General features: G+C 61.4%; 51 protein-coding genes and 3 pseudogenes (2 of these 54 running past the window's edge). 31 read left to right on the plus strand and 23 right to left on the minus strand.

What is annotated here, in order from left to right; translation table 11 throughout:
* Positions 1 to 411: the 5' end (the start) of a GlxA family transcriptional regulator gene (locus ATN84_RS24555; RefSeq protein WP_068885141.1), read on the minus strand. The gene continues 621 nt to the left of window position 1, outside the view; only the first 411 of its 1,032 coding nucleotides appear in the window; its start codon is at positions 409 to 411; its stop codon lies beyond the left edge, outside the window.
* Positions 412 to 664: 253 nt separating this feature from the next.
* Here ATN84_RS24555 and ATN84_RS24560 point away from each other — a divergent pair, with 253 nt between their 5' ends.
* The 11 genes from ATN84_RS24560 to ATN84_RS24610 all read left to right on the plus strand — a co-directional run bounded on the left by ATN84_RS24560 (position 665) and on the right by ATN84_RS24610 (position 11,160).
* A complete protein-coding gene (locus tag ATN84_RS24560) occupies positions 665 to 925 on the plus strand; it encodes a DUF1127 domain-containing protein (RefSeq protein ID WP_068885142.1) in 261 nt (86 codons plus the stop codon).
* 139 nt (positions 926 to 1,064) lie between these two features.
* Positions 1,065 to 1,508: a carboxymuconolactone decarboxylase family protein gene (locus ATN84_RS24565; RefSeq protein ID WP_068885143.1), complete on the plus strand. Its 444-nt coding sequence runs from the start codon at positions 1,065 to 1,067 to the stop codon at positions 1,506 to 1,508.
* 66 nt (positions 1,509 to 1,574) lie between these two features.
* The gene (locus tag ATN84_RS24570) at positions 1,575 to 1,808 is read left to right on the plus strand and encodes a hypothetical protein (protein WP_068885144.1); all 234 of its coding nucleotides are present in this window, start codon (positions 1,575 to 1,577) and stop codon (positions 1,806 to 1,808) included.
* A gap of 253 nt (positions 1,809 to 2,061) precedes the next feature.
* Positions 2,062 to 3,186, plus strand: coding sequence for a sugar ABC transporter substrate-binding protein (locus ATN84_RS24575; RefSeq protein WP_068885145.1), 1,125 nt, complete (start codon positions 2,062 to 2,064; stop codon positions 3,184 to 3,186).
* Between the two features lie 43 nt (positions 3,187 to 3,229).
* The gene (locus ATN84_RS24580) at positions 3,230 to 4,768 is read left to right on the plus strand and encodes a sugar ABC transporter ATP-binding protein (RefSeq protein ID WP_244491206.1); all 1,539 of its coding nucleotides are present in this window, start codon (positions 3,230 to 3,232) and stop codon (positions 4,766 to 4,768) included.
* On the plus strand, positions 4,765 to 5,748 hold the full coding sequence (locus ATN84_RS24585) for an ABC transporter permease (RefSeq protein ID WP_068885146.1): 984 nt from the start codon (positions 4,765 to 4,767) through the stop codon (positions 5,746 to 5,748). Before ATN84_RS24580 ends, ATN84_RS24585 begins: the two co-directional genes overlap by 4 nt.
* Entirely contained in the window at positions 5,745 to 6,719 is a 975-nt protein-coding gene (locus ATN84_RS24590) for an ABC transporter permease (RefSeq protein ID WP_068885147.1), read from the plus strand. The genes ATN84_RS24585 and ATN84_RS24590 overlap by 4 nt, the downstream gene beginning before the upstream one ends.
* 30 nt (positions 6,720 to 6,749) lie before the next feature.
* Positions 6,750 to 7,193: a GFA family protein gene (locus tag ATN84_RS24595; protein WP_068885148.1), complete on the plus strand. Its 444-nt coding sequence runs from the start codon at positions 6,750 to 6,752 to the stop codon at positions 7,191 to 7,193.
* 352 nt (positions 7,194 to 7,545) lie between these two features.
* Positions 7,546 to 8,760 carry a glycosyltransferase family protein gene (locus ATN84_RS24600; RefSeq protein ID WP_068885220.1) on the plus strand — a complete coding sequence of 405 codons (1,215 nt, stop codon included), beginning with the start codon at positions 7,546 to 7,548 and terminating at the stop codon, positions 8,758 to 8,760.
* A 4-nt stretch (positions 8,761 to 8,764) separates the two neighbouring features.
* On the plus strand, positions 8,765 to 10,012 hold the full coding sequence (locus ATN84_RS24605; protein ID WP_068885149.1) for a glycosyltransferase family 4 protein: 1,248 nt from the start codon (positions 8,765 to 8,767) through the stop codon (positions 10,010 to 10,012).
* Entirely contained in the window at positions 9,994 to 11,160 is a 1,167-nt protein-coding gene (locus ATN84_RS24610; RefSeq protein WP_425287447.1) for a glycosyltransferase family protein, read from the plus strand. Before ATN84_RS24605 ends, ATN84_RS24610 begins: the two co-directional genes overlap by 19 nt.
* On the opposite strand, the gene ATN84_RS24615 is transcribed toward ATN84_RS24610, so the two are convergent.
* On the minus strand, positions 11,138 to 11,815 hold the full coding sequence (locus ATN84_RS24615; protein ID WP_068885150.1) for a class I SAM-dependent methyltransferase: 678 nt from the start codon (positions 11,813 to 11,815) through the stop codon (positions 11,138 to 11,140). The two genes, ATN84_RS24610 and ATN84_RS24615, sit on opposite strands and share 23 nt — an antisense overlap.
* 62 nt (positions 11,816 to 11,877) lie before the next feature.
* Between ATN84_RS24615 and ATN84_RS24620 the strand changes: the two genes are divergently transcribed.
* The 4 genes from ATN84_RS24620 to ATN84_RS24635 are packed head-to-tail and all read left to right on the plus strand — an operon-like array spanning position 11,878 to position 16,542.
* On the plus strand, positions 11,878 to 12,462 hold the full coding sequence (locus ATN84_RS24620) for a hypothetical protein (protein WP_068885151.1): 585 nt from the start codon (positions 11,878 to 11,880) through the stop codon (positions 12,460 to 12,462).
* Between the two features lie 12 nt (positions 12,463 to 12,474).
* Positions 12,475 to 15,189 carry an ABC transporter ATP-binding protein gene (locus tag ATN84_RS24625; protein WP_068885152.1) on the plus strand — a complete coding sequence of 905 codons (2,715 nt, stop codon included), beginning with the start codon at positions 12,475 to 12,477 and terminating at the stop codon, positions 15,187 to 15,189.
* A 27-nt stretch (positions 15,190 to 15,216) separates the two neighbouring features.
* Complete coding sequence (locus tag ATN84_RS24630; RefSeq protein ID WP_068885153.1) at positions 15,217 to 15,669, plus strand: cyclic nucleotide-binding domain-containing protein; 453 nt, start codon at positions 15,217 to 15,219, stop codon at positions 15,667 to 15,669.
* A gap of 33 nt (positions 15,670 to 15,702) precedes the next feature.
* Complete coding sequence (locus ATN84_RS24635; protein WP_068885154.1) at positions 15,703 to 16,542, plus strand: MBL fold metallo-hydrolase; 840 nt, start codon at positions 15,703 to 15,705, stop codon at positions 16,540 to 16,542.
* On the opposite strand, the gene ATN84_RS24640 is transcribed toward ATN84_RS24635, so the two are convergent.
* Complete coding sequence (locus ATN84_RS24640) at positions 16,539 to 17,288, minus strand: polysaccharide deacetylase family protein (protein WP_068885155.1); 750 nt, start codon at positions 17,286 to 17,288, stop codon at positions 16,539 to 16,541. The genes ATN84_RS24635 and ATN84_RS24640 overlap by 4 nt on opposite strands.
* Positions 17,285 to 18,370, minus strand: a complete 1,086-nt coding sequence (locus ATN84_RS24645) for a glycosyltransferase family 4 protein (RefSeq protein WP_068885156.1) — start codon at positions 18,368 to 18,370, stop codon at positions 17,285 to 17,287. The genes ATN84_RS24640 and ATN84_RS24645 overlap by 4 nt, the downstream gene beginning before the upstream one ends.
* A gap of 92 nt (positions 18,371 to 18,462) precedes the next feature.
* On the opposite strand from ATN84_RS24645, the gene ATN84_RS24650 reads away from it, so the two are divergent.
* The 3 genes and pseudogenes from ATN84_RS24650 to ATN84_RS28190 form a co-directional block, all read left to right on the plus strand.
* On the plus strand, positions 18,463 to 19,620 hold the full coding sequence (locus ATN84_RS24650; protein ID WP_068885157.1) for a DUF3095 domain-containing protein: 1,158 nt from the start codon (positions 18,463 to 18,465) through the stop codon (positions 19,618 to 19,620).
* Between the two features lie 268 nt (positions 19,621 to 19,888).
* A pseudogene (locus tag ATN84_RS28185) lies at positions 19,889 to 20,670 on the plus strand (transposase); the annotation flags it as partial.
* 23 nt (positions 20,671 to 20,693) lie between these two features.
* Positions 20,694 to 21,227 (plus strand): annotated as a pseudogene (locus tag ATN84_RS28190) (integrase core domain-containing protein); the annotation flags it as partial.
* 292 nt (positions 21,228 to 21,519) lie between these two features.
* Here the strand turns inward: ATN84_RS28190 and ATN84_RS26475 are convergent.
* From ATN84_RS26475 to ATN84_RS24700, 9 genes and pseudogenes are all read right to left on the minus strand, one after another.
* Entirely contained in the window at positions 21,520 to 21,918 is a 399-nt protein-coding gene (locus ATN84_RS26475; protein WP_082766484.1) for a type II toxin-antitoxin system VapC family toxin, read from the minus strand.
* Positions 21,915 to 22,181: a type II toxin-antitoxin system Phd/YefM family antitoxin gene (locus ATN84_RS24670; protein WP_068885223.1), complete on the minus strand. Its 267-nt coding sequence runs from the start codon at positions 22,179 to 22,181 to the stop codon at positions 21,915 to 21,917. The genes ATN84_RS26475 and ATN84_RS24670 overlap by 4 nt, the downstream gene beginning before the upstream one ends.
* Before the next feature lie 75 nt (positions 22,182 to 22,256).
* Positions 22,257 to 22,535, minus strand: a pseudogene (locus tag ATN84_RS26480) (DUF2493 domain-containing protein); the annotation flags it as partial.
* A gap of 90 nt (positions 22,536 to 22,625) precedes the next feature.
* Entirely contained in the window at positions 22,626 to 23,723 is a 1,098-nt protein-coding gene (locus ATN84_RS27955; protein WP_244491207.1) for a recombinase family protein, read from the minus strand.
* Positions 23,724 to 23,778: 55 nt separating this feature from the next.
* Positions 23,779 to 24,201, minus strand: coding sequence for a type II toxin-antitoxin system VapC family toxin (locus ATN84_RS24680; RefSeq protein WP_068885159.1), 423 nt, complete (start codon positions 24,199 to 24,201; stop codon positions 23,779 to 23,781).
* Positions 24,198 to 24,464, minus strand: a complete 267-nt coding sequence (locus tag ATN84_RS24685) for a type II toxin-antitoxin system Phd/YefM family antitoxin (RefSeq protein ID WP_068885160.1) — start codon at positions 24,462 to 24,464, stop codon at positions 24,198 to 24,200. The genes ATN84_RS24680 and ATN84_RS24685 overlap by 4 nt, the downstream gene beginning before the upstream one ends.
* 86 nt (positions 24,465 to 24,550) lie before the next feature.
* Complete coding sequence (locus ATN84_RS24690; protein ID WP_082766485.1) at positions 24,551 to 25,612, minus strand: tyrosine-type recombinase/integrase; 1,062 nt, start codon at positions 25,610 to 25,612, stop codon at positions 24,551 to 24,553.
* The gene (locus tag ATN84_RS24695) at positions 25,609 to 26,127 is read right to left on the minus strand and encodes a hypothetical protein (protein WP_068885162.1); all 519 of its coding nucleotides are present in this window, start codon (positions 26,125 to 26,127) and stop codon (positions 25,609 to 25,611) included. The genes ATN84_RS24690 and ATN84_RS24695 overlap by 4 nt, the downstream gene beginning before the upstream one ends.
* Positions 26,128 to 26,288: 161 nt before the next feature.
* Entirely contained in the window at positions 26,289 to 27,209 is a 921-nt protein-coding gene (locus ATN84_RS24700) for an AraC family transcriptional regulator (RefSeq protein ID WP_068885163.1), read from the minus strand.
* 200 nt (positions 27,210 to 27,409) lie between these two features.
* Here ATN84_RS24700 and melA (ATN84_RS24705) point away from each other — a divergent pair, with 200 nt between their 5' ends.
* The 7 genes from melA (ATN84_RS24705) (at position 27,410) to ATN84_RS24735 (ending at position 38,788) form a co-directional block, all read left to right on the plus strand.
* The gene (melA, locus tag ATN84_RS24705; protein ID WP_068885164.1) at positions 27,410 to 28,876 is read left to right on the plus strand and encodes an alpha-glucosidase/alpha-galactosidase; all 1,467 of its coding nucleotides are present in this window, start codon (positions 27,410 to 27,412) and stop codon (positions 28,874 to 28,876) included.
* Between the two features lie 101 nt (positions 28,877 to 28,977).
* Entirely contained in the window at positions 28,978 to 31,065 is a 2,088-nt protein-coding gene (locus tag ATN84_RS24710) for an ABC transporter substrate-binding protein (RefSeq protein WP_068885165.1), read from the plus strand.
* A gap of 101 nt (positions 31,066 to 31,166) precedes the next feature.
* Positions 31,167 to 32,174: an ABC transporter permease gene (locus ATN84_RS24715; RefSeq protein ID WP_068885166.1), complete on the plus strand. Its 1,008-nt coding sequence runs from the start codon at positions 31,167 to 31,169 to the stop codon at positions 32,172 to 32,174.
* 1 nt (position 32,175) lies between these two features.
* Positions 32,176 to 33,309, plus strand: a complete 1,134-nt coding sequence (locus tag ATN84_RS24720; protein WP_068885167.1) for an ABC transporter permease — start codon at positions 32,176 to 32,178, stop codon at positions 33,307 to 33,309.
* 13 nt (positions 33,310 to 33,322) lie between these two features.
* On the plus strand, positions 33,323 to 34,990 hold the full coding sequence (locus ATN84_RS24725) for an ABC transporter ATP-binding protein (protein WP_068885168.1): 1,668 nt from the start codon (positions 33,323 to 33,325) through the stop codon (positions 34,988 to 34,990).
* Positions 34,991 to 35,006: 16 nt separating this feature from the next.
* Positions 35,007 to 36,389 (plus strand): alpha-glucosidase/alpha-galactosidase, encoded by a 1,383-nt coding sequence (gene melA / locus ATN84_RS24730; RefSeq protein WP_068885169.1) that lies wholly within the window; start codon positions 35,007 to 35,009, stop codon positions 36,387 to 36,389.
* Between the two features lie 254 nt (positions 36,390 to 36,643).
* On the plus strand, positions 36,644 to 38,788 hold the full coding sequence (locus ATN84_RS24735; protein WP_068885170.1) for a TonB-dependent receptor: 2,145 nt from the start codon (positions 36,644 to 36,646) through the stop codon (positions 38,786 to 38,788).
* Between the two features lie 32 nt (positions 38,789 to 38,820).
* On the opposite strand, the gene ATN84_RS24740 is transcribed toward ATN84_RS24735, so the two are convergent.
* From ATN84_RS24740 to ATN84_RS27380, 8 genes are all read right to left on the minus strand, one after another.
* Positions 38,821 to 39,927 carry an ABC transporter substrate-binding protein gene (locus ATN84_RS24740; protein ID WP_068885224.1) on the minus strand — a complete coding sequence of 369 codons (1,107 nt, stop codon included), beginning with the start codon at positions 39,925 to 39,927 and terminating at the stop codon, positions 38,821 to 38,823.
* Between the two features lie 38 nt (positions 39,928 to 39,965).
* Positions 39,966 to 41,195, minus strand: a complete 1,230-nt coding sequence (locus ATN84_RS24745) for an MFS transporter (protein WP_068885171.1) — start codon at positions 41,193 to 41,195, stop codon at positions 39,966 to 39,968.
* On the minus strand, positions 41,192 to 43,078 hold the full coding sequence (locus tag ATN84_RS24750; RefSeq protein WP_068885172.1) for an IucA/IucC family protein: 1,887 nt from the start codon (positions 43,076 to 43,078) through the stop codon (positions 41,192 to 41,194). The genes ATN84_RS24745 and ATN84_RS24750 overlap by 4 nt, the downstream gene beginning before the upstream one ends.
* On the minus strand, positions 43,078 to 44,217 hold the full coding sequence (locus ATN84_RS24755) for an NAD/NADP octopine/nopaline dehydrogenase family protein (RefSeq protein WP_068885173.1): 1,140 nt from the start codon (positions 44,215 to 44,217) through the stop codon (positions 43,078 to 43,080). Before ATN84_RS24755 ends, ATN84_RS24750 begins: the two co-directional genes overlap by 1 nt.
* On the minus strand, positions 44,214 to 45,221 hold the full coding sequence (locus tag ATN84_RS24760; RefSeq protein ID WP_068885174.1) for a PLP-dependent cysteine synthase family protein: 1,008 nt from the start codon (positions 45,219 to 45,221) through the stop codon (positions 44,214 to 44,216). The genes ATN84_RS24755 and ATN84_RS24760 overlap by 4 nt, the downstream gene beginning before the upstream one ends.
* A 3-nt stretch (positions 45,222 to 45,224) precedes the next feature.
* Positions 45,225 to 46,598 carry a Y4yA family PLP-dependent enzyme gene (locus ATN84_RS24765; protein ID WP_068885175.1) on the minus strand — a complete coding sequence of 458 codons (1,374 nt, stop codon included), beginning with the start codon at positions 46,596 to 46,598 and terminating at the stop codon, positions 45,225 to 45,227.
* Positions 46,595 to 47,026: a ParB N-terminal domain-containing protein gene (locus ATN84_RS24770; RefSeq protein WP_068885176.1), complete on the minus strand. Its 432-nt coding sequence runs from the start codon at positions 47,024 to 47,026 to the stop codon at positions 46,595 to 46,597. The genes ATN84_RS24765 and ATN84_RS24770 overlap by 4 nt, the downstream gene beginning before the upstream one ends.
* Before the next feature lie 125 nt (positions 47,027 to 47,151).
* The gene (locus ATN84_RS27380; RefSeq protein WP_161939622.1) at positions 47,152 to 47,316 is read right to left on the minus strand and encodes a hypothetical protein; all 165 of its coding nucleotides are present in this window, start codon (positions 47,314 to 47,316) and stop codon (positions 47,152 to 47,154) included.
* Between the two features lie 710 nt (positions 47,317 to 48,026).
* Between ATN84_RS27380 and ATN84_RS24775 the strand changes: the two genes are divergently transcribed.
* From ATN84_RS24775 to ATN84_RS24800, 6 genes are all read left to right on the plus strand, one after another.
* Positions 48,027 to 48,866: a helix-turn-helix transcriptional regulator gene (locus ATN84_RS24775; RefSeq protein WP_068885177.1), complete on the plus strand. Its 840-nt coding sequence runs from the start codon at positions 48,027 to 48,029 to the stop codon at positions 48,864 to 48,866.
* Positions 48,867 to 49,207: 341 nt separating this feature from the next.
* Positions 49,208 to 49,672 (plus strand): hypothetical protein, encoded by a 465-nt coding sequence (locus ATN84_RS24780; RefSeq protein WP_068885178.1) that lies wholly within the window; start codon positions 49,208 to 49,210, stop codon positions 49,670 to 49,672.
* Positions 49,669 to 53,955, plus strand: a complete 4,287-nt coding sequence (locus ATN84_RS24785) for a YadA-like family protein (protein ID WP_082766486.1) — start codon at positions 49,669 to 49,671, stop codon at positions 53,953 to 53,955. Before ATN84_RS24780 ends, ATN84_RS24785 begins: the two co-directional genes overlap by 4 nt.
* 208 nt (positions 53,956 to 54,163) lie before the next feature.
* A complete protein-coding gene (locus tag ATN84_RS24790; protein WP_244491208.1) occupies positions 54,164 to 54,622 on the plus strand; it encodes an invasion associated locus B family protein in 459 nt (152 codons plus the stop codon).
* Between the two features lie 11 nt (positions 54,623 to 54,633).
* Complete coding sequence (locus ATN84_RS24795; RefSeq protein ID WP_068885181.1) at positions 54,634 to 55,347, plus strand: hypothetical protein; 714 nt, start codon at positions 54,634 to 54,636, stop codon at positions 55,345 to 55,347.
* Positions 55,348 to 55,355: 8 nt separating this feature from the next.
* Entirely contained in the window at positions 55,356 to 55,862 is a 507-nt protein-coding gene (locus ATN84_RS24800) for a DUF4189 domain-containing protein (protein WP_244491209.1), read from the plus strand.
* Between the two features lie 554 nt (positions 55,863 to 56,416).
* Here ATN84_RS24800 and ATN84_RS24805 read toward each other — a convergent pair.
* Positions 56,417 to 56,875: a c-type cytochrome gene (locus ATN84_RS24805; protein WP_082766487.1), complete on the minus strand. Its 459-nt coding sequence runs from the start codon at positions 56,873 to 56,875 to the stop codon at positions 56,417 to 56,419.
* A 161-nt stretch (positions 56,876 to 57,036) separates the two neighbouring features.
* On the minus strand, positions 57,037 to 57,671 hold the final stretch of the coding sequence (locus tag ATN84_RS24810) for an ATP-binding protein (RefSeq protein ID WP_068885182.1). The gene runs 862 nt beyond the window's last position; 635 of the gene's 1,497 nt are visible here — the last part of the coding sequence; its start codon lies beyond the right edge, outside the window — the gene reads right to left on this strand; it ends in the stop codon at positions 57,037 to 57,039.

The following is a 57,671-nucleotide window of genomic DNA, read 5'->3' on the forward strand; positions in this document are numbered from 1 at the left end:
CCCGTCGAGCAGGCCGGTTTCAGCCAGAAGCATGGAACCTGAGCAAAGCGAGGCGACGATCGCTCCGCGCTTATATGCCGAGCAGATCCAATCGATGATCGGAGCATAGGAATTCGGTAGCGGCCGCCACGGATCGAGCAACATCTCCGGAATGATGATGATATCGGGTTCGGGATGGTCGTCGAGAGAACCGTGGGGCTGGATAAGCAGCCCGTGGAGATCGTTATAGGGCTCGCCGTCCACTGACAGCAGCCGGGGCAGAAAGTATTTCCGGCCCGGCTCTTCGCCATGCAGATATTCCCAGAGAAACCCCACCGAAGCCAAGGCGTCCATGATGATAAACGCCCCGGCACCGACATGCGGCGTTGCTAGCACAGCCGTGAACAGAGGTTCATGCGCTTCGGATTTCATCGGCCGATGTCCGATTTGAACCGCTTCTCTCCGAAACAAACCTATCAGAAAAAGCGCCGTGCGAATAGATCAAGCAGTCACAGGCAGCGGAGAGGACCGCGCCTGAAAACCAGCAAAATGGAGAGTGACCGATGAACACTGCAACAGCGGTGCGCGAGCACCCTGCTTCTCTTGACGAGAGCAAGACACAGGCCGTTACCAGCAGCAATACGTCTCTCGCACAGAGCGGCGCACCAGGGCGTGGGATATGATCATGAGCACGGTCGAAACCACCCATAGTGCATATGAACCCTCCACCGGAAGCCGGATTGGCGCTTTTGCTTCCACGGTCCTGGCGATGTTCGGTGCCCGTCTTGCCGCGCTCGTCGCGGCACGGAGCGCACGGCGCACAGCCCGGCTGCTCGATAATCTCTCGGACAGCCAATTGAAGGATATCGGCCTGTCGCGATCCGATATCTGGTGGATCGTCCGTTCGGAACGGGGCCAGGCAGGCTCCAGCGTCGAGCGCTCCTAACAATTAGCCACAAACCTCCGCCCCTGCTCCGCCAGGGGATACCACTCGGCTCCAGAACCGAGTTACCGGCCTCGCTGCGTAAAGGGCGTACGGGGAACGGAGATGCTTTGCCCTTCGAAACAGAAACGGGAGAAGGAACATGAGAAAAACACTTGCCATCGCAGCATTTGCCACCGGAACAGCCATGTTCGCCGGCACCCCGGCAAGCGCGCAGGAAATGCCCACGGTCGAGCAGACCTACAGGGATATCGAGGCGACGTTCGGCACGGTGCCCACGCACTTCAAGGCCTATCCGAAATCAGCGGTCGCAGGCGCCTGGGCGATGACCAAAGGCCTGGAGATCAAGGGCGACAACGCCCTCGAACCAAGGGTCAAGGCGCTCATCAATCTGGCCGTCGCGGCGCAGATTCCATGCCGCTACTGCACTTGGTTTGAGACCAGGATGGCCAGGAACCACGGCGCGAGCGAAGAAGAGATCGCCGAGGCCGTCGCCCAGGCAGCCTATGTCCGTCACTGGAGCACGGTCCTGAACGGGCTGCAGGTCAATTTCGAAACCTTCAAGACCGAGTTCGGCGGCGAGTAAGACCGTGGCGCCCGGCTGAGCGGCTGGGCGCCCCTTTCCCGACGATACGCGGCAGAGAGAACATCCATGGACATTCTCATCAATACAGCCAATATCCTCTATGTCGTCGCCTATTTCACGATGGACATGCTGCGGCTGCGCATCCTCACGACGACAGCTGCTTGCTGCCTGGCCATCTACTTCTATAGCCAACCGGTTCCGATGCTGAACGTGGTGGCCTGGAACGTGTTCTTCATCTTTTTGAATCTCGCCCAGATCGCGCGGATCATGCTGGCGCGATACCAGAATGCCAGGATTTGAGGGCCCTTCCCACCGGACGATCCGGATGGAACACCAGGTTCCCGGACAATCGGCGGCACAACGAGGATTGCTTTACTTCCTGAAAGCGCAGCACTACCATTCTAGGACCTTGCGCGGTCAGGTGGAGGACCGGTCGCGCGGTGCAGGCACTCAACAAAAATAGAAAATCCCAAGGGGAGAGTGCCTGCAGAATACGGGTTTTCCGTCTTTCGACTTCATAGAATTCGCGGGAAGATCTCAAGGGAGGAGCATCATGACCAGATTGTCCATAATCGGCATCACGGCCGCCGCCGCCATGTCGCTGCTGTCCACCTCGGCGCTGTCGGAGCCCGAAACCGTCAGCGGTCCGCCGGACGAGCCCGAATGCTTCGTGCCGTGGAGCGCCGATACCAAATTCTTCAAGTTCCCGACCAAGGACGGGCCCTACCGCATCGCGCTCGCCAACGGCTATATCGCCAATACCTGGCGCATCCAAATGATCCAGACGGCGAAGGCCTATGCCGCGCAATCCGATGTCACCGCCAAGCTGAAGGAGTTCAAGGTCGTTTCGACCGGCGAGGATGTGCCGGCGCAGATATCCGCGATCAATAATTTCATCGATTCCGGCTATGATGCCGTCATTGTAAACGCGCAGAATCCCACCGCCTTCACACCCGTTATCAAGCGGGCAAAGCAGGCGGGTGTCGTGCTTGTCGCCTTCGACAACACGCTCGACACCGAGGACGCGATCAACGTCAACGTCGACCAGAAGGGCCTCGGCGTGCTGTGGGGCAAGTGGCTCGACACGCACCTGCCCGACGGCGGCAAGATCCTTGAAGTGCGGGGCGTTCCCGGCACATCCGTCGACACCGACCGCCACAACGGCATCCACGAGACGCTCGACGCATCAGGCAAGAAGTGGGAGGTGGTCGAAGTGCTCGGCAAATGGGACGACCCGACGGCGCAGAAGGCCACCGCCGACGCCATCGCCGTGCACAAGAAGTTCGACGGTATCACCGCCCAGGGCGGTGATACGGGCGTCGTGCAGGCGATGATCGACGCCAAGCACGCGTTTGTGCCTTTCGGCGGTGAGACCGAGAACGGCTTCCGCAAATTCTGCGCCAAATACGCTTCCGAAGGGCTCAAATGCTCCTCCGCCGGCACTGGCCCCGCCCAGGTGGCGGTCGCCATCAAGACGGCGATCGCAGCACTCGAGGGGAAGGTAGTGCCGCAGTCGGTCAAACTGCCGCTTGCGGTGGTCGAGGACCCGGATTTCAAGGAGAACCAGGACTATTATCCCGACCAGTCCGACAATTTCTTCGTCGGTAATTCCTTCCCGACCTGCGGGATCAACTTCACCGCGCAGGAGATCATGGGGCAGACAAAGGAAAACGAGTGATACCTGCATAAGCGCCGTCAGAGCCGCAACTGGGGAGGAGCGCATGGCCGCAGATATGGGGGACGCCAGGCCGCCACTGCTGAGAATGGAAGGGATATCGAAGCGTTTTGGCGGCGTGCGTGCGTTGGAGGAAGCGGAACTGACTGTCAGGGCGGGCCGCATCCATGCCGTCCTGGGAGAAAACGGCGCCGGCAAATCGACCCTCATCAAGATCCTGGCAGGTGTTATTTCGCCGGACGAAGGCCGGATGCTGCTCGACGGCGGGGAGGTCTCCTTCGCCTCGCCGGCCGAGGCGAACCGCGCGGGCATCGTCTGCATCTTTCAGGAATTGTCGCTGATCCCCGATCTGAGCGTCGCCGACAATATCGCATTGTTCGATCCGCCGAGGCGCTTCGGCCTCATCGACCGGCGCGCGCAGCGTCGGATCGCGGAGGAGGCCTTGGCGCGCGCCGGCGCGCCAGACATCCACCCCATGGCACTCGTCAAGGACCTGCCGCTCTCGCGTCGCCAGATGGTCGAGATCGCCAAGTCGCTCGCCCGCCAACCGCGCATCTTGATCCTTGACGAAGCCACCTCAGCGCTGACCGCGGCCGACGTCGCCAAGGTCTTTTCGGTGCTGAAACGGCTCCGCTCGGAGGGTCTGGCGCTCCTCTACATCTCGCACCGGATGCACGAGATCGCCGAGCTTGCCGACGAATGCACGGTCTTTCGCAACGGGCGCAATGTCGCCAGCTATCCGGCCGGCACGAAGACCGACAATGAGGTTGTCGAATTGATGATCGGGCGCGAATACAAACATGTTTTCCCGCCGAAGCCGGTATCGCCGCCGGCCGCGCGGCCGGTTCTGGAATGCCGGAACCTCAGCTGGAGCGAACGGCTGCGCGACATCTCCTTCTCCGTCCGCCAGGGCGAGGTGGTCGGGCTCGGCGGCCTCGATGGACAGGGACAGCGCGAACTCCTATTGGCGCTGTTCGGGGTCCTGAGGGGATGCGGCGGGAAGGTGCTGGTCAACGGCAAACCGGTGGCGCTCTCGAGCCCCGGCCAGGCGAAGGCGGACGGCATTGGAATGGCGCTGATTCCGGAGGACCGCAAGACCGAAGGCCTGATGCTGCCGATGAGCGTGCGCGAGAATCTCTCCTTCGCATCCCTCGACCGCGTCTCCCGCCACGGGCTGATCGACCGCGCGGCGGAAGACCGGCAGATCGAGGAGATGGTCCGGCTCCTGGCGATCCGCGCCGGCAGCCTCGACATGCCGGTCGGCGGGCTCTCCGGCGGCAATCAGCAGAAGGTGGTCATCGCCAAATGGCTGATGCGCGCGCCCCGCATCATCCTGCTCAACGATCCCACGCGCGGGATCGATGTCGGCACCAAGCAGGAGATCTATCAGCTGTTGCGCCGGCTGGCGGATGCCGGCGCCGCCATCCTGTTCTATTCCACCGATTATGACGAGCTGATCGGCTGTTGCGATCGGGTTCTGGTGCTCTATGACGGCATGATCAAGCGCGAACTGGTGGGTAAGGAGATCACGGAGCACGCGCTGATCGCGACGGCGCTCAACATTTCCGGGGAGCAGGCGGCATGACTGGCGACTGGCGATACCGCCTTGCCCGGAACCGCGGCACGCTCCTGGCATTCGGCATTTTCCTGGCGATGTTCACGATCTATGTCCTGAACCATCCCGCGGGTTTCACCGCGAATGTGGTGCAAACCGCAACGAACAAGGGCGTGCTCCTCGCCTTCGTGGCGATGGCGCAGGCGCTGGTGGTGATCACCGCCGGTATCGATCTCTCAGTCGGCATGATCTTCATCCTGACGAATTGCCTGGCTTCCTGGATCGTCGTCGGCACGCCGCTGCAGACAGCGCTTGGCGTTGCGGGCGTGCTCGCGGCGGGATTGGCGTGCGGCGCGCTCAATGGCGCGATCGTCATCTATGGCCGACTGCAGCCGATCGTGGCGACGATCGCCACCGGCGCGATCTATTTCGGCATCGCCTTGTGGCTGAGGCCTTATCCCGGCGGATCGGTCAATGAAGGCCTGGCCGATGCACTGACCGGAAAACTGTTCGGCATTGTCCCGGCCAGTCTTGCCGTGCTGGCAGGTGCCGTACTCATCGTCTGGGCCCCGTTCAGCCGATCGGTGCTGGGGCGCGCTGCCTATGCGGCCGGATCGGCCGAACCCGCCGGCTATATGTCCGGCATTCCGATCCGTCCCGCCAAGTTCATGGCTTATGCGCTCGGAGGATTGCTGGCGTCGATCGGCGGACTTTTCCTCACCTTCTTCACCTATACGGGCGAGGCGGCCTTTGCCAGCGGCAACGCCTATACCCTGTTTTCCATAGCGGCTGTGGTGCTCGGCGGCGTCTCGCTCTATGGCGGAACAGGGAGCGGCGTCGGCGCGATCTTCGGCGCGCTCGCCTTCCGAACAATCGGCGATCTCCTGTTCGTCTTCGATCTCGACCCGCTATGGCAGCCGCTATTCCAGGGCGTGGTGCTACTGGTGGCCGTCAGCCTGGGGGCATTCGGGCTTTTACGCGTGCGCAGCCGTTTGGAGTGGTTCAGATGAGCGAAACCGCGAATCTCGTGGGAACACGCTGGCTGCGACGCGTCGATCCAGCGGTTGCGACCGCCTTTGCCTGCATCATCCTGCTGCTTGCGTTCGGCAGCCTCTATTCCACCAACTTCCTATCACCCGAATATCTGCTCCAGCAGCTGAAGGTCGCCTCCTTCCTCGGCGTCATCGCCACCGGCATGATGCTGGTCATCCTGCTCGGCCAGATCGATCTCTCCGTGCCCTGGGCAGTGGCGGTCGGCGGCATGATGGCCTGTGCGGCGGCCGCCTATGGCACCGTCGGCGTCTATCTCGCCATTCCCTTCGGCGTAGCATGTGGCGCAGCAATTGGCCTCGTCAACGGCATCGGCGTCGCCTATCTCCGCATCCCTTCCATGATCATCACCCTTGCCACCAACGCCGTCGCGCAAGGGCTGATGGTCGTCTATACAGGTGGCTTCTCTCCGAGGGATTCCGCAACCGCCGCAATGCGCTTCCTGGCAACGGGTTCTCTCCTCCCCGGCATTCCCAACGCCGTGGTGATCTGGGCGCTGATCGGCTTCGCCGCAGTCTTTCTGCTGACTCGCACCACCTTCGGCCGCTCCGTATATGCGATCGGCAACCGCGAGCGCGCCGCCTATCTCTCGGGCATCGATACGCGACGCATTGTCATGGTTGCTTTTATTCTGTCGGGCGCGCTCAGCGCCTTTGGCGGCGTGCTGCTTGCCGGCTATGCCTCGAAGGCGGCCCAGGCGATGGGCGACGCCTATCTCCTGCCGGCAATCGCCGCGGTTGTCCTCGGCGGCACCTCGATCCTCGGCGGGCGCGGCTCCTATCTCGGTACGATCGCCGGCGTTATCCTGATCACCGTGCTGCAATCGATCCTCTCGGTGATGCAGATGCCCGAAGCCGGCCGGCAGGTCATATACGGCATATTGATCGTCGCCATGCTGCTGCTCTATGGCCGCACACCGGCGCTGCGGTGACTCTTTGCAAGGGAACCAGGAGAAAATATCATGTCAGAGGCGACACCGGACGATACCCGCAGGCTTGCCGGGCGATGCATGTGCGGCGCTGTCCAATACAGCGTCGCCGATGCTTTCATCTATGCCGCCAATTGCCACTGCCCGGATTGCCGGCGGGCGACCGGTTCGGCCTTCAAGCCTTTTGCCGGCATCGAGCGCGAGAAGCTGGCGGTTACCAAAGGCGCAGATCAGCTCCTGATTTTCGGTGGAGAAAAGAACCATGACGCGCGCTACCAATCATGCGGCTCCTTCCTCTATTCGGTGGTTCGCGACGGCGCTTTTGTCCATGTCACCCTGGGTTCTCTTGCCGATGAGCCGACCATCGGGCCGAGCGAGCATATCTTTGTCGGCTCCAAGGCATCGTGGTTCACCATCGATGATGATCTTCCCCAGTATGATCGTCATGTCGCGGATGGCCCGCCGATCAACCGCTGAACGGAAATTCCGGTTGATCCGAGGTATGTTGGTCGCCTATGTTGTTGTTGATGCGCGGGCATCCTTAAGCGGGGTCAGCGGACAGTTTTCTAGAAGGATGATCTTTGGTTTGTCGGCGACATTCCGAGCGGGCCAATAGGTGAAACGTGCCGGCAGGAAGCACCGCGTCTCGCCAACCGCTATCGATCAATAACGCAAAGCGAATCCGCTGCGGCGACGGATTTTCCTCGCCGGCGGATATATCGGAATTATGGAGGCGAGGCCCCGTCGGCCCTGCCCCCGATTGGTTTTTTCGAAGCCGACGCAGCCGCTCGCGCGCTCCGGAGGCGGGAACCGCCAGAGAGGTCCGGCAATGACCCAGCGCTTCGACGACGCCCGCGTCCTCATGTACAGCCACGACACATTCGGGCTCGGCCATCTGCGCCGTTGCCGCACCATCGCCCATTCGCTGGTCGAGGATTTCCGCGGGCTCCAGGTGCTCATCATCTCGGGTGCCACCATCGCCGGCGCCTTCGACTACCGTGCTCGCGTCGATTTCGTCAAAACGCCGAGCGTCATCAAGCTGAGGAATGGCGAATATACCTCGATGGAGCGCCATATCGACCTCAACGAAACCTTGAGGATGCGACAGGCCATCATCCGCCGCACGGCCGAGACTTTCCAGCCCGACATTTTCATCGTCGACAAGGAGCCGCTCGGCTTGCGCGGCGAGATCGAGGACACACTCTCCTATCTCAAGGCGCGCGGCACCACCCTGGTCCTCGGCCTGCGCGAGGTGATGGATGCTCCTGACCTTCTGGAGGCGGAGTGGCGCAAGAACGATGTCATGCGCAAGATCGGCCTGTTCTATGACATGATCTGGACCTATGGACCGCCCGATTTCTATGACCCGCTGGTCGGTCTGGACGTGCCGCCGACCATCCAGGCGAAGATGAAATTCGTGGGCTTCCTGCAGCGGCGCCTGTCACATGCGGAACTGCCCGGCCACAAGCCGGAAGGCGACTACATTCTCGTCACGACCGGCGGCGGCGGCGATGGCGCCGATCTCATCCATGATGTCATCCATGCCTATCAGCAGGATCCGACGCTCCAGCACAAGGCGCTGATCGTGCTCGGCCCCTATATGCCCGCCCACAAGCGGCAGAAGCTGATCCGCAAAAGCGCCGGCATACCCTTCATCAAGATGATCGAGTTCGACAACCGGATGGAAGAACTGATCGCAGGAGCCAGGGCGGTGGTGGCGATGGGCGGTTACAACACCTATTGCGAGATCCTGTCCTTCGACAAGCCGGCGCTGATCGTGCCGCGCGTCAGGCCGCGCGAGGAACAGTTGATCCGCGCCCGCCGCGCCGCCGAGCTCGGCCTGGTGCAGATGCTGTTGCCGGAAGAGGCCGAGGACGCATTGCGCTTCGCCGCCGAGCTCAAAGCGCTGCCGGATCGGCCCCGCCCCTCGCAAGGCGCTCCCGATCTTCGCCTCGAAGGCCTCGTCCATATCTCCGAGATTGTCGGCGAATGGCTCGAACAACGATCGACCCGTCATCTCGCCCTCGTCGAGGGCAGGAGCTGAACCCATGCCCCCCCGCCGCAAGATCGTGGTGGTCCTGAAGGGATATCCGCGCCTGTCCGAAACCTTCATCGCGCAGGAACTGCTTGGCCTGGAACGTGCCGGGATCGAGCTCATCATCGTCGCGCTCAGGCGGCCGACCGACGGCAAGCGCCACCCGGTGCACGATGAGATAAAGGCATCCGTTCACTATCTGCCGGAATATCTGCATGAGGAGCCGCTGCGGGTTCTCAAATCGCTTCTGGTTTGCCTGCCTCAGGCCAGTTTCAGGCGCGCGTTCGGCACCTTTTTCGCCGATCTGCGCCGTGATTTCACGCGCAACCGTATCCGCCGCTTCGGACAGGCGCTGGTGCTCGCGGCCGAATGGCCGGATGACGCCGGCTGGCTGCACGCGCATTTCGCCCATACACCGGCCTCCGTCACCCGCTACACCAGTCTTTTGCGCGGCCTGCCCTGGACGTGTTCGGCCCATGCCAAGGACATCTGGACTTCAGCTGACTGGGATCTGGCCGACAAACTCTCCTCCGCGCGCTGGACGGTGACCTGCACCGAGACCGGCTTTCAGCATCTGAAAAAGCTGGCGAACGGCAGCTCGCGCGTGCATCTAAGCTATCACGGGCTGGACCTTGCGCGTTTCGGTGATTTCCAGGGAATACGCCCGCCGCGCGACGGCTCCTCGCCCGACGATCCCGTCATCATCCTCAGTGTCGGCCGAGCAGTGGAAAAGAAGGGCTTCGATACGCTCCTGCAGGCGCTCGCTCTCCTGCCGCGCGACCTCGCCTGGCGTTTCGAGCATGTCGGCGGCGGCGACCAGCTCAACCGGCTCAAGGGCTTTGCCCAAAAGCTCGGCATCGCATCGCGTGTTTCATGGAACGGAGCGCTCGCGCAGGAGGATGTCCTCCAGCTTTATCGCAGCGCGGACATCTTCACGCTCGCCTGCCGGATTGCTTCGGACGGCGACCGGGACGGCCTGCCCAATGTGCTGGTGGAAGCGGCAAGCCAGCGGCTGCCCTGTGTATCGACGAATGTCTCGGGTATTCCCGAACTCTTGACGGACGGCGAGACAGGCGTGCTCGTCCCGCCGGACGATCCGAAAGCGCTTGCGCGGGCGCTAGAGTACGTGATCCGTGATCCGACCCTGCGCGTCCGCCTTGGCGATGCCGCGGAGCGACGCGTCCGCGTCCATTTCGATCACCAGTCGAGCATCGGCCAGCTGAAGAACCTGTTCGAGCAGGAATGGCAGGCAGCGACATGATGCGCCCGCGCGTCTTCTTTTACGTCCAGCACCTGCTCGGCATCGGACACCTTGCCCGCGCCAGCCGTATCGCCGCCGCGCTCACCGCCGCCGGTTTCGATGTCACCGTGGTCACAGGGGGCGTGCCGGTCGCCGGTTTCCCGGGGCCGGGCATCCGCACTGTGAACCTGCCTCCCGTCGTTACATCCGACGAGAGTTTTTCCGGCCTGGCGGATATCGAGGGAAAGCCTGTCGACGACGCCTTCAGGGAAAAGCGCTGCCGCATGCTGGTCGAGGCGTTCCAAAGCTGCAGGCCCGACATCGTCATTCTGGAAGCCTTTCCCTTCGGCCGCCGCCAGATGCGTTTCGAACTGCTGCCCCTGCTCGACGCCATCGGCAACATGGCGCCGAAACCCTTCGTCGTCGCGTCGATCCGCGACATCCTCCAGGAGCGGGTGAAGCCTGGACGGAGCGAGGAGACGGCCGATCTCGTCAATCGGCATTTCGATCTGGTGATGGTGCATGGCGATCCTGCCTTCGCGACACTCGGCGAAACATTTCCACTTGCCCACCAAATCGAGGCGAAGATCGCCTATACCGGCCTGGTGGCCGCGCCGCCGCCGGCGCCGGCTTCCGAATCCTTTGATGTACTGATTTCCGTCGGCGGCGGGGCTGCCGGGCGAAATCTTGTCGGATCGGCGGTCGCGGCGGCGCGAAACACCCGGACAGACCTGAAATGGGGGCTGATAACTGGTCCCAATTTCCCGAAAGACGCGTTTGAAACAGTCCTCCACGAAGCGCCGCCGCATCTCTCGGTCTTCAGGTTCCGCGAGGATTTCGCGAACCTCCTGACCGGCGCCCGGCTTTCCGTCTCGCAGGCTGGTTACAACACGGTTGGTGACATCCTGCGCGCCGGATGCCGCTCCCTACTCATCCCGTTCGCCTCCGGCGGCGAAACCGAGCAAACGCGTCGTGCCCTGGGCCTTCAAAGGCTCGGCCTGGCAAGCGTGCTGAAGGAAGAGGAGCTCAACGAAGCAACCCTTGCGGCGGCGATCGAACAAACCCTCGCGAGCGAACCGAAGGCCCTTCGCCTCGATCTCGATGGCGCGCCAGGCACGGCACGGGCCTTGCGCGAGCTCTTGGGCGTCAGACGCTCCCTATCAGCATGAAACGGGTGTAGTTCTTCGTCGGCAGCGCGCCGGAAAACCGCACCTCCCGCAGCGCCGCCATCGCTTCGAAGGCCTCGAGCGAAGCCACGCAATTGATGTGTGTCGGCTCGCTGAAATAATCATTGGACTGCAGGAGGACCAGCGTTCCCTCGGGCAGCATATCGAGCCAGCCCCGCACATCCACGATGTGCTCGCAGCTCGAATTGATCACCATATCAGGCCGTTCTGCCGCATAATCGAGCGTATACATGTCGCTCGTCCGTGCCCTAAAACGCTCTCCGGCCGTGCGGTTCAGGGTCTCGGCGATCTCCGCCACATGCGGGTCGATATCGATGCTCTCGATCATGCCAATGTCGAAGCGACCATCCTCGAAGAGCATAGCCGGCAGCACGCCGTACCAGCCGCCCAGTACCCATATGCGCCCGAATCGGCCGCCGCAGCTCTCGAAGAGCCTGTCCCGCGCCCACATCTTGCAGGCGACCTGCTTATGGTTGAAGGCATTGGCGATCTCGGCCTCGGGATGACGAGCGACGACGCGGGCGAGCCCCTCGACCAGCGGGCTCGCCGTATAGGCGGCAATTCCTCTCGCCAGATCATAGGCGTGCTCGTGCCAGTCCACGCTGGCGTCATCATCGGTCCGGGTAGCGTCCATCATGGGCTTGTTGTATGTTGGGATTTTGAACGACACAACAAAATCTGAAAAGTAAATCTCATCGCATGGATTTGAATACGAACGAAGCTTCTACGCCGCTGGCCGATGGAAAGGACCTGCCGCATCTCTCGGGTCCGGCGGCATTCATCCGGCAGGTTCTCGCCGCCCATTTCGTGCGCGACTGCCCGCATATCGTGGAGATCGGCGGGCATATCAGGCCGGTTACCGAATACCTGACCCACAGACCGCTTTCCGTTCTCTCCGTCGACCCGAAGACCCCCGCCTATGAGGCGGATGAGCTCAACGGCCATCCCTGCCGGGTTCGTCACGTCCCCCGGAAGTTCCAGGAAGTCGAATACGACTATGCTCCGGGCAGCTACGGGCTGGTCCTGCTCGGCTATTCGCTAAAACCCTTCGGCAGCCGCGAGCCGCTCGGGCAGTTGCTGTTCTCATTGATCGACAATGCCCGAGTGGTGGTGATCGAATATCCGCCGGAGCTCGACCGTGCGTCCTCGCAGGTCCCCGCCATCGTCAGCCGGCCCAACCTGAAGGTCCATTGCAGCGTCGAACTTGTGCTCGACGACGAAGCCATCGCGGGATCGCCCTTTGCGAAGAGGCGGTTCTACGTGCTGCATCCTTCCACTCGCTAGTGGCGGCTGCTGATGGAACCAAGTCTCGCCCGCTATATCTGGTCGCATACCAAGAGGCAGCAGCTCTGGATCGTCGTGATCGTCGTCCTGTCGATGATCCCCTATTTCCTGTCGTTCGATTTGCCCAAGCTGATCGTCAACGGGCCGATCCAGGGCGGAGGCTTCGAGGCTCCCGGCGCAACACAGCCCTTCATGGAGTTCAGCCCCGATCTGCCGTTCATCGGCGAGATCCATATCTTCTCCGGCTTCGAGCTCACTCGCGAGGGCATGCTGGTCGCCCTCAGCCTGGTCTTCCTGCTGCTCGTCATCATCAACGGCTTGTTCAAATTCTATATCAACACCTACAAGGGCCGTCTTGGCGAGAGGATGCTGCGGCGCATCCGCTTCGAGCTTGTCGATCGCGTCCTCAGGTTTCCTCCACAATATTTCAAGCGGGTGAAATCCGCCGAGGTGGCGAGCCTGGTGAAGGACGAGGTGGAGCCGCTCGGCGGCTTCATCGGCGATGCATTCGTGCAGCCGGCCTTGCTCGGCGGCCAGGCGCTGACCGCCATGCTGTTCATCATGGTGCAAAATTTCTGGCTCGGCATGATGGCCTTCGCCATCGTGAGCGTGCAGATCGTGCTTATCCCGCAGATGCGCAAAAGGCTGCTTCGGCTGGGCCGTGAACGGCAGATCACCGCGCGGGCGCTCTCCGGCCGGGTCGGCGAGATCGTCGACGGCATCGGCACCGTGCATGTCCATGACACCTCCAATTACGAGCGTGCAGACATCGCCGCCAGGCTCGGACGGATCTTCAAGATCCGTTACGATCTCTATCAGTGGAAGTTCCTGGTCAAATTCCTCAACAATCTGCTGGCCCAGGTAACGCCTTTCCTGTTCTATCTCATCGGCGGCTATCTGGTTCTTCGGGGGCGTCTCGATGTCGGTCAGTTGGTGGCCGTCATCACCGCCTATAAGGACCTGCCCGGGCCGCTCAAGGAACTGATCGACTGGGACCAGGCGCGTCAGGACGTGCAGGTGAAATATGCGCAGGTCGTCGAACAGTTCAGTGCCGAGAATCTGATCGAGCCGGAAATTCAGACCGTCAGATACGAGCCTGTCGGTGCGCTGAGCGGCCCGCTTGCCGCCGTCAATCTCTCCCTGGCCGATGACGGCGGGGCGACACTGGTCGAGCGGGTCTCCTTCGAGATCCATCCGGGCGAGACGGTCGCCATTGTCAGCACGACGGCCGGCGGCGCCGAGGCCGTTGCGGAGGCAATAGCGCGCCTGAACAGACCGGAAGGCGGCAAGGTGACGGCAGGCGGCGTCGACCTGCTTGAACTACCGGAAGCGGTGACCGGACGACGCATGGCCTATGCCTCGTCGGACGTCTTTCTCTTTCACGGCAGCCTTCGCGACAATCTTCTCTATGGATTAAAACATGCACCGCTGAGACCCGCGACCTATGAGGGGGGCGAGGCCGAGTTGCGCCGCTGGAACATCGAAGAAGCACGCAAGGCCGGCAATCCGGATTTCGACCTCGGCAGCGACTGGATCGACTACGGTGCGATAGGCGCCAGCGGCCCGCAGGATCTCTTCGCCGTGGTCCGCAATGTGCTGAATGCAGTCGTGCTGTCGCAGGACATATTGGATCTCGGCCTGCGCTCCCCCATCGAACCCAAGCGCCACAAGGCGCTCATCGACCGGGTGCTGGAGCTGCGGAACGCCCTGCGCGCACGACTGGAGGAGGAGGGCCTGAGCGAATTGGTGGTGCCGTTCGAACCCGGCGCCTACAATAAGGAAGCGACCATCGGCGAAAACCTGCTTTTCGGCGTTGCCGCCGGCCCGGCGCTTGCCGATAAGGCATTGGCCGCCAATCCTTATTTCCTGTCGATCCTGCGGCGGACCGGCCTCGGACGAACCCTCTATGAAATGGGGCTGGAGATTGCTGAACAAGCGCTCGAACTCTTCGCCGATCTGCCGCCGAACCATCCCTTCTTCCAGCAGCTCGCCTTCATGACGCCCGAGGAGATCCCCGCCTACGAAACCCTGCTGCAGAAGCTCACGAATAAGCCTTTCGAAGCCGTTTCACCGGCCGACCGCGCCATGATCGTGGCGCTGAGCTTCGCCTATATCGAGCCGCGCCACCGCTTCGGCCTGTTGAGCGAGGACCTGATGGAGCGGATCGTCGAGGCCCGCAATCTGTTCCACCAGGGACTGCCGCGAGAACTGAGAGGCCAGATCGAGCGCTACGATCCGATGACCTACATCACCGCGGCCAGCGTCATGGACAATATCCTGTTCGGGCGCATAGGCCACAATCATCCGGATGGACCGGAGCGCATTCGCGCGATCGTCACAGAAATCCTGGAAACGCTCGACCTTCATGACGAGGTTCTGGATGTCGGGCTGGATTTCAACGTCGGCGCCGGCGGCCGGCGTCTCACCGGCGGGCAGCGGCAGAAGGTCGATGTCGCCAGGGCCTTGCTCAAGCGCGCCGATTTCATCGTTCTAAACCGTCCGCTCGCGGCTCTCGACCAGCGCGCACAGGGTCAGATCCTGCGCAATGTGCTGGAAGAAGCCAGACGTGGCGGCCACTCACCTGCCGTCATATGGGTATTGTCAAATCCGGCTATGGCGGCGATGTTCGACCGCGTCATCGTGTTCAGCGCCGGCCGGCTCGTGGAAGACGGAACGCACGAGACGCTCTTGGCGGGAAATGGTATCTTCAAGGAGCTGCTATCGTAGCAGACGAATTCCGGGAAAGGTTGCGACGTGCTTCTCAAAGATGAAGTCGGAATGCTGCAGCGAATACCCCTGTTCTCCGGCGTCGAGCCGGCGAAGCTCAAACTTCTCGCCTTCACTTCAGACCGCGTCAGCTATGGTCCGGGACAGATCCTCTTCAAACAGGGCGATGAGGGCGACGCCGCCTATGTCATCCTGTCGGGCACAGCGGATATTCTGGTCGACTCGGAAAGCGGCCAGATCAAGGTCGCCGAGGCCGAGCCCAACTCCATCGTCGGCGAAATCGCCATTTTGTGTGATGTCTCGCGGACAGCAACGGTGCGGGCGAGCGGACCTCTCGAGGTCCTGCGCATCCGCAAGGATCATTTCCTGCGGCTCCTCAGGGAATTCCCTGAGATAACGATCGAGATATTGCGTGCCTTGGCCGACCGGCTGAGCCACACGACGGCGGAACTGATCGATGCCAGGAGCGGCAGAGATTAGGGCGATCACGATCCATCATAGCAAAGGGGCAGGATGAACGACGATACGTTGCTGGTGAAGTTCTGGGGGGTGCGCGGCAGCGTTCCGGTATCAGGGCCCGAATTCCTGCATTATGGCGGCAATACCGCAAGCATCGAATTGCAGTGCGGTGGACATAGGCTTTTCCTCGATGCGGGCTCCGGGCTACGCCCGGCCGGTGAGATTTTGCGGGCTGGTGGCGTCACCGATATCGACCTGTTCTTCACCCACTGTCATTACGACCATATCATCGGCTTTCCCTTTTTCATGCCGATCCACGACAAGGACGCCCGGATCAACGTATGGTCGGGGCACCTTGCCGGACGGATGACGACGCAGGAGATGCTGACCGAATTCATGCTTCCGCCCTGGTTTCCGGCAAAGCTCGATGTCTGCAAAGCCAATATCACCTGCAACGACTTCATCTCGGGCGACGTGCTTCAGCCGCGCGAGGGCATCACGATACGCACCGGCAGCCTCAATCATCCCGGCGGCTGCATCGGCTATCGGATCGAGTGGGGCGGACGGGCCATCGCCCTGATCAGCGATACCGAGCACGAACCGGGCAAGCTGGATCCGGCGGTTCTCAAACTGATCGAAGACGCCGACCTCGTCATCTATGACTGCACGTATCTCGAAGCCGAAATGGAGCGGAAACGCGGTTATGGGCATTCCACCTGGCAACAGGGGGTGAAGCTTTGCGAGGCGGCCGGCGCCCGCGGCCTGGCCATGTTCCATCATGATCCCAGGCGCACCGATGAGGAGCTCAAAGCCATCGAGCAGCAGGCAAAAGAGGCTTTTGCGGGCGCCTTCGCCGCGCGCGACGGGCAGGAACTGAAATTTTCCCGCCGCTAAGGCCTGGGCAGTCCAGCCAGTATTTCACGCGGAGAGCGCCAGCGAACCCCGTTGCGGGACGTCACCTCGAACAGGCGCTCCATGAAAGAACACACCGCCTCATCATGCACCAGATGATGGGTCAGCAGGCCAACGGGATCCCCCCCGGCGAAAGCCCGTTTCAATTGAGCGACGATCTCCCCGACCAACACCGCATGATCGCGGCAGCCGCGCGTGCCGTGCCAGTCCATCACGTCGATATTGCTATTGACCAGGCGGATCGGCGCGGGTTTCGGCGGTCCGAACACGGAAAGCGCCTCAAAGCCCAGCCGGCCGAGCTCCGGGACCAGACCGATATCGATCCTGTTCCATGGCGGCACCAGCATGGGAATGACACGCGCTCCATGGAGCTTCGTGATCACGCCCAGCCCCCGCGCCAGCTCTTCCAGGACGACATCACGCGGGCGATGCGGCCCCAGCTCCTGCTTCTTCTCGCTTCCAGACGCGTGGTTTTCATGCGCCCAGCCGTGAACGGCAACCAGGGCATGTTGCGCTCGGGCGAGCCTCGCTGCCAGTGCTTCCCCGGTGAAGGCGGGGACGACCGCCAATGTCACGGGCACGGCATAGTCCCCTGTCAGGTCGAGCAGCCGATCCAGCGCCGCAGTCGGTTCAGCCGCATCGTCGTCCCGCAGCCAGAAGTCGGCCACGCGCCCGGCATCGCTCCAGCGATCAAGCTCGTCATGCAGCAATTGCCAACCGCCGATCATAGCGCGGGGACCTTCGGCAGCATGGCGAAAAGGCGGGCGGCAGCGGCTTCGAGAGACCGTTCGCCATGCACGAAACGCCGGGCTGCATCGGACATCGTTTGCCGCTCCCGCTCGTTCATCAGCAGCCTTTCGATGGCGGAGGCAAAAGCTCCTATATCATCCGGCAGGGTCAGCAATCCGGTCCGCCCGTCGACCACCACTTCCGGCACACCGGCGACATGCTGCGCCACGACCGGCAGGCCGGCGGCCTGGGCTTCGAGATAGGCCAGCCCATAGGCTTCACCGCAGCCTGGCCAGACATAGATGCCCCCGCCCGCCAGGATATCCGCCACGGCGGCTGGCTCCACACGGCCATGCCACTCGATCCTTTCCCGCGGGAAACCGGCGAACAGCGCGGTCACTTCGGCCCGCACAGGCCCATCACCAACCACGGACAGGCTCCAGGAAAGATGGCGGAGCCTGTCGAGGGCGCCGGCGAGCATTCGGTAGCTTTCGAACTTGTCGCCGGACCGCATCATCGCGGTGCAGACGAGACGCGAAGGATCGGCACCCGGCTTTTCGGGAAATCCTGATGCGTCGATGAAGGGCGGCAGCAGGCCGAGGAAGGCGTCAGGCACGGCATCGGCAAGCCCGTCGCGGTCCCTTCGGGTGAAGCAGATATTGAGCGCCGCCTGACTGACCGATCGGGCCACGGATGCCTGCGTCTTCGCCCATAGCCCCTCGTCGCGCCGCCTGGAATAGGAGGCTTCCGCCGTCACATAGGGGATGCCGAACGCAGCCGCCATGCCAGGCCCGAGCAGGTCCGGCGCCTTGTAATAGGGATGATAGGTGAACCAGAGATCCGGCGCGCCCTCGCGCTTCCAGAGCGCCGTGAGTCTTGCGGCCTCTCCGGCGGCTTCGGCTTCAATGGCGGCGAACCGATGCTGATCGGGATCACGCTGATAGGTCGAAAGCGCCGATGCCAGTTCGACGCCATGTCCGCCCTGCTTCAATGCCCTCATCAACAGTCGTGCCATCTGGCGGTCGCCTGAGGGCACCGGGTGGGCGGGCGATTTCATGGGCGCGTGGAAAGCAATTCGCATTGTCGGGAGTCTATCGTCAGGCAATCGACGCAAGTCAAGCGCATGCAGCATTCCCTGATCCGCAATCAATCGCAATGTGCTAATTATAAAGGATGAAACAGCCAGTCGCGCCTGAATCGTTCATCGATACGTTGCCCGTCTTCCGGGAGTTCGGAAATGTGGCCGATATCGGCAATTACCAGCCGCTCCCGCCCGGCTGGGCACTGGCGCTGGCCGACATCGTCGATTCGACCGGCGCCGTCGCGGCCGGCCACTACAAATCCGTCAATATGGCGGGCGCCAGCGTCATTTCCGCCCTGCTCAATGCGCTCGACCGGCGCGACCTTCCCTTCGTGTTCGGCGGCGACGGCGCGCAAGTGGTGGTGCCGCCCTCCGCCATCAGTGTCGCCCGCGATACGCTGGCCGCCGTCCAGACCTGGGTCGCGGAAGAACTTGATATGACCATGCGCGCCGCGCTGGTGCCAGTCGAAGACATCCGCGCCGAAGGCCTGGACGTGCTGATCGCCCGGTTCCAGCCTTCAGCGGACGTGTCCTACGCCATGTTTGCCGGCGGCGGCGGCAGTTGGGCGGAAGCCCGGATGAAGGCCGGCCGCTATCGGATCGAACCGGCCCAGGCGGGAACGAGACCGGACCTGACCGGCCTTTCATGCCGCTGGAACCCGATCGACGCCACGCTCGGTGAAATCGTCTCCATCATCGCCGTGCCGGGCCCGGCGCACGACGCACACGCCTTTCAGGATCTCGTCTCCGATCTGATCTCCCTGACCGGCCAGCAACAGCGCGGCGGCCATCCCCTGCCGGCGGAAGGGCCGGAGTTCGGCGTTTCTTCGCAGGGACTGGATGCGGAAGCCCGCGCGAACGCGCCCGCCGGCCGGCGGTGGATTTCCAAGCTGTGGATATCGGCGCTCATGTTCAGCACCATTGTCGCCGACAAGCTCGGCTGGAAGATCGGCGGCTTCGATCCAAGAGCCTATCGGCGCGAGGTGGCCAGGAACTCGGATTTCCGCAAATTCGACGACGGGCTCAAGATGACCATCGATGTTGGACCGGCGGTGCTGCGTCAGATCGAGGACCGGCTGCAAGAGGCCGAGCGCGCCGGCATCTGCAATTACGGGCTGCACCGACAAAATTCGGCGCTGATGACCTGCATCGTCGCCTCGCCCATGCAGCGCGATCATGTCCATTTCATCGATGGGGCAATGGGCGGCTATGCCGTGGCAATGACGAACCTGAAGGCGAAACTCACCTGAAAGGACATTGCTTCGGCACGCCCGGCGATGACTTGCGGGTGGTGGGCTTCCACCGCAGGCATAATTCCGGGCGGCTTGCTGGTTTCTTCGGCCTTGGCAAAATATGACTGACCTGCCACGGAACTTTCATCCAGCTGTGGTTAGAGCCTCGGCGGTTTTGAACCGCCCCAGGTTTTTGGACCAGCGGATGATCTGAACCCTTCAAACTGGACCATTTTTGGTTAGAGTTTTCCGGTGATTTTCCTGGCTGGGAAAGGAATGGAAGACGATGAAGGCATCGCAGTTTTCGGATGCTCAAAAGGCATTCATTCTGAAGCAGGGTGACGAAGGGGTATCGGTTGCGGAGATCTGTCGTAAGGCGGGGATCAGTCAGGCGACCTGGAAGACGATGAAGGCATCGCAGTTTTCGGATGCTCAAAAGGCATTCATTCTGAAGCAGGGTGACGAAGGGGTATCGGTTGCGGAGATCTGTCGTAAGGCGGGGATCAGTCAGGCGACCTATTTCAACTGGAAGAAAAAGTACGCCGGGCTCTTGCCGCCTGAGATGAAGAAGCTGAAGCAACTTGAGGATGAGAATTCGCGATTGAAGAAGATCGTCGCGGATCTGACGTTGGACCGCGAGATGCTGCAGGATGTTATCCGGCGAAAGCTCTAAGGCCTGCTCGGAAGCGAGAGGTGGTGAAGGGCATGTGCCGCGATTGGATGATTTCGATCCGGCGCGCCTGTGGAGCGTTGAACTTCGATCGGTCGACCTACCGCTACACCTCTCGCCGTCCCGATCAGGCCGGTCTGGAACGTCGTATTCGTGAGATCTGCGAGACCCGTGTGCGTTACGGCTATCGTCGCGTGCATGTGCTGCTGGAACGCGAGGGTTGGGGCACCAACATCAAGCGAACCTATCGCATTTACAGAGATTTAGGCCTGCAGTTGCGCAACAAGACGCCGAAGCGCAGGGTCAGGGCGAAGCTTCGGGAAGATCGTCAGACAGCTGTCGGCCCGAACGATGTGTGGGCGATGGACTTCGTGCACGACCAGCTCGCCACCGGCAAGAAACTGCGGGTGCTGACGGTGGTCGGGCGAAGCTTCGGGAAGATCGTCAGACAGCTGTCGGCCCGAACGATGTGTGGGCGATGGACTTCGTGCACGACCAGCTCGCCACCGGCAAGAAACTGCGGGTGCTGACGGTGGTCGACACCTTCTCGCGCTATGTACCGGTGCTTGATCCGCGGCACAGCTATCGGGGTGAAGATGTCGTGGAAACCTTGGAACGGGTATGCCGGCAGGTCGGCTATCCGAAGACAATCAGGGTGGATCAGGGCACGGAATTCGTGTCCCGCGATCTGGATCTTTGGGCTTATGCCAAGGGTGTCACGTTGGACTTCTCGCGTCCCGGAAAACCCACGGACAACGCCTTCATCGAGGCGTTCAATGGCCGCTTCCGGGCGGAGTGCCTGAACCAGCATTGGTTCCTGACCCTTGCGGATGCCCGCGAAAAGATGGAGAATTGGCGTAGAGACTATAACGAGGTTCGGCCACATGGTGCGATCGGCAACAAGGTGCCGATCTCGCTGATGAAATCGGGAGGCGCAACCAGCCCGCCTCCCTGAAGGGAAGCCGGACAACTCCAGCCTCCGCTGGTCCAGAACGTGGGGGCGGTTCCCAGCCAGGAAAATCCACCGGAAAACTCTAACCATAACTGGTCCAGTTTGAAGGGGGCAGATCACCGGCAATATCGGATGAAGCGGTTCGCGCGGGGCATCGGATACGGGCTTTCGCCAACTGGCCTGCCTGCGCCCGATCGTCTGAGCCGCTGATATCCGCCAGGCACACCCCTATAGGCAAGCGCGCCATCCGAGCGATCGGGGCCGGCCACCTCGGCGGAACCGAGCCCATCGGAGATCACAAGGCGGCCGGGTCCGAGCAAGTCACGAACGGAACGCCGTAGAGCCCGACATTCCGATCCTGCGAAACGAAATGCGCTCCCTCCACCACGGCCTGTGCCATGAGCAGATGATCGAAGGGATCACGGTGATGAAGCGGAAGAGTAGCAAGAGTGACAAGATGCGCATCCGTGATATCCAGCCGATCGAATCCCTGATCCGGCAAGATCGCAAGAATCTCGTCTATATCGGCCTCGAGTTTGCCAATCCGCAGCTTCACGGTGATTTCCCAAAGGGAGACAGCACTGACGAGGACGTCGTTCTCAGCATCGCCGATAAGACCACGCGCATGGCGACCGAGTTTTTCGTCGTCGTTCAGCCACCACAACAAGGCATGCGTATCGAGGAGTAACCTCACGCCTCGTCTTCCATGGAGGTTAGGACGTCTGCCGGCAGGCTGTCGAAGTCTTCGGCAACTTTGATCTTCCCGCGCAACGCGCCGGGCTTGCGAACGACAGTGTCCTTTGACGGCGGCCCGATTTCCGCGACGACCTTATGATGGGAGGTGAGAACAAACCGCTGTCCATCCTCGACCTGTTTGAGGAAGGACGTCAGGTTGCCGCGAAACTCCCGCACGCCGACACGGCGGGGAGATGGTGTCTGTGGCCGGGACTGAGGCATGGCGGGCTCCGTTTGAATGGGAAATGTGTACACAATTCCTCCAAAATGCAAGGGGTTCCTCGGCGAGATGAGAATGGCGCCATCTCCTTTGAGTTCCCAGACATTGATGCCGAGCCGACGGGCCTTGTCGCGAAGGTTGTCGGTGATGCCGGAACCGGGGAAGACGATGACGCCTGATGGCATAACCGCCAGTATCTCATCGTTGCGCCGGAATGGGGCGGCTTTGGCGTGCTTGTTCCAGTCGGGTTTGAAGGCGATCTGGGTAACCTTGCGGGCCTCGGCCCAGCAGGCGGCAATACGTTCGGCACCTTTGGGAGAGCCGCCGTGCAGCAGGATCATATCCGCGTGCTTGGCATTCCGGAACGTATCGGAATCGGTTTATCGATCCTGTTGTTCGGGGTCCCAGCGCTACTGCTGTGGGCGGTAACGATCCGGCTCATGCCTCTATTGGTGAAAGGCGGGTGGGCACCGCAAACCGCGTGGTGGTTCCTTGCTGGTTTTCTGGTCCTCGGCCCGCTGCTGGTCGCAGCGTTGGTCAGCACCTGGGCGGCCCCGCTGGCGCCTTCTTTTGCCGGAATTCTGGATCATCTGCGAGTACGCCGCATCGCTCCGGCCGACTGGACGCTGGGGGGCTATGTCTTCGTCTTCATGAGTGGCGCCACCCAGTTGAGCGGCGATTTCACGCAGCGTCAGGTCCGGGTTCGATGAATGAATGCCGGCGACCAACGTCATCAAGCGATCCTCAGGCTGACGGGGAGGAGACTTGCGCAGCAAAGTCGGATCGGCCATGTGCTCCGCTACCAGCCACTTCACGGCGCGGCGAAGACGTTCCGGCGTCCAGTCGAGGCCTCGCTGCTTGAGCACGCGGGCGATATCGTCCCACGTGTGATCTGGTCGCATGCGCCGCACGGTGGGAAACCATTGGTTGACGGTGGTCTGGATGCGATCGCCGTAGGCCGCTTTTTGCGCTGCAGTCATCCTGGCCAACGCTTCAGGGCGTTTTTCCCGGATACCGGGGTTGCCCGGCAGTCGGCCCTTCGCTTTTGCGGCCCTGATACCGGCCTTCGTTCGCTCCGAGATCAGCGCGCGCTCGAGCTGGGCCACGGCGCCAAGGACCTGTAACGAAAACATTCCCTGCGGCGTGGCCGTATCGATGGGATCGTGCAGTGAGCGAAAATGTGCTTTTTTCGCAGTTAAATCCTCGATTACTTCAAGCAGATGGCCAACGGACCGCGCCAGACGGTCGAGCCGCACGACAACGAGCGTGTCGCCGGCGCTTATCTCTCGAAGCAATTTGGAAAGTGCAGGGCGCGCTCGCGAGGCGCCTGAGCCGTGCTCCTGAGGTGGCTGAAGAACTTCGCGCTGTTGTTCGTATGCCTTGCGAACGTCGTAAGCTAGGCCGAGAAACATGCCCTCCTTGTCTGTCACGAGCGGGGAACGTTCATTGACGTCATGAACGACCTCATGCAACCAGCGCAGAGACGTGCAATCGCCAATCAGAAGAATGCCGGCATGATTTTTCAGCACGTGATAGGAAAGCAAGCAGGTTCACCCTTTATGGCCATTATCGGCATATCAACTGCAACTGAAATGCACCTCACTCGACCCATGGATCGATGAGTTCGATACCAAAGCCTTCGAAATCCTTGGTGTTGCGTGTCGCAAGAGCGAGGTCGTGGGCAATCGCGGTGGCTGCGATCAAGCCATCCATTGATGACATACCTCGGCCGCTCCGCTTTGCATCGCCCATCAAATCACCCCACGCCAGAGCAACACGTTCGTCCACCGGAACGACGCGGTGCTCGAAACGTTGTGGCAGATCCCGGGCGAGCCACTCGACCAGTGCATCGCGCTTTCGTCCGTTGTCCATGAGGGCAACACCGCGACGAATTTCCGCAATCGACACAACACTGATAAAGGAGCGGTCCTCGTCGAGTCCATCCAACCATTCGAGAACGCGGCCCTCGGGACGCGGCTTTGTCACTTCTGACAGAACATTGGTGTCGAGCAGGAGTCTCACAGCGACAGATCACGTGGTTCGTCGCGTTGACGCTCGAGGTCGAGACCGGCGCCGCGTAGTGGCGACTCCATCAGAAACTCAGCGAGCGTACCTTTGCGCGCGGTCTTCCGCTGCCATTCTTCGGCAGAGACGACAACGACGCTAGGCTTGCCGTTTCGGGTGATCGTCTGCGGCGTGGATTGCGCGCGGTCAATGACTTCTGAGAGTTTCGCCTTCGCGTTGGCAACGGTCCAGCTTCTCTCGTCGTGTGGTGATGGCTGCATTGTACATCTCCTGACCATCATGACTATAGTGACTATATAATCCGCTGGCGAATAAGTGACAAGGGGCTGCGAAGAGGGGAGGGGAGCTACAGCCCTGCCGCCTTCGTCAAGTTGATGCGGAAACGATCGCGCCGGCGCTGGTAACGGCGGGTCATTTCAGCGGACGCATGGCCGAGCTGCTTCTGGACATAACGCTCATCGACTTCGGCCGACGAGGCAAGGCCGGCGCGCAATGAATGACCGGAAAACTTCAGGTCCCGCTCGATCTCCGGAAGATCCCTACGTATGTTTGCGGCCATCGCCGTCTTTTTGACGAGGCGGGCGACCTCCTGGTCGGCGAGGCGGTCCGGTCCGACGTCTTTGCCCTGGCCGCGGACGCGGCGAAACAGCGGTCCCTTGGCAATCCGCGCGAATTTGATCCAGGTCTCGACCGCCGTCACCGGGCAGGTGCTATGGGACGAGCCGCGACCGATTTCGACCTCGCGCCAGCCGGTCTTGCCGCGCAGCGTCACCAGCAGGCCTTTGTCGAGGATCTCGATCCAGCCGCGGCCGTCTTCTGTCTGATCACGGCCAAGGTCGAGCCCGGTGATTTCCGAGCGGCGCAGGCCGCCGGCAAAGCCGAGAAGCAGCATGGCCCGGTCACGCATACCGCGCAACGTGCCGCGGGGAAACGTCTCCAGCATGGCGATCAGATCTTCCGGCAGGATTGCCTCCTTCTGCCGGGGCGGCGCGGCATGGGTGTTGCGGATGCCGGCGATCACGGTGGCAATATGGCGGTCCTTGCGGTCGAGCGGCTGGCCGCGCTGTCTGTAGTTCCAGGATAACGCCGACAGGCGGCGTTCGATGGTGGCGACAGATGCCTTGGACGCTTCATTGGCGCCGGAGGCGAGCGCCGTGATGTAAAGTCCGACCGTCTGGGGATCGGGCGGCAGTACATCCAGGCCCTGACGGCGGCACCAGCTGGTAAAGTGCTTCCAGTCGGCGGCGTAAGCGCGGCGGGTGTTGGCGGAACTGGCGGCCTCGACATAATCGCGGGCCCGATCCGCCAGAGGCTCGAGATGGGCCGGCAGGGCAGGGGGATCGGTCGCAATATTCCCCATATCCCGCACGATATCGACGATGTCCGGCAGGTCGTCGGAATGGGTCATCGGCCGGCTCGCGGCGTTCGAACCAACAGCCCGGCATTGCCGATCCCCAGCACCATCCAAACGATATAGGCTGCGCTCAGCCAGATCATCAAGAGCTGCAGCGCCGGGCGCAGGAATTCCTCGATCGCGATGGGCGACAGGCCCACCGCCACGCGGATGAGCTCGGTGGCCAGGATGCCGGCAAGGCCGCCCGTAACGAGGGCGGCAGCGGCTGTGATCACCCCGGCGACGAGGTACTTGCACCCTGCGGCGCAGAATTGAAGACGGGGCACCAGAGCGAAGAGCGCGGAGAGGATCAGGAACACCGACAGGGAGCGCGTGTCGAGGGTTGTGTAGGGGGTGAGGAAATCCATGACGAACCGGACAGCGCCGTCGATCGGCCTGCAGGAGCGGCCGATGACGCCAAGGCCGAGGCTGACGGTGAACAAAGCGCCGGCGAAAAGCCCGTAGAACCTGCCGTCCTGCGCGGTTGCCGCCTGCCAGGCATGCCCTTTGTTGCGCCGTTGGACTGGCATGCATTCTCCTTCGTTTGTCTTCGGCTGGCCGACGAGATCCCACTCGTTCTGCTGGCGGTCCGGCCTCGTCCTTTTCTGGACGCTACGCGGTGATTTGCGCTCTTTTCCAAGTGAATCACAAAACGAACGATAATTATTGGCAGCGCGAACCGTGCTGCAGTTCATTTTAAGTTACGCTCCAGTTCGTCGCGGCGGGTTGGGCCCGTTACGCTGGCATACATGCCCGACGTTCTGAAATCGCTCGGGCTGGTGCCGTAGAGCCGCCGGAAGACCTTGGAAAAATAGTTGGGGTCCTCGAAGCCGCAAAGCGCGGAGACCTCCTTGACCGGCATGTCCGCAGTCTTGGTCAACAGCTTGGCGGCGCGCCGCAGGCGTTTCTGCAGAACGAATTCAGCCGGCGGAAGGCCCTCGCTGGCGGCGAAGATGCGGGAGAAGTGGGCCCGACTGAAACCCGCCACCTCTGCAAGCTCATCAACGGAAAGCCGTTGGTCGAGATGGGCTTCGATATGGCTCAGCACATGCTGCAAGGCCCGGTATTCCTGGGCGAATGTGGGGTGCGATCCGAATACATCATCATAAAGCACCATGGCAGCCTCGTAGGCGATGGCGGATGCCGCGCCCGGCGTTTCCCCGTCATGCATCAGCCTGTGGCAGCAATGGGCCAGCTGGTCGACTGTCTTCTCCTGCAAGCGCAGCAGAGGCCCGGTAATGGCCAGGATGGACCGATGGATGCGGAGCGCCTCTTCGCCATTCATCGAGATCCAGAAGAATTCCCACCGCTCCCCCTGGTCGAGCCAGTAGCGATGGTAATGGGGGATCAGCAGAAGAAGGGTCTCTCCCGGGCGGACAACAGTCGTACGGTTCTCGTAGCGCAAGTTCCCTTGCCCGCCGATGCAATGCTGAAGCACCGTGAAGGGCGCCAGCCCGCGTTTTCTTCCGTCCCAGTCGTAACCGCTGCCGTCACGGATTTCATAGCCGCAGCTCGTCGGCATGGTGTGAAGGGTCTGCCGTCCGCGGGGCAGGGATACGGTGCGCATCGCAGGACCTGCATCAACGAGATCCTGAAGCACAAAATTACCCATGAAAGCATAATCCTTCTCTATCACCAGCTGCGAATATACGCATAATCCGGTTCGGAGGAGAAGTTGAAGGGACAGTCGTGTCTCGGACGCGTGACGCAAGGCCCATGTTTTACGGGCATATTGCCCAGCGATCGAAGGCCAGTCAGCAACACGCGGCGTTCCTGCGCTTCAATGCTTCAATCGCTAGGAGGATGCGAGGGATGAGTTTCAAAATCGCTATCATCGGTGCCGGCAGTGTCGGCTTCACCAAGAAGCTCTTCACCGACATCCTGTGCGTCGCGGAGTTCCAGGACGTCGAGTTCGCCCTGACGGATATCAGCGAACGCAATCTCGGCATGATCCGCGACATCCTGGAACGGGTGGTCGAGGCGAACGGCCTTCCAGCCAGGATAACCGCCACCACGGATCGCCGCCGGGCGCTCGAAGGGGCCCGCTATGTGATCTCCTGCGTGCGGGTCGGCGGCCTGGAGGCCTATCAGGACGATATCGCCATTCCGCTGAAATACGGAATCGATCAGTGCGTCGGGGATACCATCTGCGCAGGCGGGATTCTCTATGGCCAACGCAACATCCCCGTAATCCTGGACTTCTGCAAGGACATCCGCGAGGTCGCCGAGACCAACGCGAAATTCCTGAATTACGCAAATCCGATGGCGATGAACACCTGGGCGGCCATCGAATACGGCAAGGTGGACACTATCGGCCTGTGCCATGGCGTGCAGCATGGGGCGGAGCAGATCGCGGAGGTCTTGGGCGCTAAATCGGTTCGCGAGCTCGATTATGTTTGCGCGGGCATCAATCATCAGACCTGGTTCGTGGATTTGCGCCTCAACGGCCGGAAAATCGGCAAGGACGAGCTGGTCGCGGCGTTCGAGGCGCACCCGGTCTATTCACAGCAGGAGAAGCTGCGTATCGACGTGCTCAAGCGGTTCGGCGTCTATTCCACGGAAAGCAACGGCCATCTGTCCGAATACCTGCCCTGGTATCGCAAACGTCCCGATGAGATCACGCGCTGGATCGATATGTCCGACTGGATTCATGGCGAAACGGGCGGTTATCTGCGCCACTCCACCGAAACCCGCAACTGGTTTGAGACCGAATTCCCACAGTTTCTCGAATCCGCAGGCAAGCCTATCGATCCCGGCAGGCGGTCCAACGAGCACGCGAGCCATATTCTTGAGGCGCTGGAGACCGGACGGGTCTATCGCGGGCATTTCAACGTCAAGAACAACGGCGTTATCACCAATCTGCCTGGTGATGCCATCATTGAGTCACCCGGTTTCGTGGATCGTTTCGGCATCAACATGGTCTCCGGCATCACCTTGCCGGAAGCCTGTGCCGCCACCTGCATGGCTTCCATCAATGTCCAGCGCATGTCCGTACATGCCGCGATCTCGGGTGACATCGAGCTTCTCAAGCTCGCCGTCCTGCATGATCCGCTGGTCGGCGCCGTCGCAACGCCCGAGGAGGTCTGGCAGATGGTCGATGAGATGGTGGTGGCTCAGGCCCGCTGGCTGCCGCAATATGCCTATGCGGTTCCGGCGGCGCGGGAGCGCCTGTCGAATGCCAGGGTGAAGACGCGCGAATGGTCCGGCGCGGCACGGCGCGGCGTCCGTTCCATCGAGGAACTGCGGGCGGAGAAGTCTGCTCTCAGACAAGCAGTTTGAGGAAACTGCCAGAAGAGGCCGCGGGGAGGGGAGTTTCCGTAGTCTGGATAAGTGGAGGCGCGGCGCGCAGGAAATGCGGGCTCGAAGGGAGGAATAGGACGATGCGACATCAGCGGAGAATGCGCAGTAGTGCGGCGCTCACCGTCGGCATATCGATGTTGGCCATGAACGCCAATGCTTTTGAAACCGGCACGCCACCAGAGCCGCCACCGTTTCCGGCCGAGGCCAAGATCACCTATGTGGCGCGCGATTCCATTCTCGAGTTCAAGGCGCTGCCTGCCTATAGCGAGCCGGACTGGGTCACGGAGAAATTCGTGAAAGCTAGCAAGTTGCCGCCGTTGGAGGAGCGTCTGCCCGAGGAACCGCTGGTCTATAAGACCGGCAATATGCCGGACGGTCTTGGCGTCTACGGCGACACGATGCGTCATGTGGTCGGCGGACGTCCCGAGGGCTGGAACTACATGGCGGGGCAGAGCCAGGGGTGGGGCGGTCTCGACATTGCGCTATCCGAATGCCTGACGCGCACAGCGCCGCTGTTCCAGGTCAATGCGCAGGATACCGAGCCGCTGCCCAATCTCGCCAGAAGCTGGGAGTGGTCGAAGGACGGTCATAAACTGACCATGCACCTCGTGAAGGGGGCGAATTGGTCTGACGGCCAGCCCTTCACTGCCGATGACGTCATGTTCTACTGGGAAGACGCGGTTCTCGATCCGAACGTCTCGCCGCTTGGCGGGGGCGCATCGCCGGAAGCCTTCGGCGAAGGCACGACTCTCAAGAAGGTTGACGACCATACGGTCGAGTGGACCTTCAAGGACGCCTTCCCGAAGCAGTATCTCTATACGATGGCCTATCCAAATTTCTGCCCCGGACCGGCTCATCTCTTGAAGCCGAAGCATCCGAAATATTCCGGCAATACCTATGACCAGTTCAGAAACGCCTTTCCGCCGGAATTTATGAATATGCCGGTGATGGGCGCCTGGGTGCCGGTGGAATACCGCCCCGACGATATCATCGTCCTACGGCGCAATCCCTATTACTGGAAAGTGGACGAGAAGGGACAGCAGCTACCCTATCTCAATGAGGTCCACTACAAGCTCTCGACTTGGGCGGACCGCGACCTTCAGGCGGTGGCGGGATCTGGCGACATCTCCAACCTCGAGCAGCCTGAAAACTTCGTCGCATCGCTGAAACGGGCGGCTGATCCCAATGCACCGGCCCGGCTCGCCTTCGGGCCCCGCCTGATCGGCTACAATCTCTTGATGAATTTCTCCGCCAATGGCTGGGGCAGTCCGGATGAGCGCGGACAGGCCATTCGCGAACTCAACCGTAACCCGGAGTTCCGCAAGGCGATCACGTCGGCGATCGATCGCAAGGCGGTCGGCGACAGTCTGGTGAAGGGCCCCTTCACGGCTATCTATCCAGGCGGGCTTTCTTCCGGCACCAGCTTCTATGATCGGGCGTCGACGGTCTATTATCCGTATGATCTGGAAGGTGCCAAAGCGGCGCTGAAAGCACTCGGGCTCACCGACACGGACAATGACGGTTTCGTCAACTTCCCTAAGGGAACCGCCGGCGGCAAGAATGTCGAAGTGGTGCTCCTGGTCAATAATGGCTACGCGACGGAAAAGAGCCTGGCGGAGGGCCTCGTTGGCCAGATGGCGAAGCTCGGCATCCGCGTCGTCGTCAACGCGCTCGACTCCAACCAGCGGGATGCCACGCATTATTCGGGCCGCTTCGACTGGGCGGTATTCCGCAACAGGACGGAACTATCCTCCGTCGTCCAGAACACCGAGCAACTGGCGCCGATCGGCCCGCGGACCAGCTGGAACCATCGCGCGCCCGAGGGCAAGGAACTCGACACCATGCCCTTCGAGGCGCGGATGGCCGATCTGGTCCGGCGCTTCATTGCCTCGCAGGATAATGCCGAGCGTGCGGACCTGATGAAGCAATATCAGAAGATCTATACGGAAAACCTCTATACGATAGGGCTGACGGAATATCCGGGTGCCCTGATCATCAACAAGCGCTTCTCCAACGTCCCGCCCGGCACACCGATCTACATGTTCAACTGGGCGGAAGACGCGATCATCCGCGAGCGTCTGTGGGTCGCCTCCGACCGCCAGGGCAGGTACGAGCTCTACCCGGAGCAGCTTCCCGGCAAGCCCGGCGATGATGGCGCGATCAATTAGCTCCCCCTCCCGAGCAACGCTACCGGCCGCGCGTGAAGCGCGGCCGGACGGAATGATCCGACGGTCGCCGATGCCGGCCATCCAAGCGCAGAGGCAAGAGAATGCCTAGATTTCTCCTGATGCGGATCAGTTCGGCCATACCTGTGCTCTTGATCCTGAGCGTGGTGACATTCGCGATCATTCAGGCGCCGCCTGGCGATTATGCCGATTACATCCGTTCGCAATTGATGAACCAGGGAGGTGCATCCTACGAGCAGGCCGAGGCTCAGGCCCAGGCCTATCGCGTTGAACATGGGCTGGATAAGCCGATGATCGTCCAGTACCTGAACTGGATCAGCGGCATCATCACCCGTGGCGATTTCGGCTACAGCTTCTACTACAACAAGCCGGTGGCCGAGGTGGTCGGAGAGCGCCTGCCACGCACATTGGCGCTCGCGCTCGTTTGCCACATCCTGGCATCGCTGTTGGGGATCGCCTTTGGCATCTGGGCTGCCACACGCCAATATTCGTGGGTTGATAACCTCTTATCCGCCATCTCCTTCCTGGGCATGACGATCCCGCGCTTCCTCATGGCGCTGATCCTCGTCTACCTGATGGTGTTCCACTACGATATCTCGCAGATCGGCAGCTTCTTCTCGCCGCAATATGGGGGGGCGCCGTGGTCCTGGGCAAAATTTGTCGATCTGGTCCAGCATGTCTGGCCTGTGGTCGCCATCGCCGTCTTCGGTGGGCTCGCCTACAACATGCGCGTCATGCGCGGCAATCTGCTCGATACGCTGAACGCGCAATATATCGAAACCGCCCGGGCAAAAGGGCTCTCCGAGGGCGCCGTCATCATGCGCCATGCGGTACCCAACGCGGTGCATCCCCTGGTCATGTATCAGGGCGTCGTGCTGCCCTACATGCTGAGCGGGGAGATCGAGACGGCCATCATCTTCGCCCTTCCGACGGTCGGACCGGCGATCGTCGGCTCCATGGCGGTCGGCGACGTCTATGTCACCGCCACCTTCATGATGGTGCTCGCGGCGACGCTCGTGATCGGCAACATCATCGCCGACATGCTGCTCGCCCTGTTGGATCCCCGGGTCCGCGAAACGGGGAGCGCGTGAGATGGTGGTATTGAACGAAACGCGGACGGATACGGCTGTAACCGGCAGGCTTGGCGCCGCAACCTTCAACGAGAGTTACGGCGCCTTGGTCTGGCGCCGCTTCAGGCGGTCATTTACCGGCATGATGGGTCTCGTTCTCGTTATTCTGCTGGCGCTGACGGCGATCTTCGCGGATTTCGTCGCCCCGATGAGCCCGATGGAAACCGACGTAAGTTTTTCGCCACCGCAGGCCATCAGCTTCCGCGAGAAGGATGGCGGCTTCAGCATCCGTCCCCGCGTCTATCCCATAGCCGAGACGCAGGAACTGGATCCTGTCACCTTCCAGCCTGTTGTCGGGCCTGATTACGACAATCCGCTCTATCTGGGTCTTTTCGTCAAGGGCGCGGAATATCGCCTCTTCGGTCTTCTTCCGATGGACCGGCATCTTTTCGGGTCGACTGACGGCCGGCCTGTGCATTTTCTCGGGACCGACAAGTTCGGCCGGGACGTGCTGTCGCGCGCCATCCATGGCTCACGCATATCGCTGGCAATCGCACTGAGTGTGGTTGCGATCGTCACCGTGATTGGCACGAGTGTCGGCCTGATTTCCGGCTATTTCGGCGGCGCCGCCGATATATGGATCCAGCGCTTCGTGGAAATCGTGCTCGCCTTTCCGCAATTGCCGCTCTACCTCGCGCTCACGTCGCTGATACCGGTGACGGCGCCCACGCACGTGTTCCTGACGTTCGTGGTCGTCGTGATGTCTGCGCTCGGCTGGGCGCAGATGTCACGCGAGGTGCGCGGCAAGACGCTGGCATTGGCGCGGATCGAGTATGTCCGCGCGGCGATCGCCGTCGGCGCCACGGACCGCCGCATCATCTTCCAGCATATCCTGCCGAATGTGATGAGCCATGTCATCGTCGCGGTAACCCTGCAAATCCCCACGGTGATATTGCTGGAATCGTTCCTTGGTTTTCTGGGCTTCGCCGTCAAGCCGCCGCTCATCTCATGGGGGCTGATGCTGCAGGATACGGCGACCTATTCCGTCATCGGCTCCTATCCCTGGATCCTGACGCCGGTCGCCTTCGTGCTCGTCGCGGTCTTTGCCTTCAACGCCTTGGGTGACGGCCTGCGCGATGCCGTCGATCCTTACTGAGGAGGATGCGTCCATGACCCTCCAAGCGATCACCTCATTCGCCCCGCCAGAAAGGCTCGATAACAGCGAACGCCCGGGAAGGCCGCTGATCGATGCCCGCAACATCGCCGTCAGCTTCAAAGTGGAGCAGGGGATGGTGGAGGCCGTGAAGGATATCTCCTTCCAGCTCTACCGGGGGGAGACGATCGCCATTGTCGGAGAGTCGGGCTCCGGAAAATCCGTCACCGCGCGCACGGTCATGGGGCTTTTATCGAAGCGCGCCACCATCGCGTCTCAGGCCCGGATTGAATTCGATGGCGCCGATATCTTGAAGTTCTCACCGCGATCGAGGAGGGCGCTTCGCGGCAACCGCATTTCGATGATCTTCCAGGAACCGATGAGTTCGCTCAATCCGCTCTATACCGTCGGTAGCCAGATCGTGGAAGCGATCCGGGTCCATTCCAGGATGAGCCGGAAGGCGGCTGGGTTGCGCGCGCTCGAACTCTTACGCCAGGTGCAGATTCCGGAGCCGGAGGCGCGGCTGAACCAGTATCCGCATCAGCTTTCCGGTGGCCAGCGGCAGCGCGTCATGATCGCGATGGCGCTCTCCAACGATCCGGATGTGTTGATCGCCGACGAGCCGACGACGGCGCTTGATGTGACCGTTCAGGCGCAGATCCTCAACTTGATCCGCCGCCTGCAGCGGGAAAGGGGAATGGCGGTCGTCCTGATCACCCACGACCTGACCATCGTGCGCAAGTTCGCCGATTACGTCTATGTCATGCAGCATGGGGAAATGCGCGAGCACAACACCACCGCGCGGATATTCGAAGAGCCGCAACATCCCTATACCAGGAAACTGCTCGGATCGGAGCCGCACGGCGCGGCCCCTCCGCTTGATCCAAGGGCAGAGCCGCTTCTGACTGCCGCCGGCGTGCGCGTAAGTTTCATGATGCGCCATGGCGGGTTCTTTAGACCGGACTTGAGGGAGCTGGTGGCAGTGGACAGCCTCGGATTGACGCTTCGCCGCCATGAAACGCTGGGCTTGGTGGGCGAATCCGGCTCCGGCAAAACCACCTTCGGTCAATCGCTGTTGCGGCTCAATGAGCCGACGCAGGGCAAGATCCGTTTCGACGGGGAACGCATCGATGGCCGCTCACGCGCCGAAATGCGTCCTCTCCGGTCCCGGATGCAAATCGTCTTCCAGGATCCGTTTGCCTCGCTCAACCCACGCATGACCATCGGCCAGATCATCGAAGAGGGCCTGATCGTAAACGGCCTCGGCGCGACCAGGCGCGATAGGATCGACAGGGTTCGTGACGCGCTGGAGGCGGCGGGCATGCCTGATAACATTCTCTCGCGCTTTCCGCACGAGTTCTCCGGTGGCCAGCGCCAGCGTATCGCCATTGCCCGGGCCGTGGCGCTGGAACCGGAATTCATCCTGCTTGATGAGCCGACATCAGCCCTCGACCTGTCCGTTCAAGCGCAGATCATCGAGCTTCTGCGCAAATTGCAGGACGATCGGGGTCTCAGCTACCTCTTCATTTCCCATGATTTGAAGGTGGTGCGGGCGCTGTGCCACCGCGTCATCGTCATGCAGCACGGACGTATCATCGAGGAGGGACCCGTGGGCGATGTGCTGTCCCATCCGAAGACGGAATACACGCAGCGGCTCGTCAGGGCTGCTTTTGAAATCGCCTGATTGCCAGAGGAACGACATGACAACACATCCCAAAATTGCATTCATCGGCGCCGGTTCGACGGTGTTCATGAAGAACATCATCGGAGACGTCTTGCAGCGGCCGGCCCTGTCCGGAGCGATGATCGCGCTGATGGATATCAACCCGCAGCGTCTCGAGGAAAGCGCCGTCGTCGTCAACAAACTCATCTCGACGCTTGGCGTGAAGGCCAGGGCGGAAACCTATACGGACCAGAAGAAGGCGCTTGCCGATGCGGACTTCGTCGTCGTTGCCTTCCAGATCGGCGGCTTTGAGCCCTGCACGGTTACGGATTTCGAAGTGCCGAAAAAATATGGCCTGCGCCAGACCATCGCCGATACGCTTGGCGTGGGAGGCATCATGCGCGGCCTGCGTACGGTGCCCCATCTCTGGAAAATCTGCGAAGACATGCTGGCCGTATGCCCGAACGCGATCCTGCTACAATACGTCAATCCGATGGCGATCAACACCTGGGCAATCGCCGAGAAATATCCTTCTATCCGGCAGGTAGGGCTTTGCCACTCGGTGCAGGGCACGGCGATGGAACTCGCCCACGATCTGGATATTCCCTATGAGGAGATCCGCTACCGGTCCGCGGGCATCAATCACATGGCCTTCTTCCTGGAATTCGAACATCGCCAGCCGGATGGCAGTTACCGCAATCTCTATCCCGATCTCCTGCGGGCCTATCACGAAGGCCGTGTTCCGAAACCTGGCTGGAACCCGCGCTGCCCCAACAAGGTGCGTTATGAAATGATGAGGCGGCTCGGCTACTTCGTCACCGAGAGCTCGGAGCATTTCGCCGAATATACGCCCTATTTCATCAAGGAAGGCCGCGAGGATCTCATCGAGAAATTTGGCATTCCGCTGGACGAATATCCCAAGCGCTGCATCGAACAGATCGAGCACTGGAAGGACCAGGCAGCAAGCTATCGCTCGGCGGAGCGGATCGAAGTGAAGCAGTCGAAGGAATATGCCTCTTCGATCATGAATTCCGTCTGGACCGGCGAACCCTCGGTCATTTACGGCAATCAGCGCAACAATGGCTGCATCACCTCGCTTCCGGCAGCATGCGCTGCGGAAGTGCCGTGCCTGGTCGATCATAACGGCATCCAGCCGACGATCATCGGCGAATTACCGCCACAGCTGACGGCGCTGATGCGCACCAACATCAACGTGCAGGAACTGACGGTGCAGGCGCTGATGACGGAAAATCGCGAGCATATCTACCATGCCGCGATGATGGATCCGCACACATCAGCCGAGCTCGACCTGGACCAGATCTGGTCGCTGGTGGACGATCTGCTCGTCGCGCATCGCGAATGGCTGCCGGAATGGACGCAGAGCGTGCCCCGGACCGGGAAACAGAATCAGGCGGCATGACCGGAGGCGGCGGTATGCATCCTTACTGGGCTGCTTTTACGAGATGCTCCGCCACCTGTACTCAACGGTAAACCTGGCGGTATTCGTCACTATCCGGCAGAGATTGCGGTTCAATAGGTCGGGAAACCGGCCATCCACTTTGCCCGCCAGAGAAATATTGACAATGGCACTCATGTTATCTACCACCCCCTAGGTCATCCGCAACCCGCTTGTGCCGGGCAAGCAAAACGGGTTGGCTGTCATAGGGGGTTTATATGGAATCACGCTTCGGACTGACGACCGCCCTGGCTTTGATCATGAGCCAGGCTGCTGTCGCCCAGGATGCGATCGAACTGGAGCGCATTGACGTAAACACCGGTTCTTCGACCTCGACAATCGGCAAGCTGCCGGAAGACTATGCGGGAGGTCAGGTAGGGCGCGGCGGCCGTGTCGGATTGCTCGGCAACCGTGATTTCATGGATACGCCGTTCAATATCACGAGCTATACATCGCAGACGATCGAGAATCAGGGGGCGCAGACGGTCGCTGATGTCCTGGCTAACGATCCCTCTGTCAGAAGCACCCATGCATCCGGCGGCATGCTCGATTCCTTCTATATCAGGGGCTTTCCCTTGAATGAGGGGAATTTCGGCGAGATCGCTTTCGACGGCGTCTATGGTGTTGCCCCGACCTATCGCCTGTTCACCGATTATGCCGAGCGCGTCGAGGTGCTGAAAGGGCCGACGGCGCTGCTTTACGGTATTTCGCCCAACAGCAGCGTGGGCGGCACCGTCAATATTGTGCCGAAGCGCGCCGGGGATGTCGATCTCACGCGAGTGACCACCAGCTACATGTCCGGCCTCTATGGCGGCACGCATCTCGATCTCAGTCGCCGTTTTGGCGAGAATCGGGAGTTCGGCGTGCGCTTCAACGGCAGCTATCATGGCGGCGATACGCCGATCGACGACCAGACGCGCAAAGTTGCTGTCGGTTCCCTCGGTCTCGATTATGAGGGCGAGCGGCTCAGGGCCACGCTCGACATCATCGGGCAGCATGAGGAATTCGACGCGCCGCAGCGTCCGTTCTTCCCGACCGCTGGCATCGATGGCATTCCGGACGCGCCGGATGGCCGCCTCAACATTCAGGAGCCGTGGGAATGGTCGAAGAGCCAGGACTTCTCATGGCTGGGGCGGGTCGAATATGATCTGACCGACGATATTACATGGTTTGCTGCCATCGGCGGCGGCAATTCCCGCGTCAGGCGGCTGTTCGGCACCCCGACGCTCCTCAATTCCGCGGGCGACGTCAGCGTGACGCCGCAGAATTTCATCTTCGATGTCGACCGGACGACGGCGGAGACCGGCGTGCGCGCCAATTTCGACACGGGCGACATCGGCCATACCGTCACGTTGCAGGCCAGCGGCCTTCGCCAGCGCCTTTCACGCGGCTCCAACAATGGAACGCCTCAGTTCACTAATATCTACAATCCGTTTCCGCGGCCGGAGGAGGACGTGCCGGAACCCGATCACGTCCCCAAGGTTTCCGAGAACACCTTCTACGGCTTTGCGCTCTCCGACACGCTATCGATAATGGACGATCGTGTGCAGCTCACATTAGGCGGTCGCTATCAGCGTATCGACACGGAAAATTACAATCCCGCTTCGGGCGTCGTCACCACCTCTTCCGACGAGGATGCGTTCACGCCATTGGTTGGTGTCGTCGTCAAGCCGTGGGAGAACGTTTCCTTCTACGCCAACTATGTGGAGGGCCTCAGCGTCGGCGACAGCGCGCCGACCACGGCGGTCAACGCCGGAGAAACCCTTCCGCCTTATCGGTCCAGGCAATATGAGGTCGGCACCAAGGTCGATCTGGGGCGCGTGGCGATGACCTTCAGCGTATTCCAGATCGAAAAGCCCTTCGGTCAGCTTGAAACGCGTGGGAGCGATCTGGTCTTCGTCGAGGGCGGCGAACAGCGCAACCGCGGTGTCGAATTCAACATCTTCGGCGAAGTCACACCCGAGGTCCGACTGCTCGGCGGCGTCAGTTATATCCAGGCTGAATTGACGGAAACGAACGACGCCGCGACGCTTGGAAACGACCCGATCGGCGTGCCCTCGTGGCAGGTCAATCTGGGTGCGGAGTGGGATACGCCCTTCCTGCCCGGGCTGACGCTGGCCGGCAATGTCATTCACACCAGCAAGCAGTTCGTCAACACCGCCAACACGCTTGAAATCCCGTCCTGGACTCGGCTCGACCTTGGCGCGCGATATCGCACCGAGATCAACAAGCGGCCCGTCACCTTCCGGGCGGAGGTCGAGAATGTCTTTGATCTGGACTACTGGTCCGGTGTCGCGAGCTTCGGCACCCTGTCGCAAGGCGCGCCTTTGACCGTGAAGCTATCACTGACCACCGATTTCTAAGGAAGAAAGCGCCCGGAGCGGGCGCTTTCATTTCACGACCCGCTATCGGACAGGCTCACCGCATAACCCGGTCGATAAGGCATCGGCAGGAAGCGGCGGTGGTATTCGGCGAATGTGGCATCCGGATCGAGATCGGCGAAAAGGTCCGGGTGGAACCATTTCGCCAGTTGCTGGACCGCGATGAACTCATAGGGGCTGTTGTAGAACTGGTGCCAGATGGCATGGAAATTCCGTGTCTTCTGGGCGGCGATACCGGTATAGGCGGGACGCGTGGTGAACCATTCGAGCTTCTGGCGCGCCGTGTCCGGATCCGCACCTGGACCAAGCGGTATCCAGTGGCCGCCGGGCATATAGGCCTGCCAGTCGGCGCTGGTCACCACCACATGCTCAGGGTTGGAGGCAAGCACCTGCTCGGGGTTGAGCTGGCCGAATGTCGTCGGGATGATGTCACTTCCGATATTATGACCGCCGGCGAGCTCGACATATTTTCCAAAATTTTCCGCGCCGAATGACAGGCAGCAATCGTCGGAATACCCGCCGATCCGTTCGATGAAGACCTTCGGGCGCGGTGGCTTGGCGCGGGCCAGCACGTCGGTCACCCGGGCCATCGCCGCATGACGGAAGGCGATGATTTCTTCCGCGCGCGCCTCGCGTCCCATGATCTTGCCCAAAAGGCGGATGGTTTTCTCGGTATTTTGCAGGGGATAGTGACGGAAATCGATATAAAGCACGGAAATGCCGAGCTGCGCGAGCTTCTCGACATAATCGGCATCTTCATTGGCGCGCATCGCTTCCAGATTAAGCAGGACGACATCCGGCTTCTGTACGATGGTGGACTCGATATCGATCAGGCTGTTCTCCTGACCTCTGAACGAGGGAATATCGGCCAGCTTGGGAAAGGCCTCGAGATATTGCCCATAGGTTGCCGGATCGGCCTCGATCAGATCGTTGCGCCAGGCGACGATACGCGCCAACGGGTTCTCCGGTTCCAGCGAAGCGATGAGATAAAGCTGCCGCCCTTCACCGAGTAGGATGCGCTTGACCGGCGCATTGATCTGCACCTCGCGGCCCGCGATATCCGTGACGGTGATGGGCTTCTGCTCCTGCGCGAATGCCAGCGCGGGAACCAATGCGATCATGACCGCGATCACGGCAGCCAGTGCCGAAGCCATTTTCCTCACGATAATACTCCTTTACCCAAAGGCCGGCGCGACCTCAGCCACAGGCCGAGCGCGATCAGGAATGACACACCATAGAGGCTCGCAACAAGCGGAAATGCCGCTTTGAGGCCGAACCATTGGGTCGCCACGACACCGGCGATGATGCCGGCGACCGAGGCGGCCTGCTGGCAAGTCTGCGCGAGGCCGAGGACCGATCCCTGCCGGTCGCTTCGCGTGGCCGCCGAAATGAGCGACAAGAGCACCGGCGTCGTTCCGCCCAGAAGGGCGCCCCAGATGAAATAGAGCGCCATGAAGAGGCTGATGCTCCTGGTGAGGCCGGCAAGCCCGGTGACGATCAGGCAGACCGCCGAAATCAACACGCTCCATCCAAGTATGTAAGGCAGGGCACGCCCTTCGAAGAGCCGCGCCCACATGGGCGCGCTGATGACGAAGCCGAAGGCAAGCAACCCATAGCTTAACCCCGCCACCGAATGATGGGCGTTGAACACATCCGTCATATAAAGCGAGAAAGGAACCTGCAGCACCATCCGGCTTGCCAGAAGCATTCCCATCAGCACGAGAAGCCCTGAGAGGGGAGCATCCACATTCGCTATTTCAGGCGTTATGCTCTCCTTTGGCTCCCGCGTTGCATCTGCCCCGGCGGGAGGCGCCGGTAGGGTGGCCCAGGCGACGCCGGCGCAAAGCGCGCAGACGACGCCGGCGGTGAGATTGACGGCGGTGAAGGGCAGGGCGTCCAGAATGAGGCCGCCAAGGAAGGCGCCGCCCAGCGAGCCGACATTGGTCGCCACCTGCAGCCAGGCGAAGAGGCCGGCGCGATCCCGGCCACCGGTGACCTGCACGCCATAGGCTTGCGCCGGGGCGATGTAGCCGGCGCAAGCCCCTTGCAGGAAACGCAGCGCCAGGATGGTCCAGACGTCCTGGGCAAAGGCGACGAGCAGTTGCGTGACCGCCAGGCCCGCCAGCGCCCGCACCATCATCAGCCGGTTGCCGTAGCGGTCCCCCATGCGTCCCCAGAAGGCGCTGGTCAACGAGATGCCGAGCATCGGGCAGACATAGACGCCGATCCCCGCGAGGCTGAACACGCTATCGGACGAGCTGAGCGCCCTGATATGGATCGGCCAGAAGGGACCGCTCATCTCCATGGCGCCCATGGAGATGAACTGCAGGCCGAAGAGCAGTGCGAAGACGGGTCCAAAGCCGCGGAGCGCGGCAACCGCATTGGTCATTGCGCGCTCGCCAGCGGATTAGGCAATTGATGCTCGACCCGGTAGTCGCGGTAGCGCTCCAGATGCATGCGCAGCACCGAGCGCGTGGGCCAGGGCCGCTCAAGAAAGGCCTCGCGCTCCTCGGCCCAGAAGGCATCGGACAGCATGCGTGGCCGCAATGCATCGAATGCCTGCTCGGTTTCGTCGCGCAAGGTCCGCCACAAGATATCGTCCATCAATGCATATTGCTCGCTCAGGCACAGGGCGATCTCGTGAAGATGACAGACGAAGCAGGCATCGATCACGAATGATCGTACGAGACTGATATCGTCATCGAACGTCGTTGGCAAAATCCCTTTGCGGCTGAACGGCTTCAAATCATAGCCGCGCTCCCTGAACAGAGGCGCGAAACTGCGGCCGTCGCCGAAATCGCGGATGAGCAGCTTCCGCGGCAGGCCTCTGTGATCGAAAAGGATCGTGCTGTTCTGCTGGTGCGCCTCGAAAGCGATTCCGTAAAGCAGGTACATGGCTAGCGCCGGGCGGATCACGGTGCGCGCATAGGCGTGAAAGAAGGCCACGACGTCAGCTTCGGTTTCGCTGCCTCTCCTAGCGATGAGTTCGCAAATGAGCGGGCGGCCATCAACGGGACCTGCCGTCAGGAGGGCTGCGACGGTTACCGGCAGAAGGCCGTCGGTACGCGCCAGGGCATCGACATTGCGATAGACCACCGACAGGAATCGACCAGGATGCTCGTCGCCGGTTTCTGGATGGTGGAGGATCGCACCCACTTCCTCGACGAAGATCTCCAGCCCGTCTCCAAGATCGTCCTCTCCGGATAGGATGTCGGAAATCAGCGTGGAGAGGCGTGGCCCCATATGGATTGATTTCGCCTGCAGCGTCCGCTGCTCGCTGGTCAGCCAGATCGCGACCGGTAGCTTGATGAAAGGCCGGGGTTCCTGCGTTTCCGGCAGCATCGTCCGGAAGGACATGGACGGCAGGGTTTCGATCTCCGGCCCTGCGGGGTCGAAAATGCCGGCCTCGATCTCCGGCGCGAACTCGCGGCGCACGAAATTCTCCAGATGCCATGCATGGACGGGGAGCGGCAGCCAGTCATCGGGTGATTTGCCGCGCGTTAAGAGACCATCCGCCCAGCTTTGCCAAAGATCGGGAAAATTCTGCGAAAACCATTCCGAATAGCTGCCGACATGCGGCATTTTCTCGATATAGGCCCAGTCACGGCGCAAAGCGGCGATGCGCAGGCGCACCCGGGCATCGAACTCCGGCGAAAGGGCAATGACGTCTTCCGTCGCCAGGCCCGGCTTGGCTTTCCAGGTCGGGTAAAAGGGATGCCCTTCGAGCGCGCCCCACTGGTCGAGCGTCATGGCGGCCAGGTGTGGCGGCAGGCTTTCTTCGAGATAGCCGAGGAAATCAGGTGCTCCGGCTTCGGTTATCTTCCGGCGCAATTGGGCGCTCCAGTTCTGCCTGTGGCGGCGCGCGAGGATATCGTTTTCAATGCTGTTTTCCACGTCATGCAGCAGATGCTCCAGACCATCGGGAGCCGGTGAAACGGCAAGGCAGGGTGCGATCTCTTTCATCAAGGCGGCCGGATCATCGATCCTCTGCCGCGCGCCGGAGCTGTCCAGTACCTCGATCTGTCCACGGTTTCGCAATGTTCCGGCGGGTGCGGAGCGAAGGTCGGTGAAATGCAGCACCCGGCGCGTTGGCCAGAGCGGAAGCCGGGCATCATGCCCGTCGCGCGTCCAAAGCAATGCGTCGGGATCCAGCAGACGCTCTGCGAAAAGGCAGCGGACAAGCCGGCTGATTGCGTTGTTCCTCGCATTGGCGAGAAGCGTCGCATCATTCTCCTGGTCGTGATCCGTCGGGGAAATCAATCTCTCGTCCATTAGGCTGCCTCCGGCCAGTTTGATGGGACATAATCCGGCGCGCCATTGGCGAGACCACCATGATAATCGCGCGCCCATCGATAGGTTCTGGCGATCGCCGGAACCGGTACGCCGAGCCGCTCGGCAATTGTGACGAGCAGCGCCTGCCCGAAGGCGATATCCTCGTGGAAGGCGCGGCTTTCGCGATCGATGACGAGCCCCGGCCCGTGCGGATTGGGGATGAGCGGCGCAAGGATATCCGCATAGGCGCGGTTCGTGCGCAAAAGCGTATACATCGTTCGATCGTCCTCGATCTGGTCGCCATAGGCCTCGATCAGTTCCTGCCGGAGCGGCTTTACGGAACCGAGATCTATGCCGAGACGCGCCTCGCTTGCCCGCCGAAGCGCCTGGTTTTCCGCATCGCAGGCTTCCAGCAGCTCGGCACCCGCCTGCGGACAATCGCTCCACCAGCAAAGGGGGTGGTCGAAAGGCCTTTTCTCGAAAGGACCGCCGGGGCCGATCAGCCCATAGAGCACGGCGGGGTGCATCAGGGCATTGCCCGGCGTCAGCGTGATTTCGAGATAGTCCTGCAAAAGCGTGACGGGCGCATCGTAGAGGCGGTTCAGCATCGCCGTGAGCGCGGCGCCGCTCGCGGTATTCTCACGGCGATGCAGCGCCACGAAGAGCTCGGCCTTCGCGCCACCCATCCGCACGCGCTCGCCTGCAATGAGGTCGAAGGCGATGTGAGGCACGTCCTTCATGCCCCAGATCACTATGTTGTCATGGCTCGCGAGAGCCTTTGCCGCGAGCCAGTCGAAGCCGCAGAAGCCGGGGATCGCCCCGATATAGACGCTCCTGTCCCGCGGCAGATGCGGCGCGATCCGGGAAAGGAGGGCGGGCCGCGCCTGTGCCGGCTGCGTGATGATCACCAGATCGGCGTTCTCGAGTGCTTGGCCGGGGTCGGTTCCAACATGGTCGGGACGGGCGCTCAGTATCTGGCCGTCCCTGGTCTCTGCCTGCCAGATGCCATTGCCCTTCGCCCAGCGCTCGGCGAGGGCGGCGTCGCTGGTCAGCACGGAAACCTCGATAGCCGGTTTCTTCTTGAAGAGGACCGCGTTCAGATGACCGGTGCGCCCGGCGCCACAGATCGTCACCTTCATGCGGCTTGCGCCTTTTCGATCAGCCAGCCATCCAATTGGGCGGCAATCGACGGATCGAACAGGCTGCGTTTTGCCATCCACTCGTCGTCGAAGATCGTGCCCAGATATTTCTCGCCGCCATCGGCAACCGTGGTCACGACCGTTCCGCTGAGCTTGCCCAAGGCGATGAATTCCAGCGCCTTGTAGATGGCGCCGCCCGTCGAGCCGCCGACGAGGAGACCCCTGCGCCGGGCGATATAGCGCGCCGTCTCGAAGGCCTGCATATCGGTTACCTGTACGCCTTCGTCGATGCAGCTGTAATCCAGCACCTTGCCGACCTCGTCTCCCGCCGGCGTGCCGGTCCCCGACTGATAGTAGGGATGACCCGGTTTGCCGAAGACGATCGATCCGGCGGGCTCCACGGCGATTGTGCGGATCGCCGGATCGTGGCGCTTGAGGCGCTGGGAGATGCCGGTCATCGAGCCGCCGGTGCCGACACAGCCGACGAAGGCGTCGATGCCGTCCGGAAGCTGGGCCAGGAGCTCCTCCACATAACCGGCATAGCCCTCGGGATTTGCTGGATTGTCCGACTGGTTCATGAAAAGGGCGCCTGGGAGCTGCGCGCCGAGTTGCGCCGCCAGCCGCTGCCGTTCCACGACGGCCACCTCGTCCTCGCGAAAATCGCCCTCGACATAGCGGATTTCGGCGCCGAGCGCCCGCATCATGCGGATCTTGTCGGGTGCCGCATGGTGATCCACCACGGCGATGAAACGCAGGCCGAATTCCAGCGCCGCCAGCGCCAATCCCGTGCCGGTATTGCCGGATGAGGATTCGACGATCGTTCCGCCGGGCGCGAGCCGCCCATCCTGAAGGGCGGCGAGAACCATGCTGCGCGCCATGCGATCCTTCATCGAGCCGCCGGGATTGTTCTTCTCGATCTTCAGCACCAGCGTGCTGTTCCGGTTGGGGACGGGGATCGACATGACAGGCGTCTGGCCGATCAATTGCGTTATGATCGTATGCATCGTCTATACCTCTTCAATCGTGTCGTGGGCGAGCATGAGCCGTCCTTCTGCATCCCGCAGAACACGCAGGCGGGCAGGAATCGGATGGCGGTGGAATTCGTTTTCGAGGAGATCCATCTGGTAGCCGGCGGTATTGGCAAAGACCAGGAGGTCGCCGGCTTGCGGCGCGACCGGAAAGGTCAGCCACCGGTTGCTCAGCACATCGTCGTCCAGGCAGCTGTGACCGGCGAGATAGGCGCGGATCGGATTTGATGCGGCAGGCGATCGCCTGGCCGGGATGAGGATGGGATCGACCAGGAACTCGGAGGCGAACCAGGTTTCGCAGGCGCTGAAGCTGCTGCCTTCGACGAAGATGACATGGGCCTCATCTCTGAGGGCCTTCACCCGGGTTATCCGGAAGGCGGTGATGGCGGCCTGATCCGCCAGGGCGCGGCCGGGCTCCATCGCGAGGATCAGCCCTTCACTTGTGAGATAGTTTGCGACAGTCTGCCCTTCGCTGATTTCCGCCTGCAAAAACCGGCGCAGCCAGTCCACCGATGAAAGAGCGCCGCCATAGGGATAGAAGGAGCCCGGCACTTTCCCGGTGCGATAATCCTCGGGCGCCTGCGTTGCCAGATGGGCCCGATATTGCTCCTGATCGACATACTGGATGGGCAAACCGCCACCGATATCGATCATTCCGGGGGAAAAGCCCATGCTCCGGGCTTCGGCAATCAGCCCGGCTGCCTCTTTCAACGCCGCCACCCGATCCTCCCAGCGATAACCGCCGAGATGGAAATGCAGCCCGTCGAAGCGCAGCCGGCTTTCCCCGGCGATGCGGGTGAGGCAGCGGACGATGGCCTCCGCCTTCATGCCGAAACGGCTCTTTTCCTGGCTTGCCGGCTGCAGGCGCAGGAGGATCGGCCGCGTGCCCGTTTCTGCCGGCAGGCAGCCGATGAGATCCTCCAGTTCCTCCGGAGAATCGACCGATATCAGCGCGTTGCAGGCGACGAGTTCCTCATGGAAGGCCTTGGTCTTCGCCGGCCCGGTTGCGACGAGGCTTGCACCATCGGCTCCCAGCCGCCTGGCGTCACGAAGCTCGTAGAGGCTGGAGATGTCGACACCCGCGCCCGCATCGAGTGCGGCTTGAACAAGCCCGGGCGATTTGTTGACCTTCGCCCCATAATAGATCGCATGCTCGACGCCCCGTTCGATCAACACCTCTCTTAGGGCGGCGAGATTTTCCCGGAGCGCGTCCGGCCAGATCAGATTGAGCGGAGAGCCATGACGCGCCACCCAGTCGAGAAGCAGCGCGCCCTCCAAGGCTAGAAGATCGGCGGTCTCGGATCGCAGGATCGGCGGCAGGCCGGCACCGAGTTTGTGGCAATGGAGCGTCATGACCATTCTCCCACAGCATGCGCCGGCATGGCTTCCGCTCGGTGGTGTTGATGCAGGACCTCCAGCGGTACGTCGCAGGCCGGCAGGGGACGGTCAAAGATGTGCCGTGTCGTCTTGCAGGGAAATTTCCGGCCGCTGCGCGCCATCGCGAAGATGCTTGCGGGCGTGATCGTCTCACCCTCGCGCCAGCTCTCCACGCGCACGGTGCCGTAGTCGAGGAGCAGCACCGGCACCGCGGCAAGGCCGAGGCGATGAGCGACCGTCAGCCGATGATGGCCGTCCATCACGAACAATGCATCTTTCTCTGCTGTTATCGGGGTTGTCCATGAACCGGCGCGGAGGATCTGGATTTCCAGCTCGTTCACCCGGTCGGGGTCCACCTCCTCGGTGGGAATCAATCGGTTTGGAGAGACAAGGCGGTAATGCATGCGGCGCACCTCTCAGGACCATGACGATGGCAGATCAGGATACTTGAGTCTTTTTGTCAAGTTTATGGTGATAACCGGACCGTCTCGGATTTCAGTAAAATGGACGATCCCGGGAAAACCGCTGGCTACGGAAGACGTGTATAATCGATGAGTGTGACAAGTAATTTGATGTCGGGATCGACAAAAATCGAATTGTTCTTAGGTTTGCCGATCGCCGCCGGAGAATCACCGCCGTGAGAAACTGCCACTTTCGTCATCCTGACTCTGGTTTGGTTGGTTGCGGCGTTCACGTTGCTTCTCCTTGTCATCCGAGCGCGCGGGGTCATTCACCTGAAAGGCGTGTTCAGCGCGGAAATTGATGAATATGACGGTTTCTGAAACTCTATGTTCCTATTTTGTTCTCATCTAAAATAAGAGTCAAGCGGAAAAGGAATGATTTCCTATTTCGAGGCACGCACGATGGCGGTGAGCGTAGCGGTAGCCGGTCTTGTCGGCGGCATGGAATGTGGCGCCTGTCTTTCATGAAGTCGGCACTCCGTTTAGACCTCGCCCGATCACTTCAGCCCGCTGATGCTCCGGCGGAGTACGTCTGAAAACTGCTTCAACCCGCCCTGCTGGAGACCGTGACGGGCGGTTTGGAGGCCATGGATCTCGATCAGATCCTCGGTGTTTTCCGCACTTGATTAGGTAAGCCGCAGGCAGTTCTTCTCTCAATGTCCTGCCTCGCACTGCGGCAGTTGTCACATGGGGCAGACGAAGCGTGCGCGCAGTTTCAACCGAGGATCAGTTTACAACGATATCACTGTCCCGTATGGGCTTTTTTCTTTTTGGGGGTGTGGTTGAAGTTGTACCAAATTGCGAACTTTTTCAGTGGGAAACAGCCGAAAGCGTTTTCAGTGAAGCCTTGGCTGATCGTCCACCCCATAGGATTGAACGGGGATGATCAAGCCATCCAAACTTATGCGGCACGGAAAACATCCAGCTAGATCGGTGTTGAAGCATGCTCGATCTTGTTTCTGGTGACGGCGACGTCCAGTGGATCGCAAACAGAGGAGGTATTGCTCACTCTATATGGGCGCCGGGTTCGCAAACCTTTGCTGCGAATGTGCATTTAGTGGAGATTTTTCTCGTGCCCGTTAGCGGGATGGAGTTCAGGATCGGCGGCAATCGGTGGCAGGGCATCGATGTTCAGGCAGGGGGGGTTCTGGTCGTTCCGGCGAATGTTGAGGGTTTCGCCAGTTGGTCCTCGGTGAAAGAAAGCGCAATCGTCGCTTTGCAGCCTTCCTACCTGCAAGACTTGGCCGCGTGTGAAGCCGAAGCGGTAGAGCCACAATGGTCAGCGCCGATCAGGGTCGATGCGTTTGCTCTTGGTATAGCCCAGATAATGAGGGCGGAGTTGATGCGGAAGGAGAGGGCAAGCCTGCACTATCTCGACGCACTTCTCACGCAACTCGGTGTCCATCTGCTGCGCGCGAACACGCACGACAAGTCGTCAGCAAAGGCAAAAGGCAAGCTCTCAAGCTACAATGCGAAGCGCGTTCAGGTGTTCATGAAGGAGAACTTGTCACGCAAGCTGACACTGGCCGACCTTGCGGCGATCTGCGATCTCTCCCCCAGCCACTTCGTAAATGCCTTCAAGGCGACATTTGGGCAGTCGCCTTATCGCTATCTCCTGGGTCTGCGCCTTGCCTATGCCGAAAAGCTCTTAGCCGGACGCAATATGACGATCGTGCAGGTTGCACATCTCAGCGGGTTCTCGAGCCAGAGCCATCTGACTTCGGCAATGAGCAAATACAAAGGAGAGACGCCGTTTAGGATTCAGGGCCGAACCGATAAATAGCTTCGGTATTCTGGAAACTGCACCACCAGCTTCTGCGAAAGACGCGTCCGAGTTCTCTCCTGGTATCGCCATGGCTCTCGAATTTCAGGAGAAGCTGAAAAAAGCCGTAAGAATCTGAAATACAGCGGCCGGCAATTCTGGCTTATTTCCGTAGGGTAAGATTGGGATCAATTGCCCCGGGAATGCTGGTTGGGGCGGTGGTCCTTCTTGCGGGCAGCGGTGAGGCCGGATGTGGAGAGAGGGGATATCGAAGGGATGGGGCTCATGAACGGTCCGGAAGACAGATTGTGGTTCTGCCTCTTTTGGCCAGCGTTTGACGCTCTGGCGAACAGTCCGCGCGCATGATCCGTGATGTGGCTGCGAACATGCAGCAATCACTTTCCGACGCGGTTGGCCAGAGGGTGCGGCAAACATTCGAGCTTCTTGAAGCGCGGTACGGAGGCGAACTCCCTGAAGTCAAGCGCGACATGCTGCTTGCCAACTGCATCTACGGTCTCACGTCCGTGATCCACGCGAACGACGCGCCTGAGGATCATCTGGCGGCGATACGATCCTATCTCGAACAAATCATTCCGGCTGAGCGGGCAGCGAAGGCGCTCAAGGCTACGCCTGCGTCGGATGACAGCTGGCTCGTCAGCGTGCTTGAGCGCATTGAGGCGATCGGCAAAAAGCACGGTCATGCGCTGCTCGCGCAAGGCGCCAGTGGCAAAGCCATTCCGTTCATTAACAGAGATGTATCGGCGGCAGGGTCGGCGGAACCCGCTGCCGTCAAAGGCAATGCGGTAGAGGAGGCACTCACCCGATGACGACGCCCTTGCAAGGAAAGACCAATCGGCGCGAGCCGGCGTGTTTGACAGGAAGCCGGGTTGGGGGCGCGGACGGGAGCGGTCGGTCGCATCGCCGCCGGTTGATGGCGGTGATGCGGATGGCGCATCGCGTGCTTGGGATAAAGCGAAGTGGGTTGGGGCTCGGCACATTCGGCTTCGGCGGCCTGACCGCGATCGTCGCGTTCAGCTTTTCCGCGCCGGCGCAGGCGCAATACCAGGCCGGGGGCGGTTCGGCGACGGCCAGCGGCTCCATCGCCATCGGCATGTCGGCGGGGGCTTCCAATCTCAACGCCGTTGCGATCGGGACCCGATCCGTCTCGTCATCGCAATATACGGTGGCGATCGGCCAGGATGCGCAGGCGACAGGCCCCGGGGGGGCAGTGGCGTTGGGCGCAGGCGCTATCTCGAATAACATCAATTCAGTCGCGATCGGTGTCAACGCCCAAGCCACTGGCCCAGGGGGCAGCGCGCTGGGCACCGCCTCCCTGGCTTCGGGAGGAAACGCCACCGCAGTCGGTGTCGGCGCCACGGCCAGCAATTCCTATGCCTGGGCCGGAGGCTACGGTTCCGTCGCCAGCGGCCTCAATTCCTTCGCCGGCGGTCGGGGGGCGGCTGCCAGCCAGCAGAATGCTGTCGCCATCGGCTTCCAGTCGGTCGCGTCGGCGGTCAACGCCATCAATATCGGCGGGCGCACTCTTGCGGGGGGAGGCGCCCTCGCGGAGAGCGCCATCGGCATCGGCACGGATGTGACGGCGTCTCAGGTCGATGCCATTGCAATGGGGCGCGCCAGCCAGGCGACGGGCCTTGCCGCCGTCGCCGTCGGCAATGCGGCTCGGGCGACAGGGAACAGCGCGCTTGCGCTCGGCGTGCAAGCGGTTGCCGTCGGCGGCAGTACGGTTGCCGTCGGTCAGGGCGCTGGCGCCGGTTCGACCACTGGCAATGCCAGTTCCGTTGCGGTCGGCGTCGCGGCCGGGACGCTCGTCAGCGGCGGGCAGAACTCCGCTGTCGGCGGAGGTATCCCAAGCGTCCTGAGAGGCGCCGGCTCCGGCGTCAGCGGAGCACGCAACGTCGCCATGGGAACTGGCGACGGTTCAGTCACTTATGACGGCGCGCTCGCGGCTTCGGCGGGCAATCTGGTGACGGGCAGCGACAATATCGCCATCGGCACCAATGCGGGTATCGGCGTTGGCAGCAATGCAACGACCTCGATCGGCTACAATGCCATGGCGACCGCCAACAATACAATCGCGGTTGGTCCTCAGGCGAATGCTACGGGGGTAAATTCAGCAGCGCTCGGCAATGTCGCCAATGCTTCGGCCGACTTCGCGCTGGCCTTGGGCAATTCGGCCGTGTCGAGTGGCTTCGGTTCCGTTGCGGCTGGTTCGGGAGCACAGAGCACGGCCGTCTCCTCGGTGGCGGTCGGTAATAATGCAGCCGCAACTGCCGCGAATACGGTAGCGGTTGGCCTGGGCGCGGCTGCAGACTCAGCCGATGCGGTGGCCATCGGCACGAATGCGAGGGCAACGGGCGGCAAGGCGGTCTCCATCGGTTCCGGAAATATTGCCAGCGGGGACGGCGCGGTGGCGATCGGCGATCCCAACACCGCCTTCGGGGACGGCGCGATCGCGCAGGGCAAGGACAACACCGCGAATGGCAACGGCTCGGTCGCGATGGGCAACACCAACATGGTCGGCGGCGGCGGTCAGGCGGTCAGTACCCCTGGAACGGCGGCGCAGGGCGCGGTCGGCATCGGCTATCAGAACACCGTGATCGGCCAGGGCTCGGTCGCGATCGGCAGCACCAGTAGCGCGCTGGCGGCCGGCGCGGTCGCCTTCGGCGACACCGCGGTCGCTAACAATGCCGGCGACGTGGCTCTCGGTTCGGGTTCGGTTACCGCCGTGGCCGTCGGTACCCCAAGCGCCACTATCAATGGGACAACCTACAATTTCGAGGGCATCAATCCGACCTCGACGGTCAGCGTCGGTGCTCCGGGCGCGGAACGCACCATCACCAATGTGGCGGCGGGCCGCATTTCCGACACCTCGACCGATGCCGTCAACGGGTCACAGCTCTTTGCGACCAATCAGGCGATCACCGCAGTCGGGGGCGACCTTGACACGCTCGGCATGAGCGTATCGACGGCACTCGGCGGTACGTCGGTCTATGATCCAACTACCAATCAGGTGACCGCAGGGCTTGCGGTCGGCAGCACGACCTATAACAGCGTGCAGTCCGCCCTGAGCGCCGTAAGCAGCACGGCTTCAGCCGGCTGGAACCTGCAGGCGAACGGCGATGCCGCCACGAATGTCACCCCCGGCGGGACGGTGCAGCTCCTCAGCGGGCAGAACATTGCGATCACGCGCAGCGGAACGGATGTCACGATTGCCACGACGCCGGCCCTCACAGCCGACAGCCTGACGCTGTCGAGCGGGCAGGTGTTCAACGCCTCCGGCCTTGATATGAACGGCACGGGCATCACGGGCCTTCTGCCCGGAACGATTTCCTCGACTTCGACAGAGGCGGTCAACGGCTCCCAGCTCTACGGCGTGTCCCTGAGCATCGCCAATATTCTCGGCGGCGGCGCCATCGTGAACCCCGACGGCAGCGTCAGCAATCCATCCTACACGATCGCTGGCAATACCTACACCACGATAGGAGATGCCTTCACCGCCGTTCACAACAATCTGACCACCTTTGACGATGCCATCAACGGTGGCGGCATCAAATATTTCCATGCCAATTCGACCCTCGCGGATTCAAGCGCCGTGGGCACCGATTCGGTCGCCATTGGCCCGCAGAGCATCTCAACCGGCAACAACAGCCTCGCCGCTGGCTTGAACGCCCAGGCGAGCGCCGATGGTTCGCTGGCCATCGGCCAGAACACGCAATCGTCGGTGCTCGGGTCCGTGGCATTGGGTTCGGAATCCGTGGCCGACCGCGCTGTCGCACCAATTTCCGGCAGCATCATCTCAGGTACGAGTATCGTTCCCTACAATACGACTGACAAAGCCCTGCTCGGGGCGGTCTCGGTGGGTAACTCCACGTCCTACCGGCAGATCACGAATGTTGCAGACGGCACCGAGGACCAGGATGCGGTCACCCTTCGTCAGTTGAAGGGGGCGCTGACCTCATTCGCGGTAACGCCCACCGAGTATTTCCATGCCAATTCCACGGCCTCGGATTCCCTTGCGGTTGGCATGGATTCGGTGGCGATCGGCCCGCGCACAACGGTCAATGGCGATAATGGCATCGGCATGGGTAATGGCGCCATCGTTCAGATGACGGCACCAGGCGGCGTCGCCATCGGCCAGAACTCGACCGTCAATCTGGCTGACGGCATAGCACTCGGCACGAATGCAACGTCGAATGGCATCCAGGCAACGGCACTTGGCGCAGGCGCCACGGCCAACGAACCGGGCAGCGTAGCTCTTGGTGCAGGCTCGACAACCGCCGCCGCTGTCGCGACCACCGGTACCACCATCAATAACGTGAACTACACCTTCGCGGGCACCGCTCCGACGAGCACGGTCAGCGTGGGGGATGTCGGCAACGAGCGTACGATCACCAATGTCGCGGCGGGCCGGATCAGCGCCACCTCCACGGACGCGGTTAACGGCAGTCAGCTCTACGCGACCAACCAGGCGGTCGACAGCCTGGGTAGCCAGATAGGAAGTATCGGGCAGACCGCCGCCAATTCGGTGCAGTATGATACGATCATCAGTTCCGACGGGTCAGTCACCAAGACCAACAACATTACATTGCAGGGCGGTGACCCGAATGCTCCCGTGTTGATCCGCAATGTCGCGGCGGGCGTGGAAGACAACGATGCGGTCAACGTCAAGCAATTCAACGACGGAATGGCGACGACATTGGCGTCGTCGAAGTCCTATACGAACGACCAGGTAAGCTTGGCGGTCGATAACGCAAAGACCTATACCGACCAGGTGGCCGGAAACACCCTGCAGCAGGCCAATGACTACACCGATTCCAGGCTCAGCCAGCTCAATATGGACATAGGCGATATCCGGAAGGAGGCGCGCCAGGCCGCGGCGGTCGGTTTGGCTGCGGCGTCCCTGCGCTACGACGATCGGCCGGGCAAGCTCAGCGTGGCGGTCGGCGGCGGTTATTGGCGCAATGAGGGGGCGGTTGCATTCGGCGCTGGTTATACCAGCGAGAACGGTCGCGTCCGCGCAAATGTGTCCGGCACGACCGCAGGCGGCGCATGGGGCGTTGGGGCAGGCCTCAGCGTAACCTTGAACTGAGGATCGGAACGGCATGAGCAAGTGGCGGGCTCCCGCATATCCGGAAAGCTCACGCTTATCCCCAGCACTTGTCGCAGTCATGTGCAGAGGACATCGAGCCGGCACAAGGCGACTTGTGCTTCTTGCAGGAGGGGTTTCCATTCTTCTGGTTGGCGGTTCATATGCCGCCAGCCAGGAAATGGCGGCCTACAGAATAAAGCCGTCGGAGGTGGCGGTGCCGCAAGGTGTTCCGCTGGGCAGCTATCGGCGGATCATCCGCCCCTTCGAAAACTGGGACCTCATCTGCGATGAGGACCTTCAGGCCAGGCGCAGGGTATGCAACATCAGCCAGTCCTTCATCGATCAGAAAAGCGAACTCGTGTTCAGCTGGTCCCTGGCTGCCGATGAAAAGGGTAAGCCCTTCATGATCTTGCGCGCGCCCTCACAACTTGGCACGGGGAGCAAGATCTCCCTCGGGTTTGCCGGACGGAAAAAGCCCGTGGATGTCCAGTTAAACGCATGCGACAGCACAATCTGCCTCAGCTATCTGCCCCTTGGTCCGATCATGCGGCAGCAGATTGAAAGCGAGGCCAGCGTCAATATTTCCTATTCCATCCCGTCGGGAGCAAACGTCAGCCTTGATGCCCCGATGAAAGGCCTCAAGGCCGCACTGTCGGCCATCAATTAGAAAGAAAACAAATGACCCGCCAATCCATTCAGGACCGGATACTGACCGCCTCAGAGAACTCGGCGCCGGGCGAGCTGCTGGCAGAACCGCCACTGGCGCCTCGGCCAGCCTGGCGGGCTGCGCGATATATCGCGCTTGCCGGGGCGTTCGCAGTCGTGGTCGCGGGCGCAGTTGTCCTCTCGTTCCGTTTCTATCCGGCGCTAGGGGAATTCGTTGCGGGCACAGCTTCGGCACAATCACAAGCACCCGCTGAAGACAAGCCAGGAGAGGCCGGCGCTGGCGCAGCCGCCCAGACGCCTTTTCAGAAGCATGCCAGTCAGGCAGGTATACGGACCTGCGCCAACGTCTTCGCCGCGCTCGGGCAGGCGTTGACCCTTGGCACGACCTATACCGAGCAAACGCAGTGGAACACCTCATCGCCCGATACGCATCCGGTGCAGGCCATCGCCGGAATGACCTATGACCTGCCCGATTACAAGGCGCAGGCCGCGGGTGTGGTGTTCGCTTCACCGGTAGGTAAGAGCTGCGAAGGTGGCTTCGTGCGGGTGGCGCCATTCCAGAAGACCTGCCAGGAAGTCATGCAAACGCTTCCGAAAGGAAGCGTCCTGGCGGATAACCTTTCCAACACGATGCTTTTCAATCTGGCCAACGATGGCGGCCAGGCTCTTCTGGTTCCAACCGGAAACAGCTGCGTTGTCGTCTCGGTGGCCAGACTGGCGGGATAAAAACCGGAATGCCGGATATTGACCGGCATCAGCTTGGGAGTACGAATATGCCGATAAACCGTTATCTCTGGTTCGTCCTGATCGCCATCTTTGTCGGCCTTCCGATCGGAAATGCCGCGGATTTGGTGACCTCGCCGCCTGAACCTGCCGGTGAGGAAAAGGGCATATGGGGAGCGATAGCCTTTTCGCGTGCAGATGGACGGCACGGCTTCTTTTGGGGTGCCGACAAACGAAAGGAAGCCGAAGATGCCGCGCTCGAGCATTGCGGGAATGCGAAAGGTCGGGCTTGCAGCGTAGTTAAAGTATTCCGCAATCATCGCCACTGGGACGATGACGACGGTACGGGCTTTCCGTATGAGCATTGCGCGGCCCTTTCGGTAGGTAATGTTCGAGCGGAAACACCGTTCTGGGGTGCCGCATCGGCAACAACGCGTCGTGAAGCTGAGCAGCAGGCAATGAGTCTCTGCGGGGGCGAGGGGAAGCAGTGCAAGATCCGTGAATGGGTCTGCACCTAATCGCATAGTGCCTGCCGATATTTTCTGGTTTCCAGCAATTATCTATGTGCTCGTTTGGCTTGTAAGGTCAGGTTGAGAGCGCTTCTTGTTCCTTGGACCGGGTTATTTCATGGTTTGCTGAAACACGGGCATCGATTGAAGGGCAATGCCGGTTTCTTCATCCTGGCCAAGACCCGGCACAATAAGCTCCCGCCAGCGTGCCGGGTCTCATCCGGGCTGCTTGTCATCACGCGTGGTCTTAGCCGGACGACATGGTTCCGGCGAATGGTAATACTGACGTTGCCCCCGGAGAGGTTGGACAGGGTAGCGTTATCTATTGCCCCTCTGTTTGGCCTACAGATCGCGCGGGAACAGTTTGAGGCACGGCAGGCCGCGAATTGGCGCCGCACGCAGATCATGACGGCATTTGCCGGGCCGAAAAGAGATTGGACGGCCCTACGAGATCTCCACGCTTTATGGCCAGAAGGCGCTTCGTGGCAAAGAAGCGCTCGCGAATGCGGTCACGAACTTGCTGGACCGTTCACTGAACCGACGCCGACCGTCGTGCCGCCCTCCTATTGCGCGCCAACGCCTTCCAGATAGGTGATGATCGCGGCGCGCTGTTCCGCGTTGGGGATGCTCACAGTCATTGTCGTTCCCCGGACCATTTGGCGGGGTGATGTGAGAAATGTATCGAGCGCCTGGCGGTCCCAGACGACGCCGGACTCTCGCATTGCCGCCGAATAGCGTGCTCCTTCGACGCTGCCGGCCGTTCGGCCGATTATGCCGGACAGATGCGGGCCGGCTCTGTTCTGCCCGGCCTCCATGGCGTGACACGTGCCGCAGCGTTGGCGGAAAAGCCGCTCGCCGTCGGCTTGTTGGGCGGAAGCGGCATCCGGCAACAGCAGCCCCGCGACTGTCAACAATGCGGCCATTGGCATGCGTGGACGCGAGAGACACTTGATCGTCAGGGCTGCGGCCGCATTCCGGAAGAGAACGATGTGGACGCGAGTGATGACGTGGGAATGGTTCATGAGATCACCTTTATGGTTGGGGGAGGATTTCGCTTCGACGCTGGCTGGCCATCCCTCATCGCTGGGTGTGCGGAGGACGGCAGGGAAATAGCAATCTAGCGGCCGGCTTTACTCGCTTTGGCGATTTCTAAGGGTCGGCTGCATGTTCCACAGGAGTGGCTTCAAGTCTGGACCGGCCGGGATCTCAGGCCGGGCAGGTCCGCGGCTTCGGATACCGGCGTTGGTGCTGGGGCAAGCTGCTCTGTCATGTTGATCAGCGGCAGCCGGATGATCGCCCGAAGGCCTTTGGGCCGGTTCTCGAAGATGATGTCGCCTCCGTGATGACGGGCGATGGTCCGGGCAATGGACAGGCCAAGCCCGACGCCCCCGGTATCTCGATTGCGCGACTGCTCCAGCCGGAAGAAAGGCGCGAAGACCTGCTCCATCGCGGATGTCGGGATGCCGGGCCCGACATCTTCGACGACGATGTCGAGGCCGTCGTCCTTGCCGACCACGCTCACAGTCGCATGCTCACCGTAGCGGACTGCGTTTTCGACGAGGTTGCGGATCGCTCGGCGCAGCGAGTCCGGACGGCAGCGATACAGCACCCTGGGACCTTCGCTGACGGTAACGTTCTGGCCAAGTTCCGCGAGATCGTCGCAGAGGCTGCCTACCAGCGCTGAAAGGTCCACCGTCCGCGTCGTCTCGACCGTGGCATCCTCGCGCGCATAGGCGAGCGCGGCTTCGGTCATGATTTGGATTTCCTCGATGGTCTTCAGCATCTTTTCCTGGAGGTCGTGGTCCTGGACGAATTCCG

It is taken from the genome of Paramesorhizobium deserti (genome assembly GCF_001558695.1).
Lineage (GTDB): Bacteria > Pseudomonadota > Alphaproteobacteria > Rhizobiales > Rhizobiaceae > Paramesorhizobium > Paramesorhizobium deserti.

Bases quoted from the DNA above. Each gene is read 5' to 3' on its own strand.
- ATN84_RS24585 (WP_068885146.1), top strand. From the start codon at position 4,765: ATGACTGGCGACTGGCGATACCGCCTTGCCCGGAACCGCGGCACGCTC.
- ATN84_RS24765 (WP_068885175.1), bottom strand. From the start codon at position 46,598: ATGACGCTCCATTGCCACAAACTCGGTGCCGGCCTGCCGCCGATCCTG.
- ATN84_RS24795 (WP_068885181.1), top strand. From the start codon at position 54,634: ATGACCCGCCAATCCATTCAGGACCGGATACTGACCGCCTCAGAGAAC.
- ATN84_RS24605 (WP_068885149.1), top strand. From the start codon at position 8,765: ATGCCCCCCCGCCGCAAGATCGTGGTGGTCCTGAAGGGATATCCGCGC.
- ATN84_RS24650 (WP_068885157.1), top strand. From the start codon at position 18,463: ATGAAACAGCCAGTCGCGCCTGAATCGTTCATCGATACGTTGCCCGTC.
- ATN84_RS24570 (WP_068885144.1), top strand. From the start codon at position 1,575: ATGGACATTCTCATCAATACAGCCAATATCCTCTATGTCGTCGCCTAT.
- ATN84_RS24775 (WP_068885177.1), top strand. From the start codon at position 48,027: ATGCTCGATCTTGTTTCTGGTGACGGCGACGTCCAGTGGATCGCAAAC.
- ATN84_RS24740 (WP_068885224.1), bottom strand. From the start codon at position 39,927: ATGATCGCATTGGTTCCCGCGCTGGCATTCGCGCAGGAGCAGAAGCCC.
- ATN84_RS24645 (WP_068885156.1), bottom strand. From the start codon at position 18,370: ATGCGAATTGCTTTCCACGCGCCCATGAAATCGCCCGCCCACCCGGTG.
- ATN84_RS24565 (WP_068885143.1), top strand. From the start codon at position 1,065: ATGAGAAAAACACTTGCCATCGCAGCATTTGCCACCGGAACAGCCATG.
- ATN84_RS24780 (WP_068885178.1), top strand. From the start codon at position 49,208: ATGATCCGTGATGTGGCTGCGAACATGCAGCAATCACTTTCCGACGCG.
- ATN84_RS24805 (WP_082766487.1), bottom strand. From the start codon at position 56,875: ATGAACCATTCCCACGTCATCACTCGCGTCCACATCGTTCTCTTCCGG.
- ATN84_RS24800 (WP_244491209.1), top strand. From the start codon at position 55,356: ATGCCGGATATTGACCGGCATCAGCTTGGGAGTACGAATATGCCGATA.
- ATN84_RS24745 (WP_068885171.1), bottom strand. From the start codon at position 41,195: ATGACCAATGCGGTTGCCGCGCTCCGCGGCTTTGGACCCGTCTTCGCA.
- ATN84_RS24560 (WP_068885142.1), top strand. From the start codon at position 665: ATGAGCACGGTCGAAACCACCCATAGTGCATATGAACCCTCCACCGGA.
- ATN84_RS24620 (WP_068885151.1), top strand. From the start codon at position 11,878: ATGGATTTGAATACGAACGAAGCTTCTACGCCGCTGGCCGATGGAAAG.
- ATN84_RS24770 (WP_068885176.1), bottom strand. From the start codon at position 47,026: ATGCATTACCGCCTTGTCTCTCCAAACCGATTGATTCCCACCGAGGAG.
- ATN84_RS24670 (WP_068885223.1), bottom strand. From the start codon at position 22,181: ATGCCTCAGTCCCGGCCACAGACACCATCTCCCCGCCGTGTCGGCGTG.
- ATN84_RS24615 (WP_068885150.1), bottom strand. From the start codon at position 11,815: ATGATGGACGCTACCCGGACCGATGATGACGCCAGCGTGGACTGGCAC.
- ATN84_RS24600 (WP_068885220.1), top strand. From the start codon at position 7,546: ATGACCCAGCGCTTCGACGACGCCCGCGTCCTCATGTACAGCCACGAC.
- ATN84_RS24580 (WP_244491206.1), top strand. From the start codon at position 3,230: ATGGCCGCAGATATGGGGGACGCCAGGCCGCCACTGCTGAGAATGGAA.
- ATN84_RS24690 (WP_082766485.1), bottom strand. From the start codon at position 25,612: ATGACCCATTCCGACGACCTGCCGGACATCGTCGATATCGTGCGGGAT.
- ATN84_RS24695 (WP_068885162.1), bottom strand. From the start codon at position 26,127: ATGCCAGTCCAACGGCGCAACAAAGGGCATGCCTGGCAGGCGGCAACC.
- ATN84_RS24750 (WP_068885172.1), bottom strand. From the start codon at position 43,078: ATGGACGAGAGATTGATTTCCCCGACGGATCACGACCAGGAGAATGAT.
- ATN84_RS24635 (WP_068885154.1), top strand. From the start codon at position 15,703: ATGAACGACGATACGTTGCTGGTGAAGTTCTGGGGGGTGCGCGGCAGC.
- ATN84_RS24625 (WP_068885152.1), top strand. From the start codon at position 12,475: ATGGAACCAAGTCTCGCCCGCTATATCTGGTCGCATACCAAGAGGCAG.
- ATN84_RS24785 (WP_082766486.1), top strand. From the start codon at position 49,669: ATGACGACGCCCTTGCAAGGAAAGACCAATCGGCGCGAGCCGGCGTGT.
- ATN84_RS24685 (WP_068885160.1), bottom strand. From the start codon at position 24,464: ATGCAGCCATCACCACACGACGAGAGAAGCTGGACCGTTGCCAACGCG.
- ATN84_RS24700 (WP_068885163.1), bottom strand. From the start codon at position 27,209: ATGGGTAATTTTGTGCTTCAGGATCTCGTTGATGCAGGTCCTGCGATG.
- ATN84_RS24610 (WP_425287447.1), top strand. From the start codon at position 9,994: ATGGCAGGCAGCGACATGATGCGCCCGCGCGTCTTCTTTTACGTCCAG.
- ATN84_RS24725 (WP_068885168.1), top strand. From the start codon at position 33,323: ATGACCCTCCAAGCGATCACCTCATTCGCCCCGCCAGAAAGGCTCGAT.
- ATN84_RS24755 (WP_068885173.1), bottom strand. From the start codon at position 44,217: ATGAAGGTGACGATCTGTGGCGCCGGGCGCACCGGTCATCTGAACGCG.
- melA (WP_068885169.1), top strand. From the start codon at position 35,007: ATGACAACACATCCCAAAATTGCATTCATCGGCGCCGGTTCGACGGTG.
- ATN84_RS24575 (WP_068885145.1), top strand. From the start codon at position 2,062: ATGACCAGATTGTCCATAATCGGCATCACGGCCGCCGCCGCCATGTCG.
- melA (WP_068885164.1), top strand. From the start codon at position 27,410: ATGAGTTTCAAAATCGCTATCATCGGTGCCGGCAGTGTCGGCTTCACC.
- ATN84_RS24595 (WP_068885148.1), top strand. From the start codon at position 6,750: ATGTCAGAGGCGACACCGGACGATACCCGCAGGCTTGCCGGGCGATGC.
- ATN84_RS24715 (WP_068885166.1), top strand. From the start codon at position 31,167: ATGCCTAGATTTCTCCTGATGCGGATCAGTTCGGCCATACCTGTGCTC.
- ATN84_RS24760 (WP_068885174.1), bottom strand. From the start codon at position 45,221: ATGCATACGATCATAACGCAATTGATCGGCCAGACGCCTGTCATGTCG.
- ATN84_RS24640 (WP_068885155.1), bottom strand. From the start codon at position 17,288: ATGATCGGCGGTTGGCAATTGCTGCATGACGAGCTTGATCGCTGGAGC.
- ATN84_RS24720 (WP_068885167.1), top strand. From the start codon at position 32,176: ATGGTGGTATTGAACGAAACGCGGACGGATACGGCTGTAACCGGCAGG.
- ATN84_RS24735 (WP_068885170.1), top strand. From the start codon at position 36,644: ATGGAATCACGCTTCGGACTGACGACCGCCCTGGCTTTGATCATGAGC.
- ATN84_RS24590 (WP_068885147.1), top strand. From the start codon at position 5,745: ATGAGCGAAACCGCGAATCTCGTGGGAACACGCTGGCTGCGACGCGTC.
- ATN84_RS24710 (WP_068885165.1), top strand. From the start codon at position 28,978: ATGCGACATCAGCGGAGAATGCGCAGTAGTGCGGCGCTCACCGTCGGC.